This window comes from Frigoribacterium sp. PhB24, assembly GCF_003755185.1.
In the GTDB taxonomy this organism is placed as follows: Bacteria; Actinomycetota; Actinomycetes; order Actinomycetales; family Microbacteriaceae; genus Frigoribacterium.
In genome coordinates this window covers 632905-690575 of record NZ_RKIC01000009.1, presented here as the reverse complement: position 1 = coordinate 690575, position 57671 = coordinate 632905, and the positions used below count along the sequence as shown (strand labels likewise).

The following is a 57671-nucleotide window of genomic DNA, read 5'->3' as shown; positions in this document are numbered from 1 at the left end:
TAGAACTGGTCGTCGACCGACACCGAGAGCAGGACGTCGTTCGTGCCGAGCTGGTTGAGCGACGCCGTGGCTTCTCCCCAGGCCGTGCGGTCGGAGGGCGAGGTGAACGAGTCGACGTAGACCACGAAGAGGTTGACGCCGGTGTCGGCCGAGAGCGAGTCGAGTGCGTCGGTGACCTCGCGCTCGTCCGCACCGGTGAGCACGTCGGCCTGATCGACCACGTAGGCGCCCTGGAGCTCGACGGGTTCGACCGCCCGGGCCGGAGCCGCACCGACGGCGATCGCACCCACCAGGGTCAGGACGGCCGTGGTCACGGCGATCACCGCTCGGCTCGTCGGTCGTCGGCCGGTCGTTGCGCTCGTGCTCACGACGCTCCCCTCGCTCGTTGCGGGGGAGTCTATCGACGGCCCCCGTCAGAGCGCCCGGGTCACGAGGCGAGGAGCAGGCCCACCGACGCGACGGCGCAGACCGCCCCGACCGCGTAGAGCACGACCCCCACCGTGCGCGGCGCCCGCCCGTCGTCGTGCGGCGGGTGGACGCGGGCACGGTGAGGACGGTCGGGGTCGTAGTGCACGGTGAGCTCGGTCTCGAGCGGCGTCGTGACCGGGACGTCGCCGAACTGCGTCTCGTGCAGCTGCCCGTCGACGTCCATCCAGCGGGCGGTCGCGGCTCGGGCCCAGTCCGGGGGCGGGATGACCACGCCCACGGTGCTCTCGAGGCGGGTCGCACGGCGGCGGAGCAGCCAACCGGCCAGGAGGAAGGGCGAGCCCACGACGAAGCCGAACCAGCCGAAGAGCTCCACCACCGGCGCGATGACGGAGAAGGCGTCGCTCATGCCACGATCGTACTGTGCCGCCGCGCACCCCGTGACGAACTCGGAGCCTCGTGAACCCCAGCCCTCTCGGCCGTGTGCCGTCGCCCCTCCTCGCCGTCGCGGCGATCGTGTCGGTGCAGTTCGGGGCCGCCCTCGCCAAGACGCACTTCGAGGCCCTGGGTCCGACGGGCGCGGCCGCCCTGCGCCTCGCGTTCGGGGCCGCGCTGCTGCTCGTGGTCTTCCGACCGCGTCCCTGGCGGTGGCCGCGCCGTACCTGGCTCGGCGTGGTCGTGCTCGGCCTGGCCCTTGCGGGGATGAACTCGCTCATCTACCTCGCGATCGACGTCGTGCCGCTCGGGGTCGCGGTCACCCTCGAGTTCCTCGGTCCACTGGTCGTGGCGCTCGTGCAGACGAGGCGGTGGTGGGACGCGGCCTGGGCGCTGCTCGCCCTCGCCGGGGTCGTGCTGCTCGGTTCCGACTCGACCGGCGCGATCCCGCTCGTCGGCGTGCTCCTCGCCCTCGGTGCCGGGGCGTTCTGGGCCTGCTACATCCTGGCCAACGCCTCCCTCGGTCGGGGTCGCGACCCCATGGGCGCCCTCGCGACCGCCATGTTCGTCGCCGCCCTCGTGGTCGTCCCGTTCGGGGCGCACGACGCGACGGTGGCCGTCCGGGCCGACCCGCGCCTCCTGCTGATCTTCCTGGTCGTGGCGGCGCTGACCTCGGCGATCCCGTACGCCCTCGAGTCGGTGGCGCTGCGGCGACTGCCGACCCGGGTGTTCGGCGTCCTGTCCAGCCTGGGGCCGGCGGTGGCCGCGTCGGCCGGGCTCGTCGTGCTCGGCGAGGCGCTCGGGGTGCGCGAGGTGGTGGCCCTGGCCTGTGTGACCACGGCGAGCGTCGGGGTAACGATCGCGGCCGGTCGGCGGCGGCGTCGCGGGGCCCTGCCCGAGGCCTCGGCAGCCTGACCGTATCCGAGCCCCATGCCGCGTCTGTCCGCGGTGCGAACCGGACGGCGAGCCTGACCGCTCCGGGAGGCCTTGTACCCCACTCGCGGGGTACGCTGCGATCACGGCCCACGAGACGGGCCGGAGAACGATGAAGGAGACATCATGGGTGCTGTCTTGGAGCGCACATCCCGAGCCGAGGTCATCCCTCTGGGTGACGGGTTCCATCGCGTGGCGACGCCGACTGCCGGCGTGATCGGTTTCGTGCACGAGAACGACGGGTTGTTCGAGGTGCTTCGCGGACGCGTCCGCACCGCCGTCCGACGCGAGGGCTCGTACCGCACGCTCGACGTCGCCGTGATCGCGCTCACCTACAGTTGAGCGCGACCGTCCACTGACACCGCCCCCGGCGTGTGTCCCCGAGGCCTCGCCACCGGCGGGGCCTCTCCTCTCTCTCCACCCACAGTCGGAAGGCTCCTTGTGACCGTCGTCGGGTACGCCCGCATCTCGCGAGACGATCCGTCGTCCGACCAGCAGGTCGAACGTCTCCGGGCGACCGGGTGCGACAAGATCTTCGTCGATCACGCCACCGGCACCCGGCAGTCACGCCCCGAGTTCGCGAAGGCGATCGGCAGCCTGCGAGAGGGCGACGTGTTCGTCGTGGCGAACGTCGACCGCATCGGTCGCTCGGTCGCCGAACTGGTCGGCGTGATGGCGACCCTCGACGCCCTGGGGGTGGCCTTCCGCTCGATCGACGAGCAGATCGACGAGCTCAACGCCTACGGCCGCTTCTTCTTCCGGGTGACGGCCTCCCTGGCCCGCTTCGACGAGCAGGTCGGGGGTGAGCTGCACCGCGCCGAGACCCGCAGACGTCAGGAGGCGCGGGTCGCGCAGACCCCGAAGCCCCCGGTCTCGAGGCGCCGCCTCGACGCGGCCCGCCAGCTGCGCGCCGGGGGAGCGAGCATGCGCGAGGCCGCCGAGCACGTCGCCGTGCCCGAGCGCGTCCTGCGCCGCGAACTCGAGCGCGACGACGCCGACCGCGCCCGCCGCCAGCCCGACTGACCTGGTGGCCTGCCGCTCGGTCGACCGAACGACGCACGCCGACGGGCTGAGCCGACATCGACGAGGAAAGACGTGGTGCCCCCAGGCAGATTCGAACTGCCGCCCCTGCCTCCGGAGGGCAGTGCTCTATCCCCTGAGCTATGGGGGCCCGGGAACGTCGTCCAGGTTAGCAGCGAATCGGTCCGGCCTGGGACGGCCTCGACTCGCGGGGTGCATCGTGGGGGAGTGACCGACGACACCCGCACCGACCGAGCCGACACCGGCGCCCGTTCCGACCGCACCGATCCCGAGGGTCCGACCCTGCGTGAGCGTCTCCGCTCGGCCAAGGTCTTCCACCCCGAGCTGCCCACCTTCGACGTCGACGACGTGGCCGACGACGCGGTCGACCAGTTCGTCGCGTGGCTCGTCGAGGCCGTCGACCAGGACGTCGCCCAGCCGCACGCCATGGTCATCTCGACCTCGTCGTCCGATGGTGACGTCACGGCCCGCACCCTCCTGCTCAAGGACGTCGACGACGGAGCGCTCTGGTTCGCCACCTCGTCGATCAGCCCGAAGGGTCGGCAGATCGCCGAGAACCCCCGGGTGGCCCTCACCCTCTACTGGCGTGAGCAGGGCCGCCAGGTCCGGGTGCTCGGTCGGGCGACGCCCGGCCCGCGCGAGGTCAGCGAGAAGGACTTCACCGCCCGGCACCCCGACTCGCGCGCCGTCGCCATGACGCAGCCGCAGAGCAGCCCGATCACCGACGAGGCCGAGACACGTCGTCGCCTCGCCGAGGCCAAGGCCGCGATCGAGTCCGACGACACCTTCGTCCCCGAGGACTGGACGGCCTGGCGGGTCGACCCCACCTCGATCGAGTTCTGGCAGGCCACCACGGGCCGCGATCAGGTGCGTCTGCGGTACGACCGCGACGGCGACGGCTGGACCCGCGCCGCCTTGTGGCCGTGACCGCCACGGCGGGTGCCGACGGCGCGACCGCGACCGAGGCTGCGGCGCGGACGTAACGCGGCGACACGCACCTGGCAGGCCGTCGGTGACGACGGCAGCATGGGGGCATGACCTCGTACCGAGCCACGTCGATCCGCCCGAGCGACCCCACCGTCGCCTCGATGCGCCTCGCCGTGGTCGAGGTCACCCGACACCGGCCGCACGCTCCCGAGTACCACGCCTACGTGGACGACATGAACTCCCGCGTGCAGGCGACCGCCGAGGCCGCGGGCTGGCAGGCGACGCGATTCGCGGCGGGTGACCTCGGCACCGACGAGCTGCTGCGCCTGACCGACGACGCCGACGCGATCGTCGTCCTCGGCGGAGAAGACCTGTCACCCCGCCACTACGGAGGCGCGACCGGCTACCCGGGGGAGGGGCGCCACGACCCGGTGGCCGACGAGGCCCAGCTCGCCCTCGTCCGTCGAGCCGTCGCCCGGCGCACCCCGCTGCTCGGCGTCTGCCGCGGCCACCAGCTGATCAACGTCGCGCTCGGTGGCGACCTCGTACAACACCTGGACGACCACGACGGGGTGCATCGCACCCCCGACGCGCCGGTCGACCAGCTCATGCACCCGCACGCCGTCGGGCTCGAGCCCGGCAGTCGCCTCGCCCGGGCCCTCGGCACCGAGCCGGTCGTGCAGAGCGCGCACCACCAGGCCGTCGGTCGCCTGGGCCAGGGCCTCCGCGTCGTCGGCCGCGCCTCCGACGGCACCGTCGAGGCCGTCGAGCACGACTCGGCCCCGGTGGTGGGCGTGCAGTGGCACCCCGAAGACAAAGGAGCCCCGGCCGGTCAACTCGAGGCGCTGTTGGCGTCCTTGGCCGCTTCCGGCGAGGCGGGGCGCCTCGCCTCGTCCGCCGGCTCGAGAACGGACGAGGAGGCGCTGGTCGCCTAGGCCGCGCCCCTCACGCGAGCGCGCCTCCCGCCCTCGCCCTCGGTCTCGGTCTCAGCCGACCTGCTTCAGTGCCGAGAGCACGGCCGACACGACCGGTTCGGCGTCGCCCGGTTCGAGGAACGTCGTCGAGCGGGCCACGACGAACGCCGGTGACGCGAACGCCTCGGCCGTGCCGATCTCGCCGGGCGTGTCGAAGTAGCCCTCGACGCCGAAGGTGGGCACCGAGTTGCTCGTCGCGACGAGCTCGTTGGCCAGCTCGTCGAGGCTGTCCGCGTCGAAGTGCGCCACGCCGACCGTGACGGTGGCGCCGCTGGAGTCCTGCCACGTGCACGTCGTGCCGTCCGCGTCGGCCACCTGCCGCAGGGCCTCACCGTCCCTGCTCTCGTCGCCGCTCGCGCGGTCGTCGGTCACGGCCGTCAACCCCGGGTACCAGGTCGAGAGCGAGCCGGCGTCGAGCAGATCGTCGCAGTCGATCGTGAACGGCGTGCTCACGAGGTCGGGCGTCGGCGTCGCGGTCGGGGTCGAGTCGGCGGTCGCCGAGGCCTGACCGCCCGCCGTCGGGGTGCGACTCGGCGTGGCCTCCGACGGGGCCGTACAGGCGGTGAGGGACAGGGCGAGGGCACCCGTCACGACGAGGGTGCGCAGGACGACGGGGGAGCGGGTCGCGGCGGGGCTCATCCCTCCATCATCACCGACGCCGGGCTCGTCGTCGGCCCCGTGGCGGCCGGTAAGATCGTCCCTCGTGACTCCTGCCGAACTCTCCACGTCCCTGCTCGCCGTCGTCCAGGGCGTCCTCGAGCGCCGAGGCACCGTCGACGTGGCGGTGACCGAGGGCGACGTGGCGCTCGAGCGGCCGAAGAACCGCGAGCACGGCGACTGGGCCTCCAACGTGGCGATGAAGTTCGCGAAGCGCGTCGGCACGAACCCCCGCGAGCTCGCCACCGAGATCGCGGCCGAGCTGGCCGAGGTCGACGGCGTCGCCGACGTCGACGTCGCGGGCCCCGGCTTCATCAACATCCGTCTCGACGCCGCCGCGGCGGGCCTGCTCGCGCGCTCGATCGTCGAGCAGGGCGAGGCGTACGGTCGTGGTGACTACTACCGCGGCGTCACCATCGACCTCGAGTTCGTCTCGGCGAACCCGACGGGCCCGATCCACCTCGGCGGCGTGCGTTGGGCCGCGGTCGGCGACAGCCTGGCCCGCGTCTTCCAGGCCCAGGGCGCCCTCGTCACCCGCGAGTACTACTTCAACGACCACGGTGGGCAGATCGACCGGTTCGCCCGCAGCCTGCTGGCCAGCTCGCTCGGCGAGCCCACCCCCGACGACGGCTACGGCGGTCAGTACATCGCCGAGATCGCCGCCCGCGTCCTGGCGACCTTCGACGGCGACGTGCGCGACCTGCCCCGCGACGAGGCCCAAGAGCTGTTCCGGTCGGTCGGTGTCGACTTCATGTTCGCCGACATCAAGTCCTCGCTGCATGACTTCGGCGTCGACTTCGACGTCTACTTCCACGAGAACTCGCTGCACGAGTCGAAGGCCGTCGAGCGCGCCGTCGCCCGTCTCCGCGAGCTCGGTCACGTCTACGAGTCCGAGGGCGCGACCTGGCTGCGCACCACCGAGTTCGGCGACGACCGCGACCGCGTCATCGTCAAGAGTGACGGCGAAGCCGCGTACATCGCCGGCGACCTGGCCTACTACCTCGACAAGCGTGAGCGCGGTTTCGAGCGCAACCTGATCATGCTCGGTGCCGACCACCACGGCTACGTCGGCCGCATGATGGCGATGTGCGCGGCGTTCGGCGACGAGCCCGGCGTCAACCTCGAGATCCTCATCGGCCAGATGGTCAACCTGCTGCGCGACGGCGAGCCGATGCGCATGTCCAAGCGCGCGGGCACCGTCGTCACGATGGAAGACCTCGTCGACGCGGTGGGCGTCGACGCCGGTCGGTACTCGTTGGTCCGCAGCCCGGTGAACAGCTCGATCGACATCGACCTCGACCTGTTGACCAGACGCAGCAACGACAACCCGGTCTTCTACGTCCAGTACGCCCACGCCCGCACCCGCGCGGTGGCCCGCAACGCCGAGGCGGCCGGTGTCACGCGGGACGCGTTCGACGCGTCACTGCTCACGCACGAGACCGAGAGCGCCCTGCTCGGCGCCCTGTCCGAGCTGCCGCGCGTCGTCGTCCAGGCCGCCGAGCTGCGCGAGCCGCACCGCGTGGCCCGCTACGTCGAAGAGCTCGCCGGCACCTACCACCGCTGGTACGACAACTGTCGCGTCACGCCGCTCGGCGACGACGAGGTCACCGATCTGCACCGCACCCGCCTGTGGCTCAACGACGCCGCCGGCCAGGTCATCCGCAACGGGCTCGGCCTGCTCGGCGTCTCGGCACCCGACCGCATGTGACCTCCCGCGCCGCGCCTCCTCGGTCTCGACCGCAGGAGGCGCGGCGTGAGCGATCCTCGTCGGCCGGCTGACAAGATGGCCCGATGAGCGACATCGACTCCGACTTCTTCGAGGCCAAGCCCGTCGCCCGCCGCCGGGGTCGGGGTTTCGGCATCTTCGTCTTCGTGCTGCTCGGGATCGTGGTGGTCCTCGGAATCCTCGCCGTGGTCGCCGACCTCGTGGTCCGGACCGTCGCCGAGGGCCAGGCCGAGAAACAGATCTCGCAACAGCTCGGCGAGGCCGCCGGCCCGGTCGACGTGCAGATCGGCGGCTTCTCGATGCTGTGGCAGCTCGTGCAGGGCAGCATCGACCAGGCCACCATCTCGTCCGCGGGGTCGTCGGGCGGGTTCTCGTTCGACTTCGACGTGCGCGACGTGCCGACCGACCTCAGCGGTTCGACCGGCGCGATCACCGGAACGGTGACCGCCGACGCGGCGACCGTCAACGCTCTGGCGGCCGTGCAAGAAAGCGGTGGGGCGATCGCGTTCGGCGACGGACAGGTCACCTACGCCCGCGACTTCACGATTCCGTTGGTGAACACGGTCGTCCCCGTGGACGTCGTCGCCACCCCCTCGATCACGAGCGAGGGCCGGGTCATCTCGCTCACGCCGACGACGGCGTCGCTCCGGGACACGTCTCTTTCGCTCGACCTCGCGCCCTTCATCGGCGGCTACGCCTTCGACGTGTGCGCCGCGCAGTACCTGCCCCAGGGCACCACCCTCACCGGCGTCGCGGTCACGTCGGCTGCGGCGACCATCGACGTGACGTCACCGGGCCTGCCGATCTCGTCGAGCGGCATCGGCACCAAGGGGTCCTGCTCCTGACCTCGCCCGTGCCGTCGAGGACGTCCCGACCGTGGCCGCCACGCTCGTCGGCGGTCGGTAGGCTCTGATGTCGTTCCCCGTCCTTCGAACCCCCGAGGTCCGCGTGTCCCCGAACCCCCTGGCTCCTGCCTGGCTCGTCGAGCCGATCGACGCCGACGCCCTCGATCCGGCGGTCTGGTCGGCCACGGCCCGGCGGTCGAGCGACGGCGAACTCGTGCTCGGCGGTGTCACCGCCTCCGAGCTCGTGGCGTCGTTCGGCACCCCGCTCTACGTGCTCGACGAGGACGACGCCCGCACCCGGGCCCTCGAGGCCGTCCGCTCGTTCGAGCGCGAGGCCGCCCGCATCGGCACGACGGCGACGGTCTACTACGCCGCCAAGGCGTTCCTCTCGGCCGAGGTCGCCCGGTGGGTGGCCGAGGCGGGCATGGCCGTCGACATCTGCACCGGCGGTGAGTTCGCCGTCGCCCGGGCCGCGGGCGTCGACCCGGCGCGCATGGGGTTCCACGGCAACAACAAGTCGCTTGCCGAGATCGACCGGACGGTCGAGGCCGGCATCGGCACCGTCGTCCTCGACAACGCCGCCGAGGTCGACCGCGTCGCCGCGGCGGCCGAGCGACACGGGCGCGTCCAACGCGTGCGCCTCCGGGTCAACTCGGGCGTGCACGCCTCCACGCACGAGTACCTCGCCACCGCCCGTGAAGACCAGAAGTTCGGCGTCCCGCTCGCCGAGACCGCCGAGATCGTCGGCTCGATCCGCCGGCAGCCCACGCTCGAGTTCGTCGGACTGCACTCGCACATCGGCTCGCAGATCTTCGGCTCGGACGGCTTCGCCGAGGCCGCCCGCCGGCTGCTCGCCGTTCACGCCGACCTGCTCGCGTTCGGCCCGGTCCCCGAGCTCAACCTCGGGGGTGGCTTCGGCATCGCCTACACGAGCGCCGACGACGCCCGTCCGCTCGACGAGCTCGCCGTCGCCCTCGCCGACATCGTCCAGGCCGAGTGCCTCCGCCTCGAGATCGACGTGCCCCTGCTCGCGGTCGAGCCCGGTCGCGTCGTCGTCGGGCCCGCCGGCACGACCCTCTACGAGGTCGGCACCATCAAGGACGTCACGGTCTCGTCCGACGACGGCACCGCCGTGCGGCGCTACGTCAGCGTCGACGGAGGGATGAGCGACAACGCACGCACCGCCCTGTACGCGGCGGACTACTCCGTGCGCATCGCGAACCGCACCTCCTCGGCCCCGCCCGCGCTCGTCCGTGTCGCCGGAAAGCACTGCGAGAGCGGCGACCTCGTCGTGCTCGCCGACTATCTGCCCGGCGACGTCGCCCCGGGTGACCTCCTCGCCGTGCCCGCCACCGGCGCCTACTGCCACAGCCTCGCCAGCAACTACAACCACGTCGGGCGTCCGCCCGTCGTGGCCGTGCGTGACGGCCGGGCCCGCGTCATCGTGCGGGGCGAGAGCGAAGCCGACCTGCTGGCCCGCGACGCCGGTCTCGACCGGGCGACCCGCGCCTCCTGACCTCGTGCGAGCACCGCACGCCGACGACGAAGCACCCGAGAACGGACTGACATGATCGAATACCGCAACGTGAGGGTCGCCCTGCTGGGCGCCGGCTCGGTGGGGTCGCAGGTGGCGCGGCTGCTGCTCGAGCAGGGCGACGACTTCGCCGGGCGCGCGGGGGCCGGGCTCGAGCTCGTCGGCATCGGCGTCCGTGACGTCGACGCACCCCGAGACGTCGACCTGCCGCACGAGCTGTTCACGACCGACGTCGAGTCCCTCATCGTCGGTGCCGACATCGTCGTCGAACTGATCGGCGGACTCGAGCCGGCCCGGAGCTACGTCCTGCAGGCGCTCAACTCAGGGGCCGACGTCATCACGGGCAACAAGGCCCTGCTCGCCAGCCACGGCACCGAACTCTTCGACGCCGCAGAGCAGGTGGGCGCGCAGGTCTACTACGAGGCCGCGGTCGCCGGGGCCATCCCGATCATCCGCCCGTTGCGCGACAGCCTCGCCGGTGACCGCGTCCAGCGCATCATGGGCATCGTCAACGGCACGACGAACTTCATCCTCGACCGCATGGACACCGACGGCTCGAGCCTCGAGGACGCCTTGGCGACGGCCACGGCCCTCGGCTACGCCGAGGCCGACCCCACGGCCGACATCGAGGGCTACGACGCGGCGCAGAAGGCGGCCATCCTGGCCAGCCTCGCCTTCCACACGGCCGTTCCCCTCGCAGCCGTCCACCGCGAGGGCATCACCTCCGTCACGCACGACCAGGTGGTCGCGGCGCGCAAGGCCGGCTACGTGGTGAAGATCCTCGCGATCTGTGAGCGTCTCGTCGACGACGAGGGGGTCGAGGGCGTGAGCGCCCGCGTGTACCCGGCGCTGGTGCCGCTGAGCCACCCGCTCGCGGCCGTGCACGGCGCCAAGAACGCCGTCTTCGTCGAGGCGGAGTCGGCCGGCGACCTCATGTTCTACGGCGCCGGTGCCGGGGGGGTCGAGACGGCGTCCGCGGTGCTGGGCGACCTCGTGTCGGCCGCGCGTCGCCACGTCATCGGCGGCCCGGGCGTCGCCGAGTCCACCCACGCGAACCTTCCCGTCTTCCCGATCGGCCGCGTGTCGACCCGATACCAGATCACCCTCGACGTGGCGGACCAACCCGGTGTGCTCGCCGAGGTCGCCGGAGTGCTCAGCGAGCACGGCGTCAGCGTCCACAACGTCGAGCAGACGTCGGGCACGACGTCGGGCGTCACGGTCGAGGGTGACCCCGTGGCCACCGCTACGCTGATCATCGGCACCCACCGAGCGCGCGAGTCCGACCTCGCCGCGACCGTGACCGCCCTGAAGAACGCCACGGTCGTGAACTCCGTCACGAGCGTGCTGAGAGTCGAAGGAGCCTGATGGCCCACCAGTGGCAGGGTGTCCTGCGCGAATACGCCGACCGTCTCGACGTCACCGACGCGACCCCGATCGTCACCCTCGGCGAGGGCGGCACGCCGCTCATCCCGGCTCCCGCGTTGTCGAACCGCACGGGTGCCAAGGTCTTCGTCAAGTACGAGGGGATGAACCCGACCGGCTCCTTCAAGGACCGCGGAATGACGATGGCCATCTCGAAGGCCGTCGAGCACGGGGCGAAGGCCGTCATCTGCGCCTCGACCGGAAACACCTCGGCCTCGGCCGCCGCCTACGCCGCGCACGCCGGCATCACCGCCGCGGTGCTGGTGCCCGAGGGCAAGATCGCCATGGGCAAGCTGAGTCAGGCCGTGGCGCACGACGGGCAGCTGCTGCAGATCCAGGGCAACTTCGACGATTGCCTCGACATCGCGCGCGACCTCGCCGCGAACTACCCGGTGCACCTGGTCAACTCGGTCAACAACGACCGCATCGAGGGGCAGAAGACCGGTGCGTTCGAGGTCGTCGACGTGCTCGGCGACGCCCCCGACTTCCACTTCATCCCGGTCGGCAACGCCGGCAACTACACGGCCTACACGCGGGGCTACCGCGAAGACCTCGAGATCGGTCGTGCCACCAAGCTGCCGCGCATGTTCGGCTTCCAGGCCGCCGGCTCGGCGCCGATCGTCGCGGGCGAGGTCGTCAAGGCCCCCGAGACGATCGCCAGTGCCATCCGCATCGGCAACCCGGCATCGTGGCAGCTCGCCCTCGAGGCGCGCGATCTGACCGACGGCTGGTTCGGGGCGATCACCGACGAGGCGATCCTCGCCGCGCAGAAGATCCTCTCCGCCGAGGTGGGCGTCTTCGTCGAGCCCGCGTCGGCCATCAGCGTGGCCGGCCTGCTCGAGCGGGCCGACGCCGGCGTCATCCCCGCCGGGGCCACGGTCGTGCTCACCGTCACGGGCCACGGCCTCAAGGACCCCCAATGGGCCCTGCGTCGCGCCGACGGCAGCGACGTGCAACCGACCGTGGTCGCGAGCGACACGGCCCAGGTGGCCGAGGTGCTCGGTCTCGCACCGGCCTCTGCATGACCTCCGGGGTCGTCGGGCGTTCGGTGCTGGTCAAGGTCCCCGCGACCTCGGCCAACCTGGGCCCCGGCTTCGACACGCTGGGACTCGCGCTCTCGCTCTACGACGAACTCGAGGTCACCGCGACGCCTGAGCCCGGCGTCCGGGTCGAGGTGTCCGGCGTCGGCGAGGGCCAGGTGCCGACCGACGGCTCGAATCTCGTCGTCCAGGCGATCGCCACCGCGTTCGCGTCGGTCGACGTCCCGCTGCCGGGGCTGCACCTCCGGGCTCGCAACGCGATCCCGCACGGCCGAGGGCTCGGGTCGTCCGCCGCTGCCATCGTCTCGGGCATCATGGCCGCCAAGGGGCTGCTCCGCGGCACGGTCGAGCTCGACTCGGCCGCGCTGCTCGCGCTGGCGACCGAGATGGAGGGTCACCCCGACAACGTCGCCCCGGCGTTGTTCGGCGGCCTCACGATCGCCTGGATGAACTCGCACGGTCCGTCGCACAAGCGGCTGCTCGTGCACCGGGGGGTCTCGCCCGTGGTGTTCGTGCCCGAGTCGACCCTCTCGACCAAGCTGGCTCGCAGTCTGCAGCCCGCCTCCGTGCCGCACGAGGACGCCACGTTCAACGTGTCGCGGTCGGCGCTGCTGGTCGCGGCCCTCGTGCAGAGTCCCGAGTTGCTGCTCGCGGCCACCGAGGACCGCCTGCACCAGAGCTACCGCGCCAGTGCCATGCCCGAGACCGACACCCTCATCCGCATGTTGCGCGATGCCGGGCTCGCAGCCGTCGTCTCGGGTGCCGGCCCCTCGCTTCTGGTGCTCGGCAGCGACCCGGCGCAGCGCTTGTTCGCCGCCGACCTGGTGCGCGAACACGCCGTCTCGGCGTGGCGTCCGTTGATGCTGGCCGTCGATCTCAAAGGTGCTACAGTGGTGCCGCACCCGGTAGAAAACTCAGATTTCCTGGGCATCTAGCAGCGTCTCCGCCGTTCTTCGTGGGGGCAACCGCGTGGGGTCACAAGTCTTCGAGTCCCCGGGTCGCACATCCCGTAGTGCACATCTAGCAGTGTTCGTCTGCCGATCTGGTCGACGCGCACCGCACCTCCCAGGCCTCCTGCTCATCCCGTGCAGAGCCCGCACAGGGCAGCCCTCCGGGGCGAACCCGCCCAGTGCAGGCCCGAGGCCGCGAGGTGTGACCAGCTCTGCCCCGCCGATCAACGCGGGGGAGCGAAAGGAACCCATCACTCGTGACTGACGTCCAGAACGGCGCCGCTGCGCCGTCCACGCCCGAACTCACCGCCATGCGCCTGCCCCAGCTGCAGGCCCTCGCCTCGTCGCTCGGCATCAGCGGCATCTCGAAGCTGCGCAAGGGCGACCTCGTCGCCGCCATCGCGGCGAAGCAGGGCGAGGGGGCCGCCGCCGAGGTCGCCCCCCAACCGACGCTCGACGGTGTCGTCGGCGCCGGCGTCCCGGCGTCCGTCGAGACCGCCGTCGCCGAGAGCGCCGAGGCCCCCGCGGCCGAGACGGTCGCCGAGCCCACCGAGGCGCCGACCCGGGCACGTCGCGGCTCGCGTCGCGCCACGTCCGCCGCCGGGGCTCCCGAGTCCCGCGCCGCCGGTGCGCACGTGAACGCCGGCGAGACCGGCGTCACGCCTCTCGTCGAGGTGCCGGCCACCGAGGCCGCCGCCGTCGAGGCTTCCGTCCCCGCCGTCGAGCAGTCGCCGACCGAGCAGTCCACGACCGAGCCGGTCGCGGCCTCCGAGCGTCCGTCCCGCCGTCGTGGCTCGCGCCGCGCCTCCGACGCGTCCGTCGCCGCCGACGCGACGCAGCCCGGTGCGTCGGTCGAGACCCCGGCCGCCGAGCAGTCGGCGGCCACCGAGGCCGCCCCGTCCGCGTCCACCGACGAGGTCGTCTCCGACCAGCAGGGCCAAGCCGACCAGGGCCAGGCCGACCAGGCCCAGTCCGACCAGCAGAACGGCGAGCAGCAGAACGGTGGCCAGCAGGGTGGCGGCCGTCGCAGCCGCAACCGCAACCGTGGCAAGGGTGGGCAGCAGGCCCAGACCGAGCAGAACGGCGGCCAGCAGAACGGCGGCCAGAAGGCCGACGCCCAGCAGAACGGCCAGCAGCAGAACGGCCAGCAGCGCGGCGACCAGCACCGCGGTGACCAGAAGGCCGAGCAGCAGGCGCAGCGTGAGGCCGGCGAGAAGAACGACGCGGCGCGCGGCGAGCAGGCCGGCAACGGCCCGCAGGCCGGTGGTCAGAACGACGAGGGCGGCCGTCAGGGTCGCGGCCGTCAGCGTGACCGCAAGCGCGGTCGTGGTGCCCAGAACGACGACGTCGAGCCCGAGATCGGTGAGGACGACGTCCTCATCCCCGTCGCGGGCATCCTCGACGTGCTCGAGAACTACGCGTTCGTGCGCACCACCGGCTACCTGCCCGGTGCGAGCGACGTCTACGTCTCGCTCGGCCAGGTCAAGAAGTACCACCTGCGCAAGGGCGACGCGGTCGTCGGAGCCATCCGTCAGCCCCATGAGGGCGACCAGGGTCAGGGTCGGCAGAAGTACAACGCGATCGTCAAGATCGACTCGATCAACGGCCAGCCAGTCGACGAGGCGGCCAAGCGTGTCGAGTTCAGCAAGCTGACACCGCTCTACCCGCAGGAGCGCCTGCGTCTCGAGACCGAACCGCAGAAGCTCTCGACCCGCATCATCGATCTCGTGTCGCCGATCGGCAAGGGGCAGCGGGGTCTCATCGTCTCGCCCCCCAAGGCCGGAAAGACCCTCGTCCTCCAGTCGATCGCCAACGCCATCGCGGTCAACAACCCCGAGGTGCACCTCATGGTCGTGCTCGTCGACGAGCGACCCGAAGAGGTCACCGACATGCAGCGCACCGTCAAGGGCGAGGTCATCGCCTCGACCTTCGACCGCCCGGCCGAGGACCACACCACGGTCGCCGAGCTGGCCATCGAGCGCGCCAAGCGCCTCGTCGAGCTGGGCCACGACGTCGTCGTGCTGCTCGACTCGATCACGCGCCTCGGCCGCGCGTACAACTTGGCCGCACCGGCGTCGGGTCGCGTCCTCTCGGGTGGTGTCGACTCGTCGGCCCTCTACCCGCCGAAGCGCTTCTTCGGCGCCGCGCGCAACATCGAGAACGGCGGCTCGTTGACCATCCTCGCGACCGCTCTCGTCGAGACCGGTTCGAAGATGGACGAGGTCATCTTCGAGGAGTTCAAGGGCACCGGCAACATGGAGCTCCGTCTGTCGCGGCACCTGGCCGACAAGCGGATCTTCCCCGCCGTCGACGTCAACGCGTCGGGTACGCGTCGCGAAGAGATGCTGCTCAGCCCCGACGAGGTCAAGATCACCTGGCGCCTGCGCCGGGCACTGGCCGGTCTCGACCAGCAGCAGGCGCTCGAGATCGTCCTGCGCAACCTGCGCGAGACGCAGTCGAACGTCGAGTTCCTCGTCCAGGTCCAGAAGTCGGTCCCCGCCTCGAACGGACACGACTCGGGTCACAAGGAGCACTGAGCGTGTTCGAGTCGGTGGTCGTGCTGCTGGCCGAGCACGACGACCTGCAGACGCAGCTCAGCGATCCGGCCGTCCACGCCGACGCCGCGCGCGCCAAGAAGATTAACCGTCGCTACGCCGAGCTCAGTCGCATCGTGGCTGCTCACTCGGCGTGGCAGCAGGCGGGCGAGGACCTCGAGGCAGCGCGCGAACTCGCGAAAGAGGACGAGGCGTTCGCCGACGAGGTGCCCGCTCTCGAGCAGGCCCTCGACGAGACCCAGGAGCGCTTGAGGCGCCTCCTGATCCCGCGCGACCCGGACGACGGGCGCGACGTGATCATGGAGATCAAGGGCGGCGAAGGCGGGGCCGAGAGCGCCCTCTTCGCGGCCGACCTGCTGCGCATGTACCTGCACTACGCCGAGTCGAAGGGCTGGAAGTCCGAGATGATCGCGAGCGACGACTCCGACCTCGGCGGCTACAAGAACGTGCAGGTCGCGATCAAGTCGAACTCGTCCGATCCCTCACAGGGCGTCTGGGCGCACCTCAAGTACGAGGGCGGCGTGCACCGCGTGCAGCGGGTGCCCGCCACCGAGTCGCAGGGGCGCATCCACACCTCGACCACGGGCGTGCTCGTGTTCCCCGAGGTCGACGAGCCCGAAGAGGTCGACATCAACCAGAACGACCTCAAGATCGACGTCTACCGGTCGAGCGGCCCCGGGGGCCAGTCGGTCAACACCACCGACTCCGCCGTCCGCATCACGCACCTGCCCACGGGCATCGTGGTGGCGATGCAGAACGAGAAGAGCCAGCTGCAGAACCGCGAGGCCGGCATGCGTGTGCTGCGGGCGCGCATCCTGGCCCGTCAGCAAGAAGAGCAGGCGGCCATCGCGTCGGACGCCCGCAAGAGCCAGATCAGGGGCATGGACCGGTCGGAGCGCATCCGCACCTACAACTTCCCCGAGAACCGCATCGCCGACCACCGCACCGGCTACAAGGCGTACAACCTCGACGCGGTCATGGACGGTGCGCTCGACCCGGTGGTCGATTCGTGCATCCAGGCCGACGAAGAGGCGCGCCTCGCCGAGATCGGCGACACCGCGTCGTGACCGACCCGATCGCCGCGGCCTTCGTCGGCGCGACGACGGTCGACGCCGCCCTCCGGGTGGCGTCGAGCGTCCTCGCCGACGCGGGGGTCCCGTCGCCCGACGTCGACGCAGAACTGCTGCTCGGGCACGTCACCGGCCTGGCCAGGGGAGTCGTGCGCGCGAGGGCCGTCACCTCGGCGCCGCTGGCGACGGACGAGCAGGAGGCGCTGATCTCCGCGGTCACGCGCCGCGCCTCCCGCGAGCCCCTGCAGCACATCACGGGGCGCGCGTCCTTCCGCCGCCTCGAGCTGCACGTGGGGCCCGGTGTCTTCGTGCCGCGTCCCGAGACCGAGGGCGTCGCCCAGCTGGCGATCGACGCGCTGCGTGCCGTGCCCGACCCGTCGCCCGTGGCCGTCGACCTCGGCACAGGCAGCGGGGCCCTGGCGTTGGCGATGGCCTCCGAGGTGCCCACGGCGTCCGTGGTCGCCGTCGAACTCTCGCCCGCCGCCGCCGTCTGGACTCGTCGCAACATCGCGTCGGTGGGGGCCGACAACGTGCGGCTCGTCGAGGGCGACCTCTCCGACGCGCTGCCCGAACTCGACGGCACCGTCGCGGTCGTGGTGTCCAACCCGCCGTACGTGCCGACCGGAATGGTCCCCCGCGATCCCGAGGTCCGCCTCCACGATCCCGCCCTCGCCCTCTACGGCGGTGAGGACGGTCTCGACCTCGTCCGTGCCCTGTCTCTCACGGCCCGACGACTGCTCCGCCCCGGGGGAGCGCTCGTCATCGAGCACGGCGAGCTCCAAGGAGGCGCGATCCGCGGCCTCCTGACGGCCGACGGTTGGCGTTCCCCGGCCACGCATCCCGACCTCACCGGTCGCGACCGGGCGACGACGGCGGTGCGCTGACCGGGTTCTCCCGGTCCGTCGCACTATCATCGTCACGTCATGGCCACTTTTCACGACTGCTCCGTCGACTCCGAACTCCTCGCCGGCATGCGCATGGCGCGCGGTGCCATCGGGCGGGGCGAGCTCGTCGTCCTGCCGACCGACACGGTGTACGGCGTCGCGGCCGATGCGTTCGACCCGACCGCCGTCCAGCGTCTGCTCGACGCCAAGGGGCGTGGTCGCCAGTCACCGCCCCCCGTGCTCATCAAGGGACAAGAGACGCTCGCCGCGCTCACCGACCGGGTGCCCGAGGTCGTCCGGCCGTTGCTCGACGAGTTCTGGCCCGGGCCGCTCACGGTGATCTTCCGTGCCCAGGCGTCGCTCAGCTGGGACCTCGGCGAGACCAGGGGCACCGTCGCCCTGCGGGTGCCGAGCCACCGCATCGCCCTCGAGTTGCTCGAAGAGACCGGCCCGCTCGCGGTCTCGAGCGCCAACCTGACCGGCCGGCCCGCTGCCGAGTCGGCGGGTGACGCACGTCGCATGCTGGGCGACTCGGTGTCGGTCTACCTCGACGACGGCCCCGCGGGCACGTCGTACGAGCACCGGGCCGGCGCCAACACGGGTTCGACGATCGTCGACGCCACGGGCGGTGCCGACGGGGTGTTGCGCATCGTGCGCCACGGCGTCCTGTCCGACGCCGACATCACCCGCGTCGTCGGGGTCGACGCCCTCGCGTGAGGTACTACCTCCTCGCGCTGGCGATCTCGGCCGCGGTCAGCTTCGTCCTGTCCGTCGTCGTGTGGCGCGTGGGCCTGAAGTACCGCCTCTACCCCAAGATCCGTGAGCGCGACGTCCACCAGACGCCGACGCCACGCCTCGGGGGCATCGCGATGTGGGCCGGCATCGTCGTCGCGCTCCTCGCGGCCTGGTTCGTCTTCCCCCTCATCTCGGGAGTCGACTACTTCCGTCTCGTGTTCGCCGACGCAGGCCCACCCTTGGCCATCATCGGTGCCGCCACGATCATCGTCGTGATCGGAGTCGTCGACGACCTGTACGACCTCGACTGGATGACCAAGCTGGCAGGGCAGATCATCGCCGCCGGGGTCCTGGCCTGGCAGGGCGTGCAACTCGTCTCGCTGCCCATCGGTGGCAGCCTCGCCATCGGTTCGCCGTACATGTCTCTCGTGCTCACGGTCCTGACGATCGTCCTCGTGATGAACGCCGTGAACTTCATCGACGGTCTCGACGGCCTCGTGGCCGGGGTCGCCATCATCGCGAACGGCGTCTTCTTCGTCTACAGCTTCGTCCTGTCGATCACCATCGGCCAGACCGAGTACTTCAACCTCGCGGCGCTGCTCTCCGCCGTGCTGATCGGGGCCTGTCTCGGGTTCCTGCCGCTCAACTGGCACCCGGCCAAGCTCTTCATGGGTGACGCGGGCGCGCTGCTCACCGGCCTCGTCATGGCCACGAGCGCCATCTCGGTGACCGGGCAGATCGATCCGGCAGGCATCTCCCGTACCGCTCTCCTGCCGGCGTTCATCCCGATCGTGCTGCCGTTCGCGATCCTGATCGTCCCGTTGCTCGACTTCGGCCTCGCCGTCCTCCGTCGGCTGAGCGCCGGCAAGTCTCCCTTCACCGCCGACCGCAAGCACCTGCACCACCGCCTCCTCGACATGGGGCACTCGCACTTCCAGGCCGTCCTGATCTTCTACGCCTGGACCCTCGTCGCGGCCGTCGGCGGCCTGATGTTCCTCTTCGTGAAGCCCACCTATCTGGTCGCCGTGTTCCTCGGTGTCGGTCTGGTCGCCTGCACGGCCGCGACGTTGTCGCCCCTCAGCCGCCGCAAGAAGGTCGAGATCGCCGTCCAGACCACGCGCACCGGCGAACTCTCGGTGACGGAGTCCGACCGGTTCGACCCCCTCGACGCCGCCGCGGACGCCCTCGACCCGCACGACACCGACACCGCGGCCCAGGCCGTGGTGCCCGAATTGACGAACCCGAAGGACCACCCATGAACGCCGGCTCGATCTTCACCCAGATCCTCAAGTACACGGGCGTGCTCGCCCTCGTCATCGCCGTGGTCGGAGGGGGACTCGGCTACCTGTTCGCCGGTACCGACGGTCTGTGGAGCGCCCTCGTCGGGGTCGGCCTGGCGATCCTCTTCGCCGCGATCACGGCCGCGAGCATGCTGGTGGCGATCCGGTTCACCCTCGGCGCGTTCTTCGGCATCGTCATGGGCGCCTGGCTGCTCAAGCTGATCATCTTCATCGTGCTGCTCGTCGTGCTGCGCGACCAGCCGTTCGTCAACGACATCGTGCTGTTCCTGGCCTTGGTCGTCTCGATCATCGGCACGCTCGCCGTCGACGCGCTGGTGGTCGTCCGGGGCCGACTGTCGTACGTCAGCGATGCGACCTTGCCCCCTGCGCCCCAGGAGTGACGGACATGCGTGCAGAGGGTGAAAATACCTCGACCGATTCGTCCAAGCAACCATTACCTTGATAGGGTTGACGACGTTCCCCGGCCGCGTCTCCAGCGTGCACGGATGACAAACCCCACCAATCGTCGCGACACTTCAGGGTGCTCGCCCCGACACAGGAGATAGCGCTGATAGCGAACGCTGTGAACCTGCTCTCCGCTGCCGAAGCCGGCCACGGGGACGGGGGATTCCACGCCCCGACTCTTGACGAGTTCTTCCCTCCCGCCATCTTCTTCGAGGGCACCCCCTTCGAGCTGAACCGCATCATGCTGGTCCGCCTCTTCGCGATCGCCGTCATGTTGCTGCTGTTCTGGCTGGCCCTGCGCAAGGGTCGGCTCATCCCGTCTCGCGGGCAGAGCATCGCAGAGCTGGGCCTCGACTTCGTCCGAATCCAGATCGTCGAAGAGATCCTCGGCGAGAAGCTCGGACGCAAATACCTGCCGCTGCTGGCTGCCATGTTCTTCGGCATCTTCGCCATGAACATCACCGGCATCATTCCGGGCCTCAACATCGCGGGTACCTCGGTCATCGCGATGCCGCTGCTGCTGGCGGTCGTCGCGTACATCATGTTCATCTACGCGGGCTTCCGTGAGGCCGGTGGCGCGACGTTCTTGCGCAACGCCCTCTTCCCGCCCGGTGTGCCGTGGGTTATGTACATCCTGCTGACGCCCATCGAGTTCATCAACATCTTCATCGTGCGGCCCATCTCGTTGGCCCTTCGACTCCTGCTGAACATGATGGTCGGCCACCTCCTGCTGGTGCTCTGCTTCGCCGCGACGCACTTCTTCTTCTTCAGCATGAGCGGGGGCTTCATGGCCTTCGGAGCGCTCACCCTCATCGGTGGCTTCGTGATGACCATCGTCGAGATGGCCGTCGCCGTGCTGCAGGCCTACGTCTTCACGCTCCTCGCCTCGGTCTACATCCAACAGGCCGCGGCGAAAGAACACTAAATACAGACGACGCACGTCATCCGACGAGCATCGCCCAACCGGAAGGAAACACAAGTGGACACCACCACGATCCTCGCTGAGATCAACGGCAACATCGCGACCGTCGGCTACGGCCTCGCTGCGATCGGCCCCGGCATCGGTATCGGCATCGTCGCGGGCAAGACCGTCGAGGCCATGGCCCGTCAGCCCGAGCTGGCCGGTCGCCTCCAGGTCACGATGTTCCTGGGCATCGCGTTCACCGAGCTGCTGGGCTTCATCGGCCTCGCCGCCGGCTTCATCTTCTCCTGATCAGTTAGGACGACACACCGATGATCGAGACGATCCTCGCGGCCGAGGGTGGTGCGCCCGAAGGCGCTGCCATCTTCTTCCCCGCTGGTTACGACATCCTCTGGTCCTTGGTCGTCTTCGTGGTCATCGCTGCGTTCTTCGGGCTCTTCGCGATCCCCAAGTTCCGCAAGATCCTCGACGAGCGTGCCGAGCGCATCGAAGGCGGCATCAAGCACGCCGAAGCTGCGCAGGCCGAGGCTGCCAAGGCCCTCGACGAATACAAGAAGCAACTGGCCGATGCCCGAGCCGAGGCAGCGCGCATCCGTGAGGCCGCGCGCGCCGAAGGCAACGAGATCATCGCCGAGCTCAAGCAGCAGGCGCAGGCCGATGCCGACCGCATCACCGCCTCCGCCCACGCGCAGATCGAGGCCGAGCGTCAGGCCGCCGTCGCCTCGCTCCGGTCCGAGGTCGGTTCCTTGGCCATCGACCTCGCCTCGGGCGTCATCGGTGAGTCGCTCAGCGACGACGCCAAGGCCTCGGCCGTGGTCGACCGCTTCCTCGCCGACCTCGAGGCGGACGAGAACGCTAAGGCGGGCAACTGACGATGGGTTCCATGTCCCGAGAAGCACTCGGTTCGGCGCGGTCGGTCCTCTCCGACCTCGGCGGGTCGGTCGACCTGACGACGGGTGAGCAACTGCTCGACGCCGGCCGGGTCGTCGGCGGCTCCGTTCAGCTGCAGTCGTACCTCGCCGACCCCGCCGTCGACGTCGCGACGAAGAAGCAGTTGCTCGACCGGCTCTTCGGGTCGTTCTCCGAGTCGGCACGGGCGCTACTCGTCTCGGTCGTGGGCAGCCGCTGGTCGTCCTCCGACGACCTGCTGGCCGGAATCGAAGAGGTCGCCTTCCGGGCGATCGCGTCGACCGCCCCCGCCGACAGCGGCATCGAGAACGAATTGTTCGCGTTCGACGCCGCCGTCCGCACCGACTCCCAACTCGAATTGGCCATCGGTTCCAAACTGGGCGATCCGGCCGCGAAGGCGGCCCTGGTCGAGCGTCTGCTCGGAGGCAAGGCCAGCCGTCAGACGGTCGCCATCGTCATGCACCTGGTGCGACAGCCTCGCGGTCGCCGCATCGGAGAACTGTTGCGTCATGCGGCCGACATCGTCGCCGACCAGTCCGACCAGCTCGTCGCGACCGTCACGAGCGCCGTGCGCCTCGACGGAGCGCACGTGACACGGCTGCAGCACGGCTTGGCGAAGCAGTTCGGGCGTAGCCTGCGCATCAACCAGGTCGTCGACCCCGCCGTCGTCGGCGGTCTCCGCGTCCAGGTGGGCGACGAGGTCATCGACGGCACCGTCGCGACCAAGCTCAGCCTGCTCCGCCTGCAGCTCGCCGGCTAGTCACGCTCTCACACACAGACTCGAGGCCTCCCGAAGCCTCGCTACGAATAGGAATCACAATGGCAGACATCAAGATCAGCCCGGATGAGATTCGCGACGCGCTGAAGGACTTCGTCTCGTCGTACGAGCCCTCGAAGGCCTCGACCACCGAGGTCGGCCACGTCACGGACGCAGCAGACGGCATCGCCCACGTCGAGGGACTCCCGGGCGTCATGGCCAACGAGCTCATCCGCTTCGCGGACGGCACGCAGGGCCTCGCCCAGAACCTCGACGAAGACGAGATCGGCGCCATCGTCCTCGGAGAGTTCTCCGGCATCGAAGAGGGCATGGAGGTCACCCGCACGGGTGAGGTCCTCTCCGTCCCCGTCGGTGACGGCTACCTCGGTCGCGTCGTCGACCCGCTGGGTGCCCCCATCGACGGTCTCGGCGACATCGCGACCGAGGGTCGTCGTGCCCTCGAGCTCCAAGCGCCCGGCGTCATGCAGCGCAAGTCGGTCCACGAGCCCATGCAGACCGGCATCAAGGCCATCGACGCCATGATCCCCGTCGGCCGTGGCCAGCGTCAGCTCATCATCGGCGACCGTCAGACCGGCAAGACGGCCATCGCGATCGACACGATCATCAACCAGAAGGCCAACTGGGAGTCCGGCGACGAGAACAAGCAGGTCCGCTGCATCTACGTCGCCATCGGTCAGAAGGGCTCGACGATCGCCTCGGTCAAGGGCGCCCTCGAAGAAGCCGGAGCCATGGAGTACACGACGATCGTCGCCGCTCCCGCCTCGGACCCCGCCGGCTTCAAGTACCTCGCCCCGTACACCGGCTCGGCCATCGGCCAGCACTGGATGTACAGCGGCAAGCACGTCCTCATCATCTTCGACGACCTGTCGAAGCAGGCCGAGGCCTACCGTGCCGTTTCGCTGCTCCTCCGTCGTCCGCCGGGACGTGAGGCCTACCCGGGTGACGTGTTCTACCTGCACTCGCGTCTGCTCGAGCGTTGCGCGAAGCTGTCCGACGAGCTGGGTGCGGGGTCGATGACGGGTCTGCCCATCATCGAGACCAAGGCAAACGACGTCTCGGCCTACATTCCGACCAACGTGATCTCGATCACCGACGGCCAGATCTTCCTGCAGTCCGACCTGTTCAATGCCAACCAGCGTCCCGCTGTCGACGTCGGCATCTCGGTGTCTCGCGTGGGTGGTGACGCCCAGGTCAAGTCGATCAAGAAGGTCTCGGGCACGCTGAAGCTCGAGCTCGCGCAGTACCGGTCGCTCGAGGCCTTCGCGATGTTCGCGTCCGACCTCGACGCCGCCAGCCGTCGTCAGCTCGCGCGTGGTGCCCGTCTCACCGAGCTGCTCAAGCAGCCGCAGTACTCGCCGTACCCCGTCGAGGACCAGGTCGTGTCGATCTGGGCCGGCACCAACGGCAAGCTCGACGAGGTCCCCGTGCCCGACATCCTGCGCTTCGAGCGTGAACTCCTCGACTACATGGGCCGCAACACGTCCGTGTTGTCCGATCTTCGTGAGAAGAACGTCCTGAGCGACGAGATCGTCGCGGCCCTCGAGAGCGGCATCGATTCGTTCAAGCAGGAGTTCCAGACCGGTGAGGGCAAGCCGCTCGCCTCGGTGGGGCGTGAAGAGTTCAAGGCCACCGACGCCGACGACGTCAACCAGGAGAAGATCGTCAAGACGAAGCGCTGACGCGCCCGTTCGACGTTCACGACTGACGAGACAACAGGAGAGTAATGGGAGCCCAACTCCGGGTCTACCGGCAGAGGATCCGCTCTGCGCAGACGACCAAGAAGGTCACTCGCGCGATGGAGCTCATCTCGGCCTCGCGCATCCAGAAGGCGCAGGCCCGGATGAAGGCCTCCGGGCCGTACTCGCGGGCCATCACGCGTGCGGTCTCAGCCGTGGCGACGTTCTCGGACGTCGACCACGTGCTGACCACCGAGCCCGAGACGGTCGAACGCGCTGCGATCGTCGTCTTCACGTCCGACCGCGGCCTGAACGGCGCATTCAGCTCGAACACGCTGAAAGAGAGTGAGCAGCTGGCACAGCTGCTCCGCAGTCAGGGTAAAGAGGTCGTCTATTACCTCGTGGGTCGCAAGGCCCAGGGGTACTTCGCCTTCCGTCGCCGTGACTCCGAGCAGGTCTGGACCGGCAACACCGACCAGCCCGAGTTCTCGACGGCGAAAGAGATCGGCGACGCGGTCGTGTCGAAGTTCCTCACCGAGGCATCCGAGGGTGGCGTGGACGAGATCCACATCGTCTACAACCGCTTCGTGAACATGGTCAGCCAGGTTCCCGAGGTGGTGCGTCTGCTTCCCCTCGAGGTGGTCGAAGGCATCGAAGAGCCCGGCGAGGACGAAGTCCTGCCGCTGTACGACTTCGAGCCCGATCCGACCGAGGTGCTCGACGCCCTCTTGCCGGTCTACATCGAGAGCCGCATCTTCAACGCCATGCTGCAGTCGGCTGCCTCCGAGCACGCCGCCCGACAGAAGGCCATGAAGGCTGCCAGCGACAACGCCGACACCCTCATCCGCGACTTCACCCGTTTGGCCAACAACGCGCGTCAGGCCGAGATCACGCAGCAGATCTCCGAGATCGTGGGCGGCGCAGACGCCCTCGGATCGGCCAAGTAGAGCTCTGCACCACAGCATCATCATCCGAAGAGAGAGAAGCCATGACTGACACCGCAACCGCACCGGTCGCGACCGAGTCGGCTCCCGGCGTCGGGCGTATCGCCCGGGTCACGGGCCCCGTCGTCGACATCGAGTTCCCGCACGATGCCATTCCCGGCGTCTACAACGCGCTGACCACCAAGATCACCATCGGTGAGACGACCACGCAGATCACCCTCGAGGTCGCTCAGCACCTCGGCGACGACCTCGTCCGTGCCATCGCCCTCAAGCCCACCGACGGCATCGTCCGCGGGCAAGAAGTAATCGACACCGGTGCCCCCATCTCGGTTCCCGTCGGTGACGTCACCAAGGGCAAGGTCTTCAGCGTCACGGGCGAGATCCTCAACCTCGAGCCCGGCGAAAAGGTCGAGATCACCGAGCGCTGGCCTATTCACCGCAAGCCCCCCCAGTTCGACCAGCTCGAGTCCAAGACTCAGCTGTTCGAGACGGGCATCAAGTCGATCGACCTCCTGACGCCCTACGTCCAGGGTGGCAAGATCGGTCTCTTCGGTGGCGCGGGCGTCGGCAAGACCGTCCTCATCCAGGAGATGATCCAGCGTGTCGCGCAGGACCACGGTGGTGTGTCGGTGTTCGCCGGAGTCGGGGAGCGTACCCGTGAGGGCAACGACCTCATCGCCGAGATGGACGAGGCGGGTGTCTTCGACAAGACCGCCTTGGTCTTCGGCCAGATGGACGAGCCGCCGGGAACCCGTCTCCGCGTCGCGCTGTCGGCCCTCACCATGGCCGAGTACTTCCGTGACGTGCAGAAGCAGGACGTGCTGCTCTTCATCGACAACATCTTCCGCTTCACGCAGGCCGGTTCCGAGGTCTCGACCTTGCTCGGTCGCATGCCGTCGGCCGTGGGCTACCAGCCGAACCTGGCCGACGAGATGGGCGTCCTGCAAGAACGCATCACCTCGACGCGTGGTCACTCGATCACGTCGCTGCAGGCGATCTACGTGCCGGCCGACGACTACACCGACCCGGCCCCCGCGACGACCTTCGCCCACCTGGACGCGACCACCGAGTTGTCCCGCGAGATCGCGTCGCAGGGTCTCTACCCCGCGATCGACCCGCTCACCTCGACCAGCCGCATCCTCGACCCCCGTTACCTGGGCCAGGCACACTACGACACGGCCATCCGGGTCAAGGCCATCCTGCAGAAGAACAAAGAGCTGCAAGAGATCATCGCGATCCTTGGTGTCGACGAGCTGTCCGAAGAAGACAAGATCACGGTCTCCCGTGCTCGTCGCATCCAGCAGTTCCTCTCGCAGAACACCTACATGGCGAAGAAATTCACCGGTGTCGAGGGTTCGACCGTCCCGCTGAAGGACACCATCGAGTCCTTCACCGCGATCGCCGACGGCGAGTTCGACCACGTCGCCACGCAGGCGTTCTTCAACGTCGGTTCCATCTCGGACGTCGAAGAGAAGTGGGCACAGATCCAGAAGGAGAACGGCTGATCGTGGCTGCTCTCTCTGTCAGCGTCGTGTCGGCCGACCACGAAGTGTGGTCGGGCGAGGCGTCGTCGATCGTCGCTCGCACCGCCGAGGGTGAGATCGGTATCCTCCCCGGTCACGAGCCGATCCTCGCCATCCTGGCATCAGGTCAGGTCAGGGTCCGTTTGTCCGACGGCAGTACCGTCGAGGCCACCGCTGACGACGGATTCCTGTCCGTCGAGAACGACACCGTGACGGTCGTCGCGCGCAACGCGCAGTTGAACTGACCACCAGTCGTCCGCACCACCCAGATCGATGCTGTTCCTGCTGCCCCCGTCCGAGACCAAACTCGACGGGGGCAGCGTCGGTTCACGGCTCGACGTGGCGGCACTGTCGTTCGACGAACTCGGGGGACCGCGCCGCGCCTCCTTGGCTCTGCTCGGTGAGATGTCGGCAGACGTGCCGTCCGCGGTCCTGGCGCTCAAGCTCGGCCCCACCCAGACCCACGAGGTCGAGCGCAACCTGAGGGTGACGGAGTCGCCCACGATGCGTGCGCTGGCGCGCTACACGGGTGTGCTCTTCGATCCACTCGACGTGACGGGTCTCACCGACGACGCGTGGGACTGGGCCCATCGACACGTGGTCGTGCACTCTGCGCTGTTCGGTCTTCTCCGAGCCGGGGACGAGATCCCCGCCTACCGGCTCTCGCATGACTCCAAGCTCCCGCGGACCTCCCTGAAGAAACTCTGGCGTACCCCTGTGTCGGCGGTGCTCGCCGCCGTCGACGAACCCGTCGTCGACCTCCGGTCCGAGGGATACGTCGGCCTCGGGCCGGCGGGTCCCCGCTCGACGTACGTCCGGGTCGTCTCGGACGCGGGGGACCGCCGTCGGGCACTCAACCACTTCAACAAGAAGAGCAAGGGGCTGTTCGTCCGGGCACTCCTGACCGATCGACCCGCGTTGTGCGACATCGGCGACCTCGTGTCCTGGGCCCGCGGGCGCGGATTCGTCATCGAGCCCGGGCTCGAGACCGTCCTCGTCGCCGAGTCCGTCCTCGAGGCGTCGCTCTGACGGTCAGGCGAGCGGTCTTCGGCGTCCACTGCTCAATCGAGGGGCACGGGGCCCTCTCGAAACGCGATGCCCTCGTGGCGGAGCAGCCACTTCTTCGTCTCGACGCCTGCACCGACGGTGTAGCCGGTGACGCCGCCCGTTCGACCGAGGACACGGTGGCACGGGACGAGCAGAGGTAGTGGGTTCGCCGCGACCGCGCCACCGACTGCTCGCCCGGCCCGCGGATTGCCGAAGGTTCCGCCGAGTTGCCCGTAGGTCGTGGCCCGACCCCACTCCACCTCGAGCAGCGCGGCCCAGACCGACCGTTGAAAGCTCGAACCGACCAGGCGGAACGGCAGGTCGAAGCGGGTGCGCACCCCGTCGAAGTAGCCGTGGACCTGCCGGCGGGCGGCATCGAGGAGACTGTCGGGGCGTTCGGGTTGGCCGTCGTGTGGCAGGACGCCGTCGCGCTCGATCGCCAGGCCCTCGACGGCGAAATGCCGGCTGATGATCTCGATGCGTCCGACGGGGGAGTCGAGCCGCACGAGTCCCGGTGGATCGTCGTCGTCGCCGGCTCGGCCAGGCGGCAACGGGGGCACGAGGACGAGGTCGGTCATGGCGTCACGATAAGGGAGAGGCCGGGACGACCCGACAGGGGATCGCTCCGCTGTGCACCGACGGTCACCCCGCTCCGCCTGGGGAGGAGACGACGTCCGGTGAGGCCCCCGGGGACTCCCGGGGCACGGCCGGGCGCTAGCGTGGGGGTCGAGGTCGCCGACGTGCGCGACGGCGACCGGTGAGAGGAACACGATGCCCTCCGAACAGTCACAGGATCCGTGGCACCGACTCCACGGGATCGACGACACCGTCGTCCGCCGTCCCGCCCGCTCATCGGGTGGTGCCGACACGGACGACACGGTCCTCCGGACGTCGCGGCACGAGGTCGGGCCGACCAGCCGGGAGCCGAGCGGGCCCGGTCGACCTGCACCGCGCCTCCACGGGGTGAGGGTGGCCGGGCAGGACCTCCTCCTCGACGCACCCGTCGTGGTGGGGCGACGGCCGGCCGGGCCGCGGGTCGCGTCCGGACCCGTTCCCCGGCTGGTGACCGTGCCGTCGCCCCGGCACGAGGTGTCAGGGGCCCACGTCGACGTCCGCCAGCAAGGAGACATCGTCGTCGTGACCGACCTGCGTTCGACGAACGGGACGCGGGTGATCGAGCCGGGACGCGTTCCCGTGATTCTCCGGCAAGGCGAGTCGCTCGTCGCGCGCGCAGGCACGATAGTGGACGTAGGTGACGGGAACCTTCTCGAGATCCTGCCTCCCCAGCGCATCATCCCGACGAAAGAACCCCTCCTGTGACAGAGCTCGGACGCCCCACGACCGCCCACGCCCTCGGCCTCGACGGCCCGGGGCTCACCTTCGACTGGGCGGGGGTGACCGACGTCGGTCGTCGCCGAGCCCACAACGAGGACAGCTACCTCGCCGAGGCGCCGCTCTTCGTGGTCGCCGACGGCATGGGCGGACACAGCGCCGGCGACGTCGCCAGCGACGCGGTCGTGCGGCGCATGAGTGAGATCGCCTCCCGCCCCTTCGCCACGACGGACGACGTCGAGACGGCCCTTCGCGTCGCCACCGAGGACATCGCCGTGGCCGCGGCCGACACCGAGCTCGGGGTCGGCACGACGGCGACCGGGGCGTTCCTCTCTCGTGAGGCCGAAGGCGCCGAGGTCGACTTCACGGTCTTCAACGTGGGCGACTCGCGCGTGTACATGTTCGAGGCCGGACGTCTGCGCCAGGTGACCGTCGACCACTCCGTCGTCCAGGAGATGGTCGACGCCGGGCTCCTGCACGCGGACGACGCCGAGAAGCACCCCGACAGCAACGTCATCACCCGGGCGGTCGGGTTCGACGTCGACCCGCGGCCCGACTACTGGAGGGTCCCCGCCCGACCCGGCCTGCGCCTCCTCGTCTGCTCGGACGGTCTGACCAAAGAGCTCTCGGCGGACCGCATCGCCGACCTGATGGGCGGTGTCGTCGGTGCCGAGGCGGCGGCGACGGCCCTCGTCGACGCCGCCGTCGAAGCGGGCGGGCGCGACAACGTGACGGCCGTCGTCGTGGACGTCCGGGGTGCCGGGGCACCGGACGCGGACTAGACGCGAGACGCACCCCACGAGGTCTCGACCCCCGAAATGGGGGGACCGGGGCTGTCCACAGAGGGACCGACCGGCCTCTCGGGCGTCGGTGGCCCCCACGTAGAATGGCCGTGGTCGGACCGACGCCGACCGGCTCCGCCCAGCCGACCCGGCATCGATCCCCAGAGGAGGCGACGTGGCTCGACGACTGCCTTCGGCGCCACCCGTGCTGCCGGGCTTCTCGCACGTCCGCGTGCTGGGGTCGGGCGGCTTCGCGGACGTCTTCCTCTACGAGCAGAACATGCCACGGCGACAGGTCGCGGTGAAGGTCATGCTCAGCGAGGTCGTGAACGACCAGGTCAGGCAGATGTTCCAGGCCGAGGCGAACCTCATGGCCCAGCTCAGCGCCCACCCGTCGATCCTCACGGTGTTCCAGGCCAGCGTCTCGGCCGACGGTCGGCCCTACCTGGTGATGGAACTCTGTTCGTCGTCGCTGAGCGAGCGGTACCGGCGCGACCGCATCCCCGTCGCCGACGTGCTGCGCATCGGCGTCAAGATCGGCAGCGCGGTCGAGACGGCCCACCGGCAGGGCGTGCTCCACCGTGACCTCAAACCCTCGAACATCCTCATGACGGCGTACGGCCATCCCGTGTTGTCCGACTTCGGCATCGCCGCATCGCTCGGCGAGAGCGAGCCGCAAGAAGTCGTCGGCATGTCGATTCCGTGGTCGGCCCCCGAGGTGCTGCTCGACGAGACGAACGGCACCATCGAAAGCGAGGTGTGGTCCCTCGGCGCGACGGTGTACTCGCTGCTCGCCGGCCGGAGCCCCTTCGAGGTCCTCGGCGGTGACAAGAACGGAGCGAGCGACCTCATCGGCCGCATCGACAAGGCCAAGCTCGTGCCCACCGGGCGGACTGACGTCCCCCCGACGCTCGAGCGGCTGCTCGCGCGGTCCATGTCGCGGCGCCCCGAGAACCGTCAGGCGAGCGTCCTCGAGTTCGTGCGCGAGCTCCAGCAGGTCGAGAGCGAGATCGGCGTCGCGCAGACGCCCATCGAGGTGGCCGTCGACGACTGGGCCCTCGCGACCGTCGCCGACCTCGAGGACAAGACGCGTGTGCGAGGAGTCACCCCCGTGCAGGCCTCCCGGCGTCGCCGTCGGCGTCGGGCCACCGAGGCCCAGGTGATGGCGCAGCAGGCAGGTTCTCTGCAACAGAGCCGAGCGGTGCCTCGCAGCACCGGCACGCGCCCCGCACGGCGTCGATCGGCGCTCGTCCTGACGTGGGCCCTGGTGGCCGCATCCGTCGTGGGCATCGGTCTCGCGGCCGCGGCGACGCTCGTGCTCGTCCGTTCGACCTCGACCGAGATTCCCCGTGTGGCCGACGTCGCGTCGTCGAGCGACGGGGCGTCGGTGGTCTTCACCTGGAGCGACCCGGGTCTCCGGGCAGGTGACACGTACGTCATCTCGACCGGAGGTCAGACCAGCCAGCAATCCGCCGACCGTTTCGTCGCCACCCCGGCCGATCCGGGCGACGAGGTCTGCATCGTCGTCGCCGTGAGTCGCGGTGGTTCGACCGGCCCCGAGAGCAACGAGAACTGCGCGACGGCGGGTCAGGGCTGATGGCGCGGTTGCTCGACTGGGCTTCCCGTCGTCGGTCCGCCGTGGCCACCGGCATCGGAGTGGTCGTGGTGGCCACGCTCGTGACGACGGTCGCGGTGGCCAGCACCGGCTACGAGGCCCAACGGGTCGACCTGTCCGACGGAACCGTGTGGGTGGCGAACGGCGAACGGGCCGCGATCGGCCGGGCGAACACCGACGTGCTGCAGCTCAACTCCGCCGTCCGCAGCACCGGCAACGACCTCTCGGTCGTGCAGCGAGGGCAGGACGTCCTGCTCGTCGACCGCAGCAACGCCACGGTCGGCGTCGTCGACACCGCCACGGCCGAGGTCGCCGAGAGCGTCCCGCTGCCGCCGGAGTCGCCCGAGGTCACCCTCGCCGGCGACCGTGCCCTCGTCGTGTCGCAGGGCACGGGCGAGGTCTGGTCCCGACCGCTCTCCGACCTGCCGTCCTTCAGCAACGAGGTCGACCCCGACCTCAGCCTCGGCAAAGGGCTGGTCACCAGCGTCACGCCCGACGGCACCGTGGCCGCCTACTCGACCGCCACAGGTCAGGTATCGATCTTCGACGGCACGGTGTCACCGGACGTCACCGAGACGCACGACCTGCCGTCGTCGTCGTCAACGGGTTACCAGGTCGCCTCGGTGGGCAGCCACTGGGCCGTGCTCGACACCGCCGCGGGGGCCCTGGTCGTCGACGGGCGTCGGGTCGACCTGTCCGACCGGGTCTCGGGCGGCATGGCCCTGCAGACCGCGTCCGACGCAGGAGACGACGTCTTGGTCGCCACGGCCACGGGCCTCCTGTCGGTGTCGTCCGACGGCTCCCGGGTGACGGAGGTCGTCGGCGAGCGAGAGGGCGAGCCCGCGCGACCCGTGGTCGTCGGCGAGTGCCGCTACGCCGCCTGGGCGGGTGGTTCGGCGTGGAGCGACTGCGCATCCGCCCGCGGGGGGGTCCTCGCCCTGGACGACATGCCCGGAGGCGCGGATCTCGTCTTCGACGTCAACGCGCGGCGGGTCGTGCTCAACGATCCGGCGACCGGACGATCCTGGGCGGTCCAGCGTTCCGGCCAACTGATCGACAACTGGTCCGACCTGTTCCAGGAGGACCGCGAACAGGAAGACCAGCAGGAGAACGACGACGAGCAGCCGCCCGAGCTCGATCCCGACCAGAAGCCACCGGTCGCCGTCGAGGACGCGTTCGGTGCGCGCCCGGGTCGGGCGAGCACCCTGCCCGTCCTGCTCAACGACTACGACCCGAACGGCGACCCGCTCGTGGTGGACGAGGTGTCCACCCCGGACGAATCCGTCGGTCGGGTGGACCTCGTCAACGATCGTCAGCAGGTGTTGCTCACGCTCACCGACACGGCGTCAGGAACGCTCACCCTCGACTACACGATCTCCGACGGCCGGGGCGGCCGGGCGAGCTCCACGGTCACCGTGACCGTTCGTCAGCCGACCGAGAACTCGCCGCCTCAGCAGGTCCGGAAGACGACCGCATCGGTGTCGTCGTCGGGGCGCGTGACCACGTCGGTGCTCGGCGACTGGATCGACCCGGACGGCGACGCCTTCTACCTGACGTCGGCGGGTGGGTCGGCGGGCGTGTCGTACAAGCCGTCGGGTGACGTCGTCTATCAGGACGCCGGTGCCGGCGACACGACCGTCGACGTCCCGCTGACGGTCTCCGACGGTCGCGACGAAGGGCGTGGCTCGCTCGCGATCGGCGTGTCGGGCGCGGGCCAGGTGCCTCTCGAAGCCCTTCCGTTCTCGCAGCAGGCCTACGCCGGCCAGCAGTTGACCGTGCGACCGCTGACCTACGCCCGAGGCGGCACGGGCACGATCAAGCTGAACAGCGTTCCGGCGAAGGCCGACGTGACCGTCACCCCGAACTACGAGCAGGGGACCTTCCGATTCCTCAGCGACGCGCCCGGGACCCACCTCCTCGAGTACACCGTGACGGACGGCGACCAGACGGCGACCGGGACCGTCCGGGTCGACGTGCAGTCACCTCCCGACGCGGGTACGCCCCCGATCACGACACCCAAGACGATCTTCGTCGAGACGCTGGGGACGCAGACGCTGGACGTCGTCGCGACCGATCGCGACCCGGCCAACAACGTCCTCATGCTCACGGCGACCGACGCCGTGCCCGCCTCGTCCGGGGTCAGGGTCGAGACGCTCGACCAGCGTTACGCCCGGATCACGCTCGCGGCTCCGCTCGACGCCGGGCCGGTCACCTTCGGCTACACGGTCAGCAACGGCCTCGCCTCGGCCACGGGGACGGTGACCGTGGTCGAGATCCCACGCCGGTCGATCACCCAGCCCCCGATCGCGACCGACGACCAGGTGACCGTCCGCGTGGGGGACTCGATCGACATCGACGTCCTCTCGAACGACGAGCAGCCCGACGGAGACGAGCTGACGCTGGTCCCGCGGCTCGAGAGCGACGTCCCGACCGGCAGCGGGCTGCTGTTCGCGTCGGGCAACCGTCTGCGGTACCTCGCGCCGGCGACCCCGGGCAACGTGACGGCGACCTACACCGTCGAGGGTCCGGACGGGCAACGGGCGTCGGCCCAGGTCGCCATCGCGGTCCGCGAGGTCGACGCCGGCAGCAACGCGGCCCCTGCGCCCCAGGCGGTGACGGCTCGCGTGGTCGCCGGCGAGACCGTGCGCATCGGCGTCCCCCTCGACGGGATCGATCCCGACGGCGACTCGGTGCAGTTGCTCGGGGTGGGCACGAACCCCGAGAAGGGCAGTGTGTCGACCGTCGGCACCGACTACGTCGAGTACCAGGCGAACGCCAGCTCGGCGGGCACCGACACCTTCACCTACACGGTCGTCGACGGGTTGGGTGCCCGGGCGACCGGGACGGTCCGCGTGGGCATCTCGACCCGTGCCGACGGGTCGCGCAACCCGATCGCCGTCGCGGACGCGGTGACGATGCGACCGGGCGGGTCCATCACGGTCCGCGTGCTCGACAACGACTCCGACCCCGACGGGGGCGCATTATCGGTCGACGCGGTGGAGGCCAACGGCGAGGACATCGTCGCCAAGGTCGTGTCGGGGACCCTGGTGTCGGTGACACCCCCCGAGGCTCCCGGCACGTACGGCCTGGTCTACACCGTGTCGAACGAGCGAGGCGGCCAGAGTTCGACCTTCGTCACCGTGACGGTCGATCCGGAAGCACCACTGAACTACCCTCTCGCGGACGACACGGTGCTCGGACTCAGCGACATCGCCGGTCGGCAGACCGTGACGGTCAACCCGCTCGCGAACGTCTTCTTCTCGGACGGCAGCACATCGCGACTCGACCTGGGGCTGGCGCCGGGGTTCGGTTCAACCGCCGAGGTGACGCCGAACTCACGGGTCACCGTCCGGATCACCGATTCGAGCCAGATCATTCCCTTCTCCGTCTCGCGGAAGGACGACCCGGGCATCCGCGCCTACGCGTTCATCGTCGTGCCCGGTTTCGACGACGCCCTCCCGCAGATCGACCGGACGGTCCGTCCGATCACCGTCGAGAGCGAGAAGGCCGTCACGATCGACCTCGACCGCTACGTGATCTCGGCCGGCACCAACGGCGTGCGCCTGACCGACCCCGGAACGGTCCGTGCGACGAACTCGAACGGTGACGACCTCGTCGTCGACGACACGACCCTTCGCTTCACGTCGGCCGACCTGTTCTCGGGCACGGCGTCGATCTCGTTCCAGGTGACCGACGGCCGGTCGGCCGACGACCCGGACGGGCGGACGGCCTCGCTCGTGCTGCCGATCACGGTGACGTCGAGGGAGAACCAACCTCCCGTGTTCAATGGCACCTCGATCGACCTCGAACCGGGCCAGTCGCGAACGCTCGATCTCGCTCGGCTCACCACGTATCCCTACCCGGACGACGTGGACGAACTGCGCTTTTCCGTCGAGCAGGGCGGTACGGCCGGCTTCGGCTACGACCTGTCGGGGTCGAAGCTGACCGTCTCGGCCGACGCCGGAACGGCCAAGGGGACGAGCAGGTCGCTGCCCGTCGCCGTCAGCGACGCACTCAACGCCGGCCGGAGCGGGAACGTCACCCTGTCGGTGGTCGGATCGACCCGCCCCCTGGCGCAACCAGCGGTCGACCGTGCCGTCGTCAAGCGGGGTGCCTCGACGACGGTCGACGTGTTGCAGAACGACCAGGCGACGAACCCGTTCCCCGGCCAGGGGCTGAGGGTGGTGGCGATCCGGGGGCTGAACGGGTCGTCCGTCCCGGCCGGTGTCTCCATCACGCCCAGCGGCGACAACCGCAGTCTCGCCGTCTCGGTCGCCGCCTCGGCCGCCCCGGGCGACACGAACCTCCAATACCAGGTGGCCGACGTCACGAACGACCCCGACCGCTACGTCTGGGGCACCGTCACGATCAGCGTTCAGGACGTTCCCACCGCGCCCAACGCGCCCGTCCGGTCGGGCACGTTCAAGGGGGGTCAGCTCACCCTCAGCTACACGGCCCCCGCGGCCAACAACTCGCCGCTGACGGGCTACCGTCTGACGGGCACCGGATCGGCGGGCGGTTCGTACTCGAAGTCGTGTGGACTCGTCACGGTCTGCACCCTGACCGACCTGCCCGCTGGTCAACGATTCTCCTTCACCGTGGTCGCCTCCAACGCCATCGGGGACTCCGCGTCGTCGGCGTCCAGCCCCGCCTACAGCGCGGACTACGTGCCTCCCACACCGACGGGTCTGAGCGCGACCGCGGTGGCATCCGGCCAAGGCGACACCCGGATCAGCTGGACCGACGCAGCGGATCCTCGTCCAGGATCAGCGATCCAGTCGTACGTCGTCGAATGGTCCGGGCCCACGGCCGGATCGCAGACCGTTCGCCGAGGAGCGCAACAGAGCGTCATCACGGGCCTCGTGCCGAACCAGAACTACACGGTCAACGTCTACGCGAAGAACGACGCCGACGTCGACAGCGACGCGGCATGGGCTCGCGCGACCCTGACGAGGGTGGTCCCCGTGGGAAGCCCCGGAGCTCCGCAGGTGGTGGCCTCTCCGGTGAGCGGTGGCGTGCAGATCACCTGGACGCCATCGACCGCGAACGGTGGAACGGCCCCGACGTACAGGGTGGTCCGCCTCGCGAACTCGGACGGGCCCGTGTCGTGCGACACGGTGGGCGACGCCGTTCCCCTCGTCGGTGGGGGAGCGATGGACTCGTCCGCTGAGGACGGGGTCACCTACCTGTACGTCGTCAAGGCGGACAACGGCACCTTCTGTTCGGTCGGCTCGGGTCGAACGACGGCGCTCAAGGCTCCGGGTGCTGCTCGTGCGACGGTGACGGCCAGTGAGAACGGCGGAGGACGTTTCGACGTCAAGGTCTCCGCGGCCGAGGTGGCGACAGGAACAGCGGTCCGCTACGAGTGGTCGCAGAACGGGCAGACGGGTTGGCAAGACGTCGCAGCCGACGGGTTCATCTCGTCGGGTGGCTACGGCACCGAACTCGAGGTCTACGTCCGAGGCTGCCGAGACGCCTCGGAGACGTTCTGCGGCTCCGCGTCCGATCGCTACGCATCGACACCGGTGACCGTGCGACCGACCATCGTCTCGTGCGTCCCCGGCGAACCCCTCGTCGTGAACCGGCCGTCGAACGGTAGCCTCGACTTCTCGGCGACGGTCGAGTTCAACGTCTCGCCGATCCTGCTCGACAACTGGCAGTCCGGGAACGACAGCGGCGCGTACACGACGTCCTCGCGGGTCGAGCCGACGGCCACACAGGTCCGCATCAGAGGGACGGTCGACGGAAAGACCGACAGCGGTTACGCGCAAGTCAACTGCGGCTGAAGCCCACGAACGACACATCGAGGAACGAAGAGCATGAGCATGACCCCCGAGCAGGCGACCTGGTTCTCCGACATCTTCGGGCGCCTGGTGGCCAACGTCGACCAGGTGCTGCTGGGCAAGACCTTCGTCGTGCGGCTGTCCTTCACGGCGCTCCTGAGCGAGGGGCACCTCTTGCTCGAGGACTTCCCGGGCACGGGTAAGACCTCGCTCGCCCGCGCGATCGCGCAGAGCGTCCAGGGCACGAGCAACCGCGTCCAGTTCACGCCCGATCTGCTGCCCGGTGACATCACCGGCGTCAGCATCTACGACCAGAAGGCGGGGGAGTTCGAGTTCCACCGCGGGCCGATCTTCTCCAACATCGTGCTGGCCGACGAGATCAACCGGGCCAGTCCCAAGACACAGTCCGCCCTGCTCGAGGTGATGGAAGAAAGCCGTGTCACGGTCGACGGCGTCAGCCACCCCGTCGGTTCGCCGTTCATGGTGATCGCCACGCAGAACCCGGTCGAACAGGCGGGCACCTATCGTCTGCCCGAGGCCCAGCTCGACCGTTTCATCATGAAGACCTCGATCGGTTACCCCGATCACGCGGCGACCGTGCGCATCCTCGAGGGCTCCGCCACGAGGGTCCACGAGGGCAGCCTCAACCCGATCGTCCAGGCCGGCGTGATCACCGAGATGGCCCGACTCGCCCGCACCGTCCACGTCGAGCCGACCATCAGCGACTACGTCGCACGGCTCGTCGAGGGCACGCGCACCGCTCAAGAGGTCCGTCTGGGCGTGAGCGTCCGCGGTGCGCTGGCCCTCGTCCGATCGGCGAAGACCTACGCGGCGTCCCTCGGCCGCCACTACGTCATCCCGGACGACGTCAAGTCGCTCGCGGAGCCCGTGCTCGCCCACCGTATGGTGCTCGACCCCGAGGCGGAGTTCGACGGCGTGACACCGTCCAGCGTCGTCAGCCAGCTGCTCATCGAGACGGCGCCACCCGCCGAACGGGTAGCCGTGTGAGCGAGCGTCCCCGAGTCACCGACCGGGCCGCGAGACCCGCGTCGGCGACGACCGCGGAGGGCTCCCGTGCCGGTCGCACACGACCGCGGGGAGGCGCCCGTGGCGTCGACCAGCGCTTCGACTCCTCGTTCTCGACGGGAACGCAGGGTCTGACCAACGCCCGCACGCGGATCGTCGGCGACCGCACCGGCATCGGGGCCGACCTGCTCGTCCTGCTGGTCAGGGCGACCCGGGGGGCCCGCCGCGCCATCCGTCGGGCCTTCACCAGCGCCTCCTCGGTGGTCACGCCCTTCGGCTGGTCGATGCTCGTCGCTGCCCCGCTGGCACTGCTCGCCGGCTACCTGCTCGGTTGGACCGAGTTCGTGGTGGTCGGCTTCGCCGCGATCGTGCTGCTCGTCGTCGCGACGCTGGCCCTCATCGGGCGGAACGCCGTCCGCATCACCCTCGAGATCCCCCACGAACGGGTCGCGGTCGGTGCTCCCGCCTCCGGCACCGTGCGGGTGCGCAACGCCAGCAGTCGCCGCATCCTCGGCGTGTCGGTCGAGGTCCCGGTCGGGCCGGGCCTCGCCGAGATCGACCTGCCGAGCCTGCGATCGGGTGACGAGGTCACCGAGTCGTTCGATCTGCCCACCACACGACGCGGCGTCGTCGCCGTGGGTCCGGTCAGCACCGTCCGCGGCGATCCGATCGGCCTCGCCCGTCGCGAGATCGAGTGGACCGGAGTCACCGAGGTGTTCGTGCACCCCCGCACCATCGGGATCCCGAGCACGAGCACGGGACTCATCCGCGACCTCGAGGGCAACCCGACGCGCGACCTCTCGCCCAGCGACATCTCGTTCCACGCCCTCCGCGAGTACCAGCCCGGCGACGAACGACGGAACATCCACTGGAAGTCGACCGCCAAGACCGGCACCTACATGGTGCGGCAGTTCGAGGAGAGCCGCCGCAGCCACCTCGTGATCGCCCTGAGCCTGGCCGCCGGGGACTTCGCGAACGAGGACGAGTTCGAGCTCGCCGTCAGCGTCGCGGGGTCGCTCGGGGCCCGGGCGATCCGGGACGCACGTGAGGTCAGCGTCGTCGTCGGTGAGACCACCCCCGAGTTCGCCAAGCGCAAGCACCTCGAGATCCGCTCGCTGAGCACGCTCACGCGCAACCGGTTGCTCGACGAACTCGCGGTCGTGAGCACGGCCGAGTCGGCACTGGCCATCACCGACGTCGCACGGGTGGCCGGCGATCAGGTCGTCGGGATCTCGGTGGCCTTCCTCGTCGTCGGTTCCACGACGACCGTGACCGAGATGCGCGCGGCGGCCATGCAGTTCCCGCTCGGGGTCGAAGCGGTCGCGATCGTGTGCGATGCCGAGACGGTTCCCGGCATGAGGCGCATCGCCGACCTCACCGTGCTGACCATCGGATACCTCGAAGACCTCCAGAAGTCGCTCGCGCGGACGGCCGGCGCATGAGCGTCGGCGACGAGTCCCGGAGTCCCGCAGGGCAGGTGACGCCTCCTCCTCGTGCCAGGACTCGCGCCCGTCCGGCACGACTACGGGCGCCGTTCGTCACCTCCGTCGTCGCACTCTTCGCCACGTCGCTCGGCACCGCGACCTCTGCTTTCTGGCCGGTGTACGAGAGCGGCGCCTTCGTCCTGCTCGTCGCCGTCGCCTTCGCCGTCGGCGTGGTCGTCGCGCTCGGTGCGGCCGTCCTCCGGCTGTCGAGCGTGTGGGTGTTCGTCGCCACGCTCGCGGCCTACCTCGTCCTCGGCGTGCCGCTGGCCGTGCCGTCCCAGGCCCTCGCCGGGGTGCTGCCCACGGGCAGGGGATTGTGGACGTTGGTCTCGGCGACGGCCCTCGGCTGGAAACAGCTGGTCACGATCGCCCTGCCCGTGGGCAGCTACGAGGCCCTGCTGGTGCCTGTCTTCGCGCTCGTCCTCGTCGGCACGGTCGTCGGTCTGTCCGTCGCGCTCCGCAGTCGGCGCCATGGTGAACTCGCCGTCGTCGTCCCGGTCGTCGTCTGGATCGCGGCGATCGTGCTCGGCCCGGCCGAGGCCTGGTGGCCCCGCGCGGTCGGACTGGCCCTCCTGGTGACGGTGGTCGCCTGGGTGGTGTGGTGGCGCCTCCGTCGACGTCGGGTCGCCCTCGACGCCCTCGCCGCCCGCCCCTCCAGGACGTCGGCGGGGCACCGTCCGGTGGTCGTCCGGGCCGTCGTCGGCACGGTCCTCACGCTGGCCGTCGCCGGAACGGCCGGGACGATCGCCGTCGGGGCGGCCCCGCCGGCCACCTCGCGGACGGTGGCGCGCACGGTCGTCGAACAACCCTTCGACCCGCGCGACCACGTCAGCCCCCTCAGCGGCTTCCGAGCCTACGAACAAGCGCCGACCGTCGACCAGACGCTGCTCACCGTCACGGGGTTGCGCGACGGACAGCGACTTCGCGTCGCCACGCTCGACACCTACGACGGCGTCGTCTACAGCGTCGGCAGCGGCGAGGCCGACAGCGCCTCCGGGTTCTTCACGCGGGTGCCGTCCACCGTCGACCAGTCCGGGGTCGACGGAGAGCCGACCACCGTCGATGTCACGGTGGGGGCCTACGCCGACCTGTGGCTGCCCACCGTAGGCCGACTCGAGTCCGTCGCGTTCGACGGCGCCTCGGCGGACGCCCGGCGGGATGCGTTCTTCTACAACGACCTGACGGGCACCGCGGCCGTCCTCGGCGGCCTGCGCCAGGGAGACTCCTACCGGCTGGACGCGGTCGAGCCCCGACAGCCCCGCGACGACGAGCTCGTCGCGCTCACGCCGGGGACGGCCACGGTGCCGACCCCTCGCGACGTGCCCGACGAGCTGTCCTCCGCGCTCGAGGAGGACGTCGTCGGCGTCCAGGCGCCGGGGGCGCGCCTCCAGGCCGCGCTCACCGCCCTGCGCGAGGACGGCTACGTGAGCCACGGGGTCGGTGCCGACGAGCCGGTCAGCCGATCCGGCCACGGAGCCGACCGCCTCGCGCAACTCTTCACCGACCCCGTCATGATCGGCGACGCCGAGCAGTACGCCACGGCGGCCGCCCTGATGGCCGACCGGCTGGGGTTCCCCGCGAGGGTGGTCATGGGCTTCGCGCCCGAGACCGGCGGAGGCAGCGTCGAGGTCACGGGTTCGAGCGTGACGGCGTGGATCGAGGTCGACACCGCCCAGTACGGCTGGGTGGCGCTCGACCCGAACCCCGCCGAACGGCCGATCCCCGAGGACCAGGTGCAAGATCCCACGCAGATCTCCCGTCCCGAGTCGGTCGTCCAACCCCCGCCCCAGGACCCTCAGGTGCGAGACGACCAGACCCCGCCGCAGTCCGAACAGGACGACCCCGAGACCCCTCCGGCCTGGCTGGCCGTCGTCCTGCTGGTCGTGCGGATCGTCGGCTGGAGCGCCCTCGTCGCCGGCGTGGTCGCGACCCCGTTCGTGACCGTCGTCGCCCTCAAGGCCAGGAGGCGGCGCCGGCGCCGGACGGCCACGACCCCCTCGGACCGCATCAGCGGCGGCTGGCACGAGTTCCAGGACGCCGTGGTCGACCACGGCATCCGCACCCCGCCGGCCGCGACGCGAAGCGAGGTCGCCGCCGTCGTGGGTGGCTCGCGTCCTGCGGTGTTGGCCCGAGTCGCGGACCGTGCGGTGTTCTCGCCGAACCCGCCTGCCGAATCCGACGCCGATCGCGTCTGGACCGCCGTCGCCGAGATGCGACGCGCCCTGGCCGTGGGGCTCACGAGGCGGCAGCGGTTCGCCGCTGCGGTCTCGCTCCGATCATTGCGTGGTTACCATGGGCGCACCCCTCCCGAGCGACAGAGGAACGACTGATGTACTGCCCCACCTGTGCCAGCCCCTTGCCCGTCGGCGCGATGTTCTGCGGCGAGTGCGGTCGGGCTGTCTCGAGCGCAGACCTCGCCGCCGCCCGCCGTCGGGCCGACGCCGCCGCCGAGCACGTCGATGCCGTCACCGCGGCCGACCTGCCCGAGGCACCCACGCGCGCTGCCTCACATCCCCGCCGAGGGGACTCCGAGCCACCCTGGTGGGTGCGCGACCGGCAGCCTGACACCGGTGGCGCCGAGGTCGGGGCGCCCGATGCCGAGGTCGGGTCATCCGGTACCGAGGTCGACGCGCCCGCTACCGGGCAGCACCGAACCATGACGCCCGTGTCGGTACCCGAGCCTCCGGTGTGGCCGGTCGACGACCGGTCCGACGAGCCCGAGGCCGTCCTCCCGGCAGCGCCCGAGGAGGCGCGGGCCGAGTCCCCGGGAGTCCCTCACCCCGTCGGGACCGTGGACGGCGTCAGCCCCGCGGACCCTGTCGTCCACGGGGGCGCCTCCCGCTCCGCAGCCCCCGACGCGGCCGAGCCGCCCACACCGCTCCGGTCGCCTGCCAAGCACGCTGACGACGGGCCGCGGGTGACGCCGGCCCCGCTCTGGACCGCGTCCCTGACGCCCGCCGGCCCGGACGACTCGTCACCGGCCGCCGCGGGGGGCGAGCCCTCGACGTCCGGGGGGCCCGACGACCGTCGAGACGACGAGAGCGACGTGGTCGGCATCGAACCGTCGGTCGACGACCAGGGTGAACGTCCCGCGGGTGCCGATCGCGCAGCGGATGACGACGGTGTCGTGGCGTCGGCGTCATCTGCCGACAACGCTTCCACCGGAGCCGCCGACCTACCTGCCGTGGACGATCACGACGACGAGGTCGCCGCTTCGGCGGGGCCCGCCGCTTCGACGAGGCCCCCCGCGCTGGTGAGTCCGGCGGCCGAGGCCCCCCGTGACGGCGACACCGCTCCCGTCGCCGCCCTCGGCCGCGACTTCCGTCCGCCCGCCCCGGGTGAGACCCCGCCCGCCCCCGTGGACTCCGGTCGACCCGGACCGGTGCCGCTGGTCGAGCCCGTACCGCTCGTCCGACCTGGTTCGGCCGCCGTCCCCGAACGGTGCACGCATTGTGGTGCGTCCATCGGCGAGGACGACATCTTCTGCGGCGAGTGCGGCGCGGTCGTCCAATCGGTCGCGTTGTCGTTCACGGGCCCCGTCGTCCCGCTGCCACCCGAGTGGCGACCGGACGACGACTCCGTCCTCCGCCGCCGTGCGGTCGGCGACGACGATGAGCGGGCCGGATCAGGTGCCGACGACGACGCCGTCGGCCGTGTCTCCTCGGACGGCGACGACGTGCCCTCGCGTGGCGTGGCCGACGACGAGCCGCCCGCGGAACGGCGTCCCGCCCCCGAGCCGATCGACCACGTGCCGGGTTTCCGAGCCGAACGACCGGCCGTGACGCCCGAGCCGACCGTCGCCGACGTTCCCCCCGCACCGTCATCGTCGTCGGCCCCGGCCTGGCGTCCCCGTCGACCGCTCGTCGAGCTACCGGACGACGACGTCGACGAGACCCGCATCGTCCGCCGTGGCGTTCTGGGAACCGAGTACGTGCTGCAGTTCAGCACGGGCGAGAGCATCACGGTCGACGGCACGGGTCTCATCGGCCGCGCACCGACGCCCCAACCGGGGGAGCGCTTCGACCAGCTCGTCCGCATCGTCGATCCCGGCAAGTCGGTGTCCAAGACGCATCTCGAGTTCGGCCAGGAGGCGGGCATCCTGTGGGTCAGCGACCGGTGGTCCGGCAACGGGACGGTCGTGCGCCCACGGGACCTCCCGCCCCGGCGAGCCGATCCGGGCGCCCGGGTCAGGGTGACGCGCGGTACCCGCGTCGAGATCGGCGAGCAGTTCTTCGTCGTCGTCTGACGGACGACTCCTCCCCTCACGGCGAGCCGGGCGGACCGTCCCCAGGTCCGCCCACCTCGCGACGGACGGAGTAGGCGGGCTGTTGCACTGAGGGGATGAAGTCCTCGACCCCGACGACGTCCCCGGCCGTCCCGTCTCGCATCCGGTTGCCTCCGGCACCGGTCCGACCCCACCCGACGGCGGTCCCGGTCGCCGCGACCTCCACGGGCGCCGTCGCGTCGGCGTGCTGCGCCCTCGTGCCCTGGGCGAGCGCGCCCGCCGTCCTCGGGTCCGCGATCGTGACGGGTCTCGCCGTCCTGGGCGGCTGGGCACTGGACCGTCTCCTCGGGGCCCTGGTCACGGCCCGTCGTCGACGGTCGCGGTTCCTGGCGTCTCTCGACGAGATCGACGAGGCCGTCGCGCGTCTGCGGGCGGCGCGGTCGCGTGAGCTGGCCGACTGGTACCCGACGGCCGACCGGCTCGGTGCGTCCGACTCCGTGCGTCGTCCGATCCGGGCGCTGGTGCTCGGGGTGGGTCGCGCCTCCAGCGGGCTCGTGCTCGAGGGGCGCCCCGAGGACGACCTCCGGCCGGGCGATCCGGCCGTCGCCCGACTCGCCCGCCTGCGCGACGAGGCGGCCACCCTCGACGAGGCTCCGCTGTGCGTGCCGCTCTCGTCGACCGTCCGGGTCGTGGGCCCGCCCGTCGTGGCCGAGGCCGTGGCGTCGGGCCTCCGTCGTCAGTTGCGGGCCGCGGGGGCAGCGCCGGCCGAGGCTGCCGGGGCCATCGACTGTGTGCTTGTCGGCACGGCGGCCGCGGCCGAGCCGCGCCCGGTCGACACGATCCTCGTGATCGATCCGGACGGCGAGGCCACGGTCACCCTGAAGGACGGCCGTCGGTGTCGGCAGAGCCTGCGGGTCGCGTTCGTCTCGCTGCGCGACGACGACCCGTGTGGCGTCTAGCGGTCGAGCCCGTTGCCGAGACGGATGCGACCGACGAGGCCGTCACCGCCGGTGACCTTCTCGAGCGTGCGCTCGACCACGCGTTCGGCGGCGGCTGCGTCGACGGCGCCCTCGTCGACCAGGAGGCGCAGCGCGACCAGGGTGCCGGCCCTCACGTTCCCGTCGAGCACCTTCACGGCCACCGCGACGCCGTCGGTCGTGCCCATCACCATGACGCCCTCGGCGCCCAGCTTGGCCAGCACTCCCAGCTCGTCGATCGTCACCGTGTTGGCGCGACCGGGGCCGTCGATCGCCCAGGCGTCGCCGACGACGGCCTCGACGATGTGCGCCGCGTGGTCGTCTCGTCCCGTGCCGGTCGCGCGGACCGACCCCGTGATGCGGCCGATGGCCCGGGCGAGGCCGACGACCGTGGTCGCGATCACCGGGGCGCCGCAGCCGTCGACACCGGCGTGGTCGACGGTCTCCCCGGTGAGTTCGGCGACCGTCTCGCGGACTGCGGCCTGCAGGGGGTGGTCGGTCGCGACGTAGCTCGACGTGTCCCAGCCGTTCTCGACGCAGGCGAGCAGGAACGAGGCGTGCTTGCCCGAGCAGTTCATGGCGAGACGGCGCTTCGCGGAGGCCTCGCGGGCGCTGGCCCGGTCACCGGGCCAGTCCGGCGGGCAGAGCAGGTCGTCCTCGGTGCTGCCCGAGCGGTCCAGCAGTGCCTCGACCACCTCGAGGTGGGCCGGCGTGCCGGCATGGCTCGCCGTGGCCAGGACGGCCTGGGGGCCGTCGAGCGAGACTCCCGATCGCAGCACCGTGAGCGCCTGCAGCGGTTTGAGGCACGAGCGTGGGTAGATCGTCGCGTCGGCGTCCCCGACGCGACGCAGCTCGCGTCCGTCGGCATCCACGACGACGCCTGCACCGACGTGACGGCTCTCGTCCCAGCCCGAGCGTTCGAGCACGGCCAGCTCGACGCTGCCAGACGCGGTCAAGGGGTGACGGGAGGACACGGCGGGGCGGGGGTCGGTCATGATGGGGAGTGTACCGAGGCCCGCCACGCGACCACGTCGCACCGACGAGGGGCCCGAGAGGGAGACAGCATGCTCGACCACGACTACGCCGTCGACGTCCGGTGGACGGGCGACCGGGGCGAGGGCACCACCTCGTACCGTTCCTATGGCCGGGACAACACGATCGTCGCCCCCGGCAAGCAGCACGACATCCTGGCGTCGGCCGACCGCACCTTCCACGGCGACGCCGACCGCTGGAACCCCGAAGAACTGCTCCTGGGCGCCCTGGCCCAGTGCCACCTGCTCAGCTACCTGCACGTCGCCGCCACCGCCGGGGTCGTCGTGGTCGCCTACGAGGACGCCGCCGTGGGGCGCATGACCCAGACGCAGGACGGCGGTGGGCGCTTCACGTCGGTCACCCTGCGCCCTCGGGTGACGGTTGCCGACGAGGGGATGGTCGAGCGCGCCCTCGACCTCCACGCCGAAGCGAGCCGCAAGTGCTTCATCGCGGCATCCGTCGCCTTCCCCGTCGGCCACGAGCCCACCGTGGTGGCGGCGTCCAGAGAAGCCGACCCGGCGTGAGGCACAATGGCACGGCACGTCCGCCGCGCCGAGTCCGGCGGCACGATCCCCGTCACCCTGATCGAGAGAACCTCATGCGCCGCTCCCTCGCCCTCCTGGCCGTCCCCGCCCTCCTGCTGTCCCTCGCCGCCTGCGCGGGCGACGCTGGCGGGTCGACCGGGGCCGCGACGCCGAGCAGCTCGTCGTCGACGACGTCCGACGTCCCCCTGCGCGCGTCCGGGGAGCCCCAGGCCCCCCAAGCCGGCTTCCCGACCGTCGAGCTGGATGCCGACGGTCGCCCGACGGTCACCGTCCCCGACGCCACCGCCCCCACCGAGCTCGGGGTCGAGACGCTGATCAAGGGAGACGGTGCGACGGTCCAGGCCGGCGACACGGTCACCGTCCAGTACCAGGGCGTCATCTGGAACACCGGCGAGATCTTCGACGAGAGCTGGTCGCGAGGTGCCCCTGCCACCTTCTCGACCGACCAGGTCATCACCGGGTTCGCGGACGGCATGGTCGGACAGACCGTCGGGTCGCAGACCGTCGTGGTCATCCCCCCGGCGGACGGCTACGGCGAGGCCGGGCAGCCCCAAGCCGGCATCTCGGGCACCGACACGCTCGTCTTCGTCATCGACATCCTCGCCGTCTCGTAGCCGGCCGTCGCCGCCGACCTCCGAGACGACTCCTCGATGCCCCGCACCGCGCCTCCTCGTCCGTCCACCCGTGCCCGTCGAAGGCGACTCACGGCCCTGGCGGCCGTGCCCCTCGTCGCCCTGGCGCTGAGCGGCTGCACAGGCGGTTCCGACCAGCCGTCGCCCACGGCGAGCGGCCCGGCCGGCGACTGCAAGGCGCCGGCGTCGGGGGAGCTGTCCGACGGCGTCGACGTCACGGGTGAGGTCGAGGCCAAGCCCGAGGTCAGCTTCGACACCCCGCTCGAGGTCGCCACGACGCAACGCACCACACTCGTCCAGGGCAGTGGCGAGGTCGCCGGCCAGGGTGCGGTGGCGAACGTCCGCATCGCGGTCTACGACGCGGGCACCGGGGCCGAGGTCACGTCGGCCGGTTTCGACGAGGGCCAGCAGCCCACGCAGCTCACGGTGAGCACCGACTACTACGTGCCGGGCATCGTCGACGCGATCGCCTGCGTGCCCTCGGGCAGCCGCACGGTGACCGTCGCCTCGGCGGCCGACATGACGACCGCGACCGCGGGGGAGCAGGCCGCGACGCCCACGCCCGTGGTCATCGTCGCCGACGTCGTCTCCATCGTGCCGACCAAGGCGACGGGCGAGGCCCAGCCTCCGCAGGACGGTTTCCCGACGGTCGAGCTCGCCGACGACGGCCAGCCGACGGTGACGATCCCGCCCGGCACCGAACCACCGTCCGACCTGCGGATCGAGGTCCTCAAGAAGGGCGACGGCCCCGTCGTCCCCGATCCCGCGAACGTCACCGTCCAGTACCAGGGCGTCAACTGGACCACCGGCGAGGTCTTCGACCAGAGCTGGGGCAAGGGCACGCCGACGCCGTTCTCGACCGACCAGGTCGTGCCCGGATTCGCCAAGGCCATGATCGGTCAGACGGTCGGCTCGCAGGTCGTGGTGATCATCCCGCCCGCCGAGGGCTACGGCGAGGCCGGCCAGCCCTCGGCCGGCATCGGCGGGACCGACACCCTCGTGTTCGTGATCGACGTCCTGGCCGTCGCCTAGCCGCCCGCGACGTCGACACCGCGGACGGCTCCACCGGCGATCGTCCTAGGCTGACCCCATGCGTCGCATCACGATCCTCGGCTCCACCGGTTCGATCGGGGTCCAGGCCCTCGACGTCGTCCGGGCCCACCCCGACCTGTTCGAGGTCGTCGGCCTCTCGGCCGGCTCGAACCGGGAGGGCGTCGCCGCGCAGGCGGCCGAGTTCGGGGTCGAGCACACCGCGCTCGGCACCGACGAATCGGTCCAGCTCGTCCGCGACGTCCAGGCCGACGTCGTCCTCAACGGCATCACCGGCTCGGTCGGCCTCGCACCGACCCTGGCCGCCCTCGACTCGGGCGCGTCGCTCGCCCTGGCGAACAAGGAGAGCCTCATCGTCGGCGGCGACCTGGTCAAGCAGCGCGCCGCGCCCGGTCAGATCGTGCCCGTCGACTCCGAGCACTCGGCCATCGCGCAAGCCCTGCGGTCGGGAGCCGAGCGCGAGGTCCGTCGGCTCGTCTTGACGGCATCGGGTGGGCCGTTCCGCGGTCGCACGCGGGACTCGCTGGCCGACGTCACCCCGCGTGAGGCGCTCGCGCACCCGACCTGGGACATGGGCCTCGTCGTGACGACGAACTCGTCGACCCTCGTCAACAAGGGGCTCGAGGTGATCGAGGCGCACCTGCTCTTCGACGTCGACTACGACCACATCGACGTCACGGTGCACCCGCAGTCGATCGTCCACTCGATGGTCGAGTTCGTCGACGGGTCGACCATCGCCCAGGCCTCGCCGCCCGACATGCGGCTGCCGATCTCGCTGGGGCTCGCCTGGCCGGACCGCGTCGACGGCGTGGGGGTCCCTCTGGACTGGACCCGCGCCTCCACCTGGACGTTCGAACCGCTGGACGACGAGGCCTTCCCGGCCGTACGTCTCGCCAAGCAGGTGGGGCGGGCCGGCGGCACCCATCCGGCCGTCTTCAACGCGGCCAACGAGCAGGCCGTGCTCGCGTTCCACGCCGGCCGCGTGGGTTACCTCGACATCCTCGACGTGGTCAGCGCCGTCGTCGACCGGCACACGGCGGGCGAGAACAGCCTCGAGGGAGTGCTCGACGCCGAGCGGTGGGCACGTGCCGAGGCGGAGACGCTGCTGGCGCGCTGAGGCGGATGCCCCAGTTCGGGGCTCCCAGCGTCGTCATGGCATCGGCGCGGCGGACGTCCGGCCACGGGCGGCTACCCTTGCCCGGTGCAGACGATCCTCCTCTTCGTGCTCGGCGTCCTGGTCATGGTCGTCGGGTTGGCCGTGTCGATCGCCCTCCACGAGGTGGGCCACCTCGTGCCGGCCAAGAAGTTCGGCGTGAAGGTCGGGCAGTACATGATCGGTTTCGGGCCGACCGTCTTCTCGCGCAAGAAGGGCGAGACCGAGTACGGCGTCAAAGCGTTGCCCCTCGGTGGCTACATCTCGATGTCCGGCATGTTCCCTCCGGGGAAGACCGGGGGAGGCGCGCGCCAGTCGAGCACCGGTTTCTTCAACACCCTCGTGCAGGACGCCCGCACCGCCAGCGCCGAGACGATCGACGACGGCGACGAATCGCGTACCTTCTACCGCCTGCCCGTGTACAAGCGCGTCGTCATCATGCTCGGCGGGCCGTTCATGAACCTGCTCATCGCGATCGTCCTGTTCGCCGTGCTGCTCTGCGGCTTCGGCGTCCAGCAGGCGAGCACGACGGTCGGCAGCGTCAGCACCTGCGTCCTGCCCGCAGGGTCGACCGAGACGAGCTGCCCTTCCGACGCACCCGAGGCCCCCGCCTACGCCGCGGGCATGCTGAACGGCGACCGCATCGTGTCGATCGACGGCACGACCGTCACCGACGGTGACCAGATCACGAGCATCCTGCAACGCTCGCCCGGCGACACCCTCGACGTCGTGGTCGACCGCGACGGCACCGAGCGCACGCTGCAGGTGACGCCGGCGTTGTCCGAACGCTACGTGACGACGTCGAGCGGTGCCGTCGCGACGAACCCCGACGGCAGCTCGCAGACGCAAGAGGTCGGCTTCGTCGGCATCGGCTTCGCGTACGAGAAGGTGCGCGAGCCCGTGACGGCCGTGCTGCCGGCCGTCGGTGACAACGTCGCCCACGTGGTCGGCGTCATCGTCACCCTGCCGCAGCGTCTCGTCGGGGTGGCGCAGGCCGCCTTCGGCGGTGCCGAGCGCGACCCGAACGGCCCGGTCAGCGTCGTCGGCGTCGGGCGCATGGCGGGCGAGATCGCGAGCCTCGACACCATCCCGGTGGTCGACCGCATCAGCACCCTCGTCGGTCTGCTCGCGAGCCTCAACGTCGCGCTGTTCGTGTTCAACCTCGTGCCGCTGATGCCGCTCGACGGTGGTCACGTGGCCGGTGCCCTCATCGAGGCGATCCGCCGCGGCTTCGCCAAGCTCTTCCGCCGACCCGACCCGGGCCCGGTCGACACGGCCAAGGCCATCCCCGTGACCTTCGCCATCGTCATCCTGCTCGGTGGCATGACCGTCCTGCTGACCTACGCCGACATCGTGAACCCGATCAACATCTTCGGTTGACCTCCGGTGGCGGGCGTCGCGTGCCGGGCCGGTCACCCGCCCGTCACGCGGCGTCCAGCGCCGAGGTTTACGATGACATCGTGCCAGCAGTCAATCTCGGAATGCCGAAGGTCCCCGAAGTCCTCGCCCCGCGCCGCAAGACGCGGCAGATCAAGGTCGGCAAGGTGCTCGTGGGTGGCGACGCCCCCGTCAGCGTCCAGTCGATGACCACGACTCCGACTCCGAACATCAACGCCACCCTGCAGCAGATCGCCGAGCTCACGGCCAGTGGCTGCGACATCGTGCGCGTCGCCGTGCCGAGCCGTGACGACGCCGAGGCCCTTCCGATCATCGCCAAGAAGAGCCAGATCCCGGTCATCGCCGACATCCACTTCCAGCCCAACTACGTCTACCAGGCGATCGACGCCGGTTGCGCGGCCGTGCGGGTGAACCCGGGCAACATCCGCAAGTTCGACGACCAGGTCGGCAAGATCGCCGCCGCGGCGAAGGCCGCGGGTGTCTCGATCCGCATCGGCGTCAACGCGGGCTCGCTCGAACCCAGCATCCTGCAGAAGTACGGCAAGGCGACGCCCGAGGCGCTCGTCGAGTCCGCCGTGTGGGAGGCCTCGCTCTTCGAAGAGCACGACTTCCACGACTTCAAGATCTCGGTCAAGCACAACGACCCGATCGTCATGGTCAAGGCCTATCGTCAGCTGGCCGAGCGCGGCGACTGGCCCCTGCACCTCGGTGTCACCGAGGCCGGCCCCGAGTTCCAGGGCACCATCAAGTCGGCCACCGCGTTCGGCATCCTGCTCAGCGAGGGCATCGGCGACACCATCCGGGTGAGCCTCAGCGCCCCGCCCGCGCAAGAGGTCAAGGTCGGTCTCCAGATCCTCCAGTCGCTCAACCTGCGCGAGCGCAAACTCGAGATCGTCAGCTGCCCCAGCTGCGGTCGTGCCCAGGTCGACGTCTACAAGCTGGCCAATGACGTCACGGACGGGCTCGCGGGCATGACCGTCCCGTTGCGCGTCGCCGTCATGGGCTGCGTCGTCAACGGCCCGGGCGAGGCCCGCGAGGCCGACCTGGGCGTCGCGTCCGGCAACGGCAAGGGGCAGATCTTCGTCAAGGGAGAGGTCATCAAGACCGTGCCCGAGTCCGAGATCGTCCAGACGCTCATCGACGAGGCCAACCGTCTCGCGGCCGAGATGCCCCCTGGCGAGCTGGGCTCGCCCGAGGTCGTCACCGTCTGACGCGACCCGCCCCGGGGGCGACGCGACTCCTTCAGGAGGCGCGGTGCGAGGAGTCTCGCACCGCGCCTCCTGCGTGTGGTGCAGCCACGCTCCGTGGGCCGTCCGGTTCGTGTGTCGTCGTGTGACGCCCCGATGTGACGCAGTACGGGGCGTCGGCCAGCATGGAGGACGCACCGCGACAGCCTCGGCCCACCACCGAGCGGTGCCCCCGCAGCGCCCCGAGAGGAACCCATGACCAGCAGCGCCCCCCTGATCGACGCCCCCAAGAAGGGCCCCGGACGACTGATCGCCATCATCGTCGCGGTCGTCGTCGTGCTCGCCGCCGTCGGCATCGCCATCGGTGTCAGCCGTGGCGGTGGCGACGACGAGACCGTGCGCATCGGCGTCGTCGGCGCGAGCGACCCCTACTGGGCCGACTTCGTCCAGGCAGCGGCCGACGAGGGCATCACCGTCGATCTCGTGGACTACTCGGACTACGAGCAGCCGAATCCCGCCCTCGCCGACGGCGAGATCGACCTGAACCAGTTCCAGCACATCGTCTACCTCGCGCAGTACGACGTGGCTTCGGGCAACGACATCGTGCCGATCGGTTCGACGGCCATCTACCCCCTGCCGCTGTACTCGTCGAAGTACACCGAGCTGAGCGACTTCCGACAGGGCGACACCATCGCGATCCCCGACGACTCGAGCAACCTGGCCCGCGCCCTGCTCGTGCTGCAGTCGAACGGCCTGGTCTCGTTGAAGGACGGCGGGACGATCTTCTCGGGCGTCAACGACGTCGACGAGGCGAAGTCGAAGGTGAAGGTCGCCACGGTCAGTGCCGACCTCGCGGCCACGTCGCTGCCCGACTACGCGGGAGCCATCATCAACAACGACTTCGCGACGAAGGCCGGCCTGTCGACCGACGACGTCATCGCCCAGGACGACCCCAAGGACCCCTCGACGGTGCCCTACGCCAACGTCTTCGCGGCCCGCGCGGAAGACAAGGACAACGCCACCTACAAGAAGCTGGTCGAGATCTACCAGGACACCAAGGCCGTCACCGACGGCGTCGTCGACAACTCGGGGGGCACGGCGATCATCACCAAGATCCCCGTGAGCGACCTCGAGGAGTCGCTGACCGAGACCGAGAAGCTCGTCGAACAGAACGGCTGACCCCACCAGGTCGCCACCACCGGCCCGGACCGCGCGCAGATCCCGCTCGCGGTCCGGGCCTCCGCCCGTGCCGAGGAGAACGCGTGCCCGCCATCACCCTGACCGACGTCGTCAAGACGTACCCGCCCCGTGAGAAGGGCGCCGCACCGCTGACCGCGGTCGACGGCGTCAGCCTCGAGATCGCCGAAGGCGAGATCTTCGGCATCATCGGCTACTCGGGGGCGGGCAAGAGCACCCTGGTCCGGCTCGTCAACGCCCTCGAGCCCACGACGAGCGGTCGCATCGAGATCGACGGCCGCGAGATCACGGGGCTGCGCGAGCGCGAGCTCCGCGGCGTGCGGGCCGGAATCGGCATGATCTTCCAGCAGTTCAACCTCTTCTCGTCGAAGACGGTCTGGGGCAACGTCGAGTTCCCCCTCAAGGCGGCGGGCGTGCCGAAGGCCGAGCACCAGCGGCGGATCAGCGACCTGCTGCACTTCGTCGGCCTCGGGGACAAGGCCCACGCCCGGCCGGACCAGCTCTCGGGCGGGCAGAAGCAGCGCGTCGGCATCGCCCGGGCGCTCGCGACGAACCCCGGCATCCTGCTGGCCGACGAGGCGACGAGCGCGCTCGACCCCGAGACGACGAGCGAGGTGCTGGCCCTGCTCAAACGCGTCAACGCCGAGCTCGGCATCACCATCGTCGTCATCACCCACGAGATGGACGTCATCAAGTCGATCGCCGACCGGGTGGCCGTGATGGACTCCGGCCGCGTCGTCGAGACCGGACCGACCTTCGAGGTGTTCTCCGACCCGCAGCAGGCGTCGACCAAGCGGTTCGTCTCGACCGTCATCTCGGGCACGCCGCACGGTGACGAGCTCGAGGCCTTGCGAGCCAGGCACGACGGCACCCTGGTGTCGGTGCGCATCGCCGAGGGCGGCGTCGACCAGCGCGACGTCTTCGCCCTGCTGGCTCGTCACGGCCTCTCGTTCGAGATCGTCTTCGGCGGCGTGAACGACATCCAGGGTCGTACCTTCGGCACCCTGACCCTCGCCGTCATCGGCGACGCGGAGGCCGTGCGCGAGGCCGTCGCCGAGCTGGGCGACAACGCGACCGAACTGCCCGAGTCGGGGCCTGCCGCGCCCACGACCACCGCCACGACCACGGAAGGACGCTGACATGGACTCCCTCATCGACCTGCAGCCCATGCTGTGGCAGGCGGCCGTCGAGACCGTCTACATCGTCGCCCTGACCCTGCTCTTCGGTGGCATCGGGGGGCTCGTGCTCGGTCTCGCGCTCTATCTGACGCGAGGCGGGGCACTGTTCGCCAACCGAGCCGTCTACGGTGTGCTCAACGTGGTCGTCAACGTGTTCCGACCGATCCCGTTCATCATCTTCCTGGCCGCGGCCCAACCCCTGGCGAGGTTCGTGATCGGCTCGGGCAGCGGCAACCCCGCGATCATCTTCACCCTGTCGCTCGCCGCGTCGTTCGCCATCTCGCGCATCGTCGAGCAGAACCTGCTCACCGTGCAGCCCGGCGTCATCGAGGCCGCACGAGCCGCCGGGGCCGGACCCGTCCGGATCATCGGAACGGTGCTGCTCCCCGAGGCGCTGGGCCCGCTCATCCTCGGGTACACGTTCATCTTCGTCGCCTTGGTCGACATGTCGGCGGTGGCCGGCTACATCGGCGGCGGCGGCCTCGGCAACTTCGCCCTGTTGTACGGCTACCGCCAGTTCAACCCGGTCGTGACGTGGGCGGCCGTGCTGTTGATCATCGTGCTGGTGCAGCTCGTCCAGTTCCTGGGCAACTGGCTGGCGAGGCGCGCGCTGCGACGATGACGGCACCGGGGTCGCGGAGGCGGGGCTGTCGGGGGACTGGATTACAGTGGGGCGCGTGACCGACACCGCGACCGCCAGCCAGACCCCGCCGCCGGCCTCGGCCCCCGTGACGCCCGCCGACCTCGAGCGTGCGCGGCAGATCGTCGGGGCGGTGTCGCAGGCTTTCGGCCGCAAGGTCGTCGGTCAGACCGCGCTCCGCGACACACTGCTCGTCGCCCTCATCACGGGCGGACACGTCCTCCTCGAGAGCGTTCCAGGGCTGGCCAAGACGACGGCGGCCCAGACCATCGCGCAGTCGATCGACGCGAGCTTCCGACGCATCCAGTGCACGCCCGACCTGCTGCCGAGCGACATCACGGGCACCCAGATCTACGACGCCCAGAAGTCCACGTTCGTGACCCAGCTCGGGCCGGTCCACTCGAACTTCGTCCTGCTCGACGAGATCAACCGGTCGAGCGCCAAGACCCAGAGCGCCATGCTCGAGGCGATGCAAGAGAGGCAGACCACCATCGGCGGCACGGTCTACCGACTGCCCTCGCCGTTCCTCGTCCTCGCGACGCAGAACCCGATCGAGCAAGAGGGCACGTACCAGCTGCCCGAAGCGCAGCTCGACCGCTTCCTGTTGAAAGAGATCCTCGACTACCCGACGCCGGCCGAAGAGGCCGAGATCATCCGGCGCATCGAGAGCGGCGTCTACGACGAAGCCGACGCGCCGTCGACGGGTGTCGGCCTGGCCGACGTCGTCTACCTGCAAGACCTGGCCAAGCGCGTCTACGTCGACGCGTCGATCGTCAACTACATCGTGCAGCTCATCTACGTCACGCGGCACCCCCAGCAGTACATCCCGGCGACGCTCGCCGACTACGTCGAGTTCGGGGCCAGTCCCCGGGCCAGCATCGCGTTCATGCAGGCCGCCCGCGCCCTCGCCCTGCTGCACGGTCGCGACTACGTCATCCCCGAAGACGTCAAGCACCTGCGGCACTCCGTGCTCCGACACCGCCTGATCCTCAACTACGAGGCGACCGCCGACGAGGTCGCGCCCGAGACGATCATCGACGCCGTCTTCGGCGCGGTCCAGACCCCCTGACCCCGGTGGCCAGCCTGCTGCTGCGTGTGCGGACCAAGATGGGCCTCTTCGCCCACCGACGCACGATCGACCTCCTCGAGGGCGGCTACGCCTCGGTGCACCACGGGCGCAGCCACGACTTCGACGACCTCCGGGCCTACGTCCCGGGCGACGAGGTGAAAGACATCGACTGGAAGGCCACCGCCCGCCACGGTGAGCCCCTGGTCAAACGGTACATCGCGAGCCGGCGCCAGAACCTCGTCCTGGTGATGGACACCGGTCGCAACATGGCGGCGACGGCCACGAGCGGCGAGTCCAAGAAAGACATCGCCCTGATGGCGGCCGGCGCCCTCGCCTACATCGCCGCCAAGCACGGCGACGTCGTCTCGTTGGTGGCCGGCGACTCGTCGGGTACCCGTGCGCATCCGGCCGGCGCGACGGAGGCCCACCTCGAGACCCTCCTGAGGCAGGTCGACCGACGCATCGACCTCGACGCCCCGACGAGTGATCTCGCCGCGGTGCTCGCCTGGGTCGCGCGAGGCGTCCGGCGGCGCTCGATGCTGCTCGTGGTCACCGATGACGTCGCGATCGACGAGCACATCACGCGGCTGCTCCGCCGCCTGCGAGCACAGCACGAAGTCGTCTGGTTGACCATCGGCGACGCCGACCTGATGACCCGCTCCGGCCACGCCGGCGAGGTCTTCGACGTCCGCGAGATGTCCGGACTGCCGGCCTACCTCCGCGAGAACGCACGACTCCGACGCGAGTTCGACGACTCCTCCGTCCGACGGACGGACGACACCGAGCGCGAGCTCCTGGCCCTCGGCATCAGCAGCCAGCGGCTCGGCAGCCAGGCCGAGGTCGTGCCTGGCCTCTTCGCCCTGATCGAGAAGCACCGTCGTGTCGGGCGCTGACGATTTCTTCGGGCCCTACCAGTACCCCCTCTGGGTGCTCTGGCTCGTGCTCGGCCTGCTCGGGCTGGCCCTGATCGCCGCCTGGTACGTCTTCGTGGCCCGCTTCTCGGCCCGGCGACTTCCCCCGGCGCAGCGCGCGGCCCGGGCGGCCTCTCGACCGGCCTCCCTCGCGGACACCAAGATCAAGTACCTCGGCCTGATCGACGAGGTCGAGGCGGCGGCGGCCTCGGGTCGGCTGAACGACCGCGGGGTGCACTCCCGGCTCAGCCTGCTGCTGCGGTTCTTCGTCCACGAGACGAACGGCGTCGACACGCACGTGATGACCCTCGCCGACCTCCGCGAGTCCGACCTGCCCCGGCTCGCCGGGGCGGTCGGGCAGTACTACCCACCGGCCTTCCGGCCCGAGCAGCCCGGCGACCCGGCTCGTGCCGTCGCCACCGCGAGGGACGTGGTGTCGTCATGGGGCTGATCTTCTGGTGGCTGCCGCTCGTCGCACTGGCGGTCGTGGCGGTGGCGGCGTGGCTCTACGTGCGGTGGAGGCGCCGGGACCGAGCGCGCCTCCGTCGTCTCGGGGTGCCGGTCGCGCACGGCGAGCGTCTGACGGCGCTGCCCGCCTATCAGCGGATCGTCCGGCGGTACCGCGTCGCCCTCGCGGTCGTGCTCGCCGCGATGGTCGCGTTGACGGGCATCAGCGTCCTGCTCGCGGCGCGGGTGTCGAGCACCGACGTCGTCGAACCCCAGTCCTACAAGCGTGACATCATGCTCTGCCTCGACG

53 protein-coding genes and 1 tRNA gene (2 of these 54 only partly in view) are annotated in these 57671 nt (G+C 70.4%); 48 read left to right on the top strand and 6 right to left on the bottom strand.

Annotated features, from left to right (window positions below):
* On the bottom strand, window positions 1–368 hold the 5' portion of the coding sequence (locus EDF50_RS16775; protein WP_123518181.1) for a YgcG family protein. 1630 nt of this gene lie to the left of the window's left edge; 368 of the gene's 1998 nt are visible here — the first part of the coding sequence; it begins with the start codon at window positions 366–368; its stop codon lies off the left edge, out of view.
* 59 nt (window positions 369–427) lie between these two features.
* Window positions 428–835 (bottom strand): hypothetical protein, encoded by a 408-nt coding sequence (locus EDF50_RS03750; RefSeq protein ID WP_123518180.1) that lies wholly within the window; start codon window positions 833–835, stop codon window positions 428–430.
* Window positions 836–885: 50 nt separating this feature from the next.
* Here EDF50_RS03750 and EDF50_RS03745 point away from each other — a divergent pair, with 50 nt between their 5' ends.
* The 3 genes from EDF50_RS03745 to EDF50_RS03735 all read left to right on the top strand — a co-directional run bounded on the left by EDF50_RS03745 (window position 886) and on the right by EDF50_RS03735 (window position 2817).
* Window positions 886–1776: a DMT family transporter gene (locus EDF50_RS03745; protein WP_123518179.1), complete on the top strand. Its 891-nt coding sequence runs from the start codon at window positions 886–888 to the stop codon at window positions 1774–1776.
* 144 nt (window positions 1777–1920) lie between these two features.
* Window positions 1921–2136, top strand: coding sequence for a hypothetical protein (locus EDF50_RS03740; protein ID WP_123518178.1), 216 nt, complete (start codon window positions 1921–1923; stop codon window positions 2134–2136).
* A gap of 99 nt (window positions 2137–2235) precedes the next feature.
* A complete protein-coding gene (locus tag EDF50_RS03735) occupies window positions 2236–2817 on the top strand; it encodes a recombinase family protein (RefSeq protein WP_158612616.1) in 582 nt (193 codons plus the stop codon).
* Window positions 2818–2890: 73 nt separating this feature from the next.
* Here EDF50_RS03735 and EDF50_RS03730 read toward each other — a convergent pair.
* A tRNA-Arg gene (locus EDF50_RS03730) sits at window positions 2891–2965 on the bottom strand.
* A gap of 77 nt (window positions 2966–3042) precedes the next feature.
* Here EDF50_RS03730 and EDF50_RS03725 point away from each other — a divergent pair.
* Window positions 3043–3762, top strand: coding sequence for a pyridoxal 5'-phosphate synthase (locus EDF50_RS03725; protein ID WP_158612615.1), 720 nt, complete (start codon window positions 3043–3045; stop codon window positions 3760–3762).
* A 107-nt stretch (window positions 3763–3869) separates the two neighbouring features.
* A complete protein-coding gene (locus EDF50_RS03720) occupies window positions 3870–4697 on the top strand; it encodes a gamma-glutamyl-gamma-aminobutyrate hydrolase family protein (protein WP_233570290.1) in 828 nt (275 codons plus the stop codon).
* A 51-nt stretch (window positions 4698–4748) separates the two neighbouring features.
* On the opposite strand, the gene EDF50_RS03715 is transcribed toward EDF50_RS03720, so the two are convergent.
* A complete protein-coding gene (locus tag EDF50_RS03715) occupies window positions 4749–5375 on the bottom strand; it encodes a hypothetical protein (protein ID WP_123518175.1) in 627 nt (208 codons plus the stop codon).
* Window positions 5376–5439: 64 nt separating this feature from the next.
* On the opposite strand from EDF50_RS03715, the gene argS reads away from it, so the two are divergent.
* From argS to EDF50_RS03610, 21 genes are all read left to right on the top strand, one after another.
* A complete protein-coding gene (gene argS, locus EDF50_RS03710) occupies window positions 5440–7101 on the top strand; it encodes an arginine--tRNA ligase (protein WP_123518174.1) in 1662 nt (553 codons plus the stop codon).
* Between the two features lie 83 nt (window positions 7102–7184).
* Window positions 7185–7964, top strand: a complete 780-nt coding sequence (locus tag EDF50_RS03705) for a DUF2993 domain-containing protein (protein ID WP_123518173.1) — start codon at window positions 7185–7187, stop codon at window positions 7962–7964.
* 67 nt (window positions 7965–8031) lie between these two features.
* A complete protein-coding gene (gene lysA, locus EDF50_RS03700; RefSeq protein ID WP_233570289.1) occupies window positions 8032–9480 on the top strand; it encodes a diaminopimelate decarboxylase in 1449 nt (482 codons plus the stop codon).
* Between the two features lie 51 nt (window positions 9481–9531).
* Complete coding sequence (locus EDF50_RS03695) at window positions 9532–10863, top strand: homoserine dehydrogenase (protein ID WP_123518172.1); 1332 nt, start codon at window positions 9532–9534, stop codon at window positions 10861–10863.
* Window positions 10863–11945, top strand: coding sequence for a threonine synthase (gene thrC, locus EDF50_RS03690; RefSeq protein ID WP_123518171.1), 1083 nt, complete (start codon window positions 10863–10865; stop codon window positions 11943–11945). The genes EDF50_RS03695 and thrC overlap by 1 nt, the downstream gene beginning before the upstream one ends.
* Window positions 11942–12895 (top strand): homoserine kinase, encoded by a 954-nt coding sequence (thrB, locus tag EDF50_RS03685; RefSeq protein WP_123518170.1) that lies wholly within the window; start codon window positions 11942–11944, stop codon window positions 12893–12895. The genes thrC and thrB overlap by 4 nt, the downstream gene beginning before the upstream one ends.
* A 272-nt stretch (window positions 12896–13167) precedes the next feature.
* Window positions 13168–15447, top strand: coding sequence for a transcription termination factor Rho (rho, locus tag EDF50_RS03680; RefSeq protein WP_123518169.1), 2280 nt, complete (start codon window positions 13168–13170; stop codon window positions 15445–15447).
* Between the two features lie 2 nt (window positions 15448–15449).
* Complete coding sequence (gene prfA / locus EDF50_RS03675) at window positions 15450–16532, top strand: peptide chain release factor 1 (protein ID WP_123518168.1); 1083 nt, start codon at window positions 15450–15452, stop codon at window positions 16530–16532.
* Window positions 16529–17419, top strand: coding sequence for a peptide chain release factor N(5)-glutamine methyltransferase (gene prmC / locus EDF50_RS03670; RefSeq protein ID WP_370453959.1), 891 nt, complete (start codon window positions 16529–16531; stop codon window positions 17417–17419). The genes prfA and prmC overlap by 4 nt, the downstream gene beginning before the upstream one ends.
* A gap of 39 nt (window positions 17420–17458) precedes the next feature.
* On the top strand, window positions 17459–18136 hold the full coding sequence (locus EDF50_RS03665) for an L-threonylcarbamoyladenylate synthase (protein ID WP_123518167.1): 678 nt from the start codon (window positions 17459–17461) through the stop codon (window positions 18134–18136).
* Complete coding sequence (locus tag EDF50_RS03660; RefSeq protein WP_123518166.1) at window positions 18133–19413, top strand: MraY family glycosyltransferase; 1281 nt, start codon at window positions 18133–18135, stop codon at window positions 19411–19413. The genes EDF50_RS03665 and EDF50_RS03660 overlap by 4 nt, the downstream gene beginning before the upstream one ends.
* Window positions 19410–19835, top strand: coding sequence for a hypothetical protein (locus tag EDF50_RS03655; RefSeq protein ID WP_123518165.1), 426 nt, complete (start codon window positions 19410–19412; stop codon window positions 19833–19835). Before EDF50_RS03660 ends, EDF50_RS03655 begins: the two co-directional genes overlap by 4 nt.
* A gap of 182 nt (window positions 19836–20017) precedes the next feature.
* On the top strand, window positions 20018–20824 hold the full coding sequence (gene atpB, locus EDF50_RS03650) for a F0F1 ATP synthase subunit A (protein ID WP_043594504.1): 807 nt from the start codon (window positions 20018–20020) through the stop codon (window positions 20822–20824).
* Between the two features lie 54 nt (window positions 20825–20878).
* Window positions 20879–21112: an ATP synthase F0 subunit C gene (atpE, locus tag EDF50_RS03645; RefSeq protein ID WP_043594505.1), complete on the top strand. Its 234-nt coding sequence runs from the start codon at window positions 20879–20881 to the stop codon at window positions 21110–21112.
* A 20-nt stretch (window positions 21113–21132) separates the two neighbouring features.
* A complete protein-coding gene (locus tag EDF50_RS03640) occupies window positions 21133–21693 on the top strand; it encodes a F0F1 ATP synthase subunit B (protein WP_071253926.1) in 561 nt (186 codons plus the stop codon).
* 2 nt (window positions 21694–21695) lie between these two features.
* Entirely contained in the window at window positions 21696–22490 is a 795-nt protein-coding gene (locus EDF50_RS03635; protein ID WP_123518163.1) for a F0F1 ATP synthase subunit delta, read from the top strand.
* A gap of 59 nt (window positions 22491–22549) precedes the next feature.
* On the top strand, window positions 22550–24187 hold the full coding sequence (gene atpA, locus EDF50_RS03630) for a F0F1 ATP synthase subunit alpha (protein WP_123518162.1): 1638 nt from the start codon (window positions 22550–22552) through the stop codon (window positions 24185–24187).
* Window positions 24188–24231: 44 nt separating this feature from the next.
* Window positions 24232–25131: a F0F1 ATP synthase subunit gamma gene (locus EDF50_RS03625; protein WP_123518160.1), complete on the top strand. Its 900-nt coding sequence runs from the start codon at window positions 24232–24234 to the stop codon at window positions 25129–25131.
* Window positions 25132–25172: 41 nt separating this feature from the next.
* A complete protein-coding gene (atpD, locus tag EDF50_RS03620) occupies window positions 25173–26633 on the top strand; it encodes a F0F1 ATP synthase subunit beta (RefSeq protein ID WP_123518158.1) in 1461 nt (486 codons plus the stop codon).
* 2 nt (window positions 26634–26635) lie between these two features.
* Window positions 26636–26896, top strand: coding sequence for a F0F1 ATP synthase subunit epsilon (locus tag EDF50_RS03615; RefSeq protein ID WP_123518157.1), 261 nt, complete (start codon window positions 26636–26638; stop codon window positions 26894–26896).
* A 28-nt stretch (window positions 26897–26924) separates the two neighbouring features.
* Window positions 26925–27680, top strand: a complete 756-nt coding sequence (locus EDF50_RS03610) for a YaaA family protein (RefSeq protein WP_123518155.1) — start codon at window positions 26925–26927, stop codon at window positions 27678–27680.
* Between the two features lie 32 nt (window positions 27681–27712).
* Here EDF50_RS03610 and EDF50_RS03605 read toward each other — a convergent pair whose 3' ends face one another.
* Window positions 27713–28276 carry a methylated-DNA--[protein]-cysteine S-methyltransferase gene (locus EDF50_RS03605; protein WP_123518153.1) on the bottom strand — a complete coding sequence of 188 codons (564 nt, stop codon included), beginning with the start codon at window positions 28274–28276 and terminating at the stop codon, window positions 27713–27715.
* Between the two features lie 193 nt (window positions 28277–28469).
* On the opposite strand from EDF50_RS03605, the gene EDF50_RS17085 reads away from it, so the two are divergent.
* The 9 genes from EDF50_RS17085 (at window position 28470) to EDF50_RS03560 (ending at window position 44904) form a co-directional block, all read left to right on the top strand.
* Complete coding sequence (locus EDF50_RS17085) at window positions 28470–29018, top strand: FHA domain-containing protein (protein WP_123518152.1); 549 nt, start codon at window positions 28470–28472, stop codon at window positions 29016–29018.
* Window positions 29015–29812, top strand: a complete 798-nt coding sequence (locus EDF50_RS03595) for a PP2C family serine/threonine-protein phosphatase (RefSeq protein ID WP_123518150.1) — start codon at window positions 29015–29017, stop codon at window positions 29810–29812. Before EDF50_RS17085 ends, EDF50_RS03595 begins: the two co-directional genes overlap by 4 nt.
* Window positions 29813–29987: 175 nt before the next feature.
* Window positions 29988–31409 carry a serine/threonine-protein kinase gene (locus EDF50_RS03590; protein WP_123518149.1) on the top strand — a complete coding sequence of 474 codons (1422 nt, stop codon included), beginning with the start codon at window positions 29988–29990 and terminating at the stop codon, window positions 31407–31409.
* Window positions 31409–37213, top strand: coding sequence for a fibronectin type III domain-containing protein (locus EDF50_RS03585; RefSeq protein ID WP_123518147.1), 5805 nt, complete (start codon window positions 31409–31411; stop codon window positions 37211–37213). The genes EDF50_RS03590 and EDF50_RS03585 overlap by 1 nt, the downstream gene beginning before the upstream one ends.
* A gap of 33 nt (window positions 37214–37246) precedes the next feature.
* Window positions 37247–38218, top strand: coding sequence for a MoxR family ATPase (locus tag EDF50_RS03580; RefSeq protein ID WP_123518145.1), 972 nt, complete (start codon window positions 37247–37249; stop codon window positions 38216–38218).
* Window positions 38215–39678: a DUF58 domain-containing protein gene (locus EDF50_RS03575; RefSeq protein ID WP_123518144.1), complete on the top strand. Its 1464-nt coding sequence runs from the start codon at window positions 38215–38217 to the stop codon at window positions 39676–39678. The genes EDF50_RS03580 and EDF50_RS03575 overlap by 4 nt, the downstream gene beginning before the upstream one ends.
* Window positions 39675–42050 (top strand): transglutaminase domain-containing protein, encoded by a 2376-nt coding sequence (locus EDF50_RS03570; RefSeq protein ID WP_123518142.1) that lies wholly within the window; start codon window positions 39675–39677, stop codon window positions 42048–42050. The genes EDF50_RS03575 and EDF50_RS03570 overlap by 4 nt, the downstream gene beginning before the upstream one ends.
* On the top strand, window positions 42050–43966 hold the full coding sequence (locus EDF50_RS03565; protein WP_148076746.1) for a zinc-ribbon domain-containing protein: 1917 nt from the start codon (window positions 42050–42052) through the stop codon (window positions 43964–43966). The genes EDF50_RS03570 and EDF50_RS03565 overlap by 1 nt, the downstream gene beginning before the upstream one ends.
* 95 nt (window positions 43967–44061) lie before the next feature.
* On the top strand, window positions 44062–44904 hold the full coding sequence (locus EDF50_RS03560) for a hypothetical protein (RefSeq protein ID WP_123518138.1): 843 nt from the start codon (window positions 44062–44064) through the stop codon (window positions 44902–44904).
* Here EDF50_RS03560 and EDF50_RS03555 read toward each other — a convergent pair.
* Window positions 44901–45917, bottom strand: coding sequence for an asparaginase (locus tag EDF50_RS03555; RefSeq protein ID WP_123518429.1), 1017 nt, complete (start codon window positions 45915–45917; stop codon window positions 44901–44903). The two genes, EDF50_RS03560 and EDF50_RS03555, sit on opposite strands and share 4 nt — an antisense overlap.
* 69 nt (window positions 45918–45986) lie before the next feature.
* Here EDF50_RS03555 and EDF50_RS03550 point away from each other — a divergent pair, with 69 nt between their 5' ends.
* The 13 genes from EDF50_RS03550 to EDF50_RS03490 all read left to right on the top strand — a co-directional run.
* Entirely contained in the window at window positions 45987–46478 is a 492-nt protein-coding gene (locus tag EDF50_RS03550) for an OsmC family protein (RefSeq protein WP_123518136.1), read from the top strand.
* A gap of 74 nt (window positions 46479–46552) precedes the next feature.
* Window positions 46553–47113 (top strand): FKBP-type peptidyl-prolyl cis-trans isomerase, encoded by a 561-nt coding sequence (locus tag EDF50_RS03545; RefSeq protein WP_123518135.1) that lies wholly within the window; start codon window positions 46553–46555, stop codon window positions 47111–47113.
* A gap of 36 nt (window positions 47114–47149) precedes the next feature.
* On the top strand, window positions 47150–48163 hold the full coding sequence (locus tag EDF50_RS03540) for an FKBP-type peptidyl-prolyl cis-trans isomerase (RefSeq protein ID WP_123518133.1): 1014 nt from the start codon (window positions 47150–47152) through the stop codon (window positions 48161–48163).
* Window positions 48164–48221: 58 nt separating this feature from the next.
* Complete coding sequence (dxr, locus tag EDF50_RS03535; RefSeq protein ID WP_123518131.1) at window positions 48222–49298, top strand: 1-deoxy-D-xylulose-5-phosphate reductoisomerase; 1077 nt, start codon at window positions 48222–48224, stop codon at window positions 49296–49298.
* Window positions 49299–49382: 84 nt separating this feature from the next.
* The gene (locus tag EDF50_RS03530) at window positions 49383–50714 is read left to right on the top strand and encodes an RIP metalloprotease (RefSeq protein ID WP_199738560.1); all 1332 of its coding nucleotides are present in this window, start codon (window positions 49383–49385) and stop codon (window positions 50712–50714) included.
* Between the two features lie 80 nt (window positions 50715–50794).
* Window positions 50795–51943 (top strand): flavodoxin-dependent (E)-4-hydroxy-3-methylbut-2-enyl-diphosphate synthase, encoded by a 1149-nt coding sequence (gene ispG / locus EDF50_RS03525; RefSeq protein WP_199738558.1) that lies wholly within the window; start codon window positions 50795–50797, stop codon window positions 51941–51943.
* A 231-nt stretch (window positions 51944–52174) separates the two neighbouring features.
* Window positions 52175–53098, top strand: coding sequence for a MetQ/NlpA family ABC transporter substrate-binding protein (locus tag EDF50_RS03520; protein WP_123518127.1), 924 nt, complete (start codon window positions 52175–52177; stop codon window positions 53096–53098).
* Window positions 53099–53181: 83 nt separating this feature from the next.
* Window positions 53182–54255, top strand: a complete 1074-nt coding sequence (locus tag EDF50_RS03515; protein ID WP_123518126.1) for a methionine ABC transporter ATP-binding protein — start codon at window positions 53182–53184, stop codon at window positions 54253–54255.
* 1 nt (window position 54256) lies between these two features.
* Window positions 54257–54916, top strand: coding sequence for a methionine ABC transporter permease (locus EDF50_RS03510; RefSeq protein WP_123518124.1), 660 nt, complete (start codon window positions 54257–54259; stop codon window positions 54914–54916).
* Between the two features lie 55 nt (window positions 54917–54971).
* Window positions 54972–56003, top strand: a complete 1032-nt coding sequence (locus tag EDF50_RS03505) for a MoxR family ATPase (protein WP_123518122.1) — start codon at window positions 54972–54974, stop codon at window positions 56001–56003.
* Window positions 56004–56008: 5 nt separating this feature from the next.
* Window positions 56009–56896: a DUF58 domain-containing protein gene (locus EDF50_RS03500; RefSeq protein ID WP_199738557.1), complete on the top strand. Its 888-nt coding sequence runs from the start codon at window positions 56009–56011 to the stop codon at window positions 56894–56896.
* Entirely contained in the window at window positions 56883–57365 is a 483-nt protein-coding gene (locus EDF50_RS03495; RefSeq protein WP_123518120.1) for a hypothetical protein, read from the top strand. The genes EDF50_RS03500 and EDF50_RS03495 overlap by 14 nt, the downstream gene beginning before the upstream one ends.
* Window positions 57356–57671: the start of a VWA domain-containing protein gene (locus EDF50_RS03490; protein ID WP_123518119.1), read on the top strand. It continues 683 nt past the right edge of the window; 316 of the gene's 999 nt are visible here — the first part of the coding sequence; it begins with the start codon at window positions 57356–57358; its stop codon lies off the right edge, out of view. Before EDF50_RS03495 ends, EDF50_RS03490 begins: the two co-directional genes overlap by 10 nt.

Coding starts and splice junctions, on each gene's coding strand:
- EDF50_RS03720 (WP_233570290.1), top strand. CDS start 3,870: ATGACCTCGTACCGAGCCACGTCGATCCGCCCGAGCGACCCCACCGTC.
- EDF50_RS03625 (WP_123518160.1), top strand. CDS start 24,232: ATGGGAGCCCAACTCCGGGTCTACCGGCAGAGGATCCGCTCTGCGCAG.
- EDF50_RS03705 (WP_123518173.1), top strand. CDS start 7,185: ATGAGCGACATCGACTCCGACTTCTTCGAGGCCAAGCCCGTCGCCCGC.
- EDF50_RS03740 (WP_123518178.1), top strand. CDS start 1,921: ATGGGTGCTGTCTTGGAGCGCACATCCCGAGCCGAGGTCATCCCTCTG.
- EDF50_RS03565 (WP_148076746.1), top strand. CDS start 42,050: ATGTACTGCCCCACCTGTGCCAGCCCCTTGCCCGTCGGCGCGATGTTC.
- EDF50_RS17085 (WP_123518152.1), top strand. CDS start 28,470: ATGCCCTCCGAACAGTCACAGGATCCGTGGCACCGACTCCACGGGATC.
- EDF50_RS03665 (WP_123518167.1), top strand. CDS start 17,459: ATGGCCACTTTTCACGACTGCTCCGTCGACTCCGAACTCCTCGCCGGC.
- EDF50_RS03695 (WP_123518172.1), top strand. CDS start 9,532: ATGATCGAATACCGCAACGTGAGGGTCGCCCTGCTGGGCGCCGGCTCG.
- lysA (WP_233570289.1), top strand. CDS start 8,032: ATGTCGTTCCCCGTCCTTCGAACCCCCGAGGTCCGCGTGTCCCCGAAC.
- EDF50_RS03610 (WP_123518155.1), top strand. CDS start 26,925: ATGCTGTTCCTGCTGCCCCCGTCCGAGACCAAACTCGACGGGGGCAGC.
- EDF50_RS03550 (WP_123518136.1), top strand. CDS start 45,987: ATGCTCGACCACGACTACGCCGTCGACGTCCGGTGGACGGGCGACCGG.
- EDF50_RS03655 (WP_123518165.1), top strand. CDS start 19,410: ATGAACGCCGGCTCGATCTTCACCCAGATCCTCAAGTACACGGGCGTG.
- EDF50_RS03585 (WP_123518147.1), top strand. CDS start 31,409: ATGGCGCGGTTGCTCGACTGGGCTTCCCGTCGTCGGTCCGCCGTGGCC.
- EDF50_RS03555 (WP_123518429.1), bottom strand. CDS start 45,917: ATGACCGACCCCCGCCCCGCCGTGTCCTCCCGTCACCCCTTGACCGCG.
- EDF50_RS03715 (WP_123518175.1), bottom strand. CDS start 5,375: ATGAGCCCCGCCGCGACCCGCTCCCCCGTCGTCCTGCGCACCCTCGTC.
- EDF50_RS03540 (WP_123518133.1), top strand. CDS start 47,150: ATGCCCCGCACCGCGCCTCCTCGTCCGTCCACCCGTGCCCGTCGAAGG.
- EDF50_RS03545 (WP_123518135.1), top strand. CDS start 46,553: ATGCGCCGCTCCCTCGCCCTCCTGGCCGTCCCCGCCCTCCTGCTGTCC.
- EDF50_RS03560 (WP_123518138.1), top strand. CDS start 44,062: ATGAAGTCCTCGACCCCGACGACGTCCCCGGCCGTCCCGTCTCGCATC.
- EDF50_RS03520 (WP_123518127.1), top strand. CDS start 52,175: ATGACCAGCAGCGCCCCCCTGATCGACGCCCCCAAGAAGGGCCCCGGA.
- thrC (WP_123518171.1), top strand. CDS start 10,863: ATGGCCCACCAGTGGCAGGGTGTCCTGCGCGAATACGCCGACCGTCTC.
- atpD (WP_123518158.1), top strand. CDS start 25,173: ATGACTGACACCGCAACCGCACCGGTCGCGACCGAGTCGGCTCCCGGC.
- thrB (WP_123518170.1), top strand. CDS start 11,942: ATGACCTCCGGGGTCGTCGGGCGTTCGGTGCTGGTCAAGGTCCCCGCG.
- EDF50_RS03640 (WP_071253926.1), top strand. CDS start 21,133: ATGATCGAGACGATCCTCGCGGCCGAGGGTGGTGCGCCCGAAGGCGCT.
- atpA (WP_123518162.1), top strand. CDS start 22,550: ATGGCAGACATCAAGATCAGCCCGGATGAGATTCGCGACGCGCTGAAG.
- EDF50_RS03605 (WP_123518153.1), bottom strand. CDS start 28,276: ATGACCGACCTCGTCCTCGTGCCCCCGTTGCCGCCTGGCCGAGCCGGC.
- EDF50_RS03570 (WP_123518142.1), top strand. CDS start 39,675: ATGAGCGTCGGCGACGAGTCCCGGAGTCCCGCAGGGCAGGTGACGCCT.
- dxr (WP_123518131.1), top strand. CDS start 48,222: ATGCGTCGCATCACGATCCTCGGCTCCACCGGTTCGATCGGGGTCCAG.
- EDF50_RS03750 (WP_123518180.1), bottom strand. CDS start 835: ATGAGCGACGCCTTCTCCGTCATCGCGCCGGTGGTGGAGCTCTTCGGC.
- EDF50_RS03635 (WP_123518163.1), top strand. CDS start 21,696: ATGGGTTCCATGTCCCGAGAAGCACTCGGTTCGGCGCGGTCGGTCCTC.
- EDF50_RS03510 (WP_123518124.1), top strand. CDS start 54,257: ATGGACTCCCTCATCGACCTGCAGCCCATGCTGTGGCAGGCGGCCGTC.
- EDF50_RS03580 (WP_123518145.1), top strand. CDS start 37,247: ATGAGCATGACCCCCGAGCAGGCGACCTGGTTCTCCGACATCTTCGGG.